48 protein-coding genes and 2 pseudogenes (2 of these 50 only partly in view) are annotated in these 57,671 nt (G+C 60.9%); 23 read left to right on the top strand and 27 right to left on the bottom strand.

The window, feature by feature from the left end:
• From QEZ49_RS05755 to QEZ49_RS05730, 6 genes are all read right to left on the bottom strand, one after another.
• A protein-coding gene (locus tag QEZ49_RS05755) for a paraquat-inducible protein A (RefSeq protein WP_280384973.1) crosses the window boundary here: on the bottom strand, positions 1-926 show its 5' portion. It extends 364 nt beyond the left edge of the window; the window shows 926 of its 1,290 coding nt (coding positions 1-926); its start codon is at positions 924-926; its stop codon lies beyond the left edge, outside the window.
• 234 nt (positions 927-1,160) lie between these two features.
• Positions 1,161-1,526, bottom strand: a complete 366-nt coding sequence (locus QEZ49_RS05750; protein WP_280384971.1) for a hypothetical protein — start codon at positions 1,524-1,526, stop codon at positions 1,161-1,163.
• Between the two features lie 339 nt (positions 1,527-1,865).
• On the bottom strand, positions 1,866-2,222 hold the full coding sequence (gene grxD, locus QEZ49_RS05745; protein WP_280384970.1) for a Grx4 family monothiol glutaredoxin: 357 nt from the start codon (positions 2,220-2,222) through the stop codon (positions 1,866-1,868).
• Between the two features lie 157 nt (positions 2,223-2,379).
• The gene (locus QEZ49_RS05740; protein ID WP_280384969.1) at positions 2,380-2,610 is read right to left on the bottom strand and encodes a BolA family transcriptional regulator; all 231 of its coding nucleotides are present in this window, start codon (positions 2,608-2,610) and stop codon (positions 2,380-2,382) included.
• A gap of 348 nt (positions 2,611-2,958) precedes the next feature.
• Complete coding sequence (locus QEZ49_RS05735) at positions 2,959-4,158, bottom strand: hypothetical protein (protein WP_280384968.1); 1,200 nt, start codon at positions 4,156-4,158, stop codon at positions 2,959-2,961.
• 248 nt (positions 4,159-4,406) lie between these two features.
• A complete protein-coding gene (locus QEZ49_RS05730) occupies positions 4,407-5,480 on the bottom strand; it encodes a glycosyltransferase family 4 protein (RefSeq protein ID WP_280384967.1) in 1,074 nt (357 codons plus the stop codon).
• 370 nt (positions 5,481-5,850) lie between these two features.
• Here QEZ49_RS05730 and QEZ49_RS05725 point away from each other — a divergent pair, with 370 nt between their 5' ends.
• Positions 5,851-7,257, top strand: a complete 1,407-nt coding sequence (locus QEZ49_RS05725; RefSeq protein WP_280385106.1) for an oligosaccharide flippase family protein — start codon at positions 5,851-5,853, stop codon at positions 7,255-7,257.
• Positions 7,258-7,291: 34 nt separating this feature from the next.
• Positions 7,292-8,524, top strand: coding sequence for a glycosyltransferase family 4 protein (locus QEZ49_RS05720; RefSeq protein ID WP_280384966.1), 1,233 nt, complete (start codon positions 7,292-7,294; stop codon positions 8,522-8,524).
• A 75-nt stretch (positions 8,525-8,599) separates the two neighbouring features.
• On the opposite strand, the gene QEZ49_RS05715 is transcribed toward QEZ49_RS05720, so the two are convergent.
• From QEZ49_RS05715 to QEZ49_RS05695, 5 genes are all read right to left on the bottom strand, one after another.
• Positions 8,600-9,214, bottom strand: a complete 615-nt coding sequence (locus QEZ49_RS05715) for a nucleoside 2-deoxyribosyltransferase (protein ID WP_280384965.1) — start codon at positions 9,212-9,214, stop codon at positions 8,600-8,602.
• A 329-nt stretch (positions 9,215-9,543) separates the two neighbouring features.
• Positions 9,544-10,428, bottom strand: coding sequence for a class A beta-lactamase (gene bla / locus QEZ49_RS05710; protein ID WP_280384964.1), 885 nt, complete (start codon positions 10,426-10,428; stop codon positions 9,544-9,546).
• A gap of 88 nt (positions 10,429-10,516) precedes the next feature.
• Positions 10,517-12,529, bottom strand: a complete 2,013-nt coding sequence (gene rpoD / locus QEZ49_RS05705; protein ID WP_280385104.1) for an RNA polymerase sigma factor RpoD — start codon at positions 12,527-12,529, stop codon at positions 10,517-10,519.
• 223 nt (positions 12,530-12,752) lie between these two features.
• Positions 12,753-14,708, bottom strand: a complete 1,956-nt coding sequence (gene dnaG / locus QEZ49_RS05700; protein ID WP_280384963.1) for a DNA primase — start codon at positions 14,706-14,708, stop codon at positions 12,753-12,755.
• 317 nt (positions 14,709-15,025) lie between these two features.
• Positions 15,026-15,475, bottom strand: coding sequence for a GatB/YqeY domain-containing protein (locus QEZ49_RS05695; protein ID WP_280384962.1), 450 nt, complete (start codon positions 15,473-15,475; stop codon positions 15,026-15,028).
• Between the two features lie 351 nt (positions 15,476-15,826).
• Between QEZ49_RS05695 and carA the strand changes: the two genes are divergently transcribed.
• The 4 genes from carA (at position 15,827) to greA (ending at position 22,043) form a co-directional block, all read left to right on the top strand.
• Entirely contained in the window at positions 15,827-17,026 is a 1,200-nt protein-coding gene (gene carA, locus QEZ49_RS05690; RefSeq protein ID WP_280384961.1) for a glutamine-hydrolyzing carbamoyl-phosphate synthase small subunit, read from the top strand.
• A gap of 238 nt (positions 17,027-17,264) precedes the next feature.
• Positions 17,265-17,966, top strand: coding sequence for a hypothetical protein (locus QEZ49_RS05685; RefSeq protein ID WP_280384960.1), 702 nt, complete (start codon positions 17,265-17,267; stop codon positions 17,964-17,966).
• A gap of 130 nt (positions 17,967-18,096) precedes the next feature.
• A complete protein-coding gene (gene carB / locus QEZ49_RS05680; RefSeq protein ID WP_280384959.1) occupies positions 18,097-21,432 on the top strand; it encodes a carbamoyl-phosphate synthase large subunit in 3,336 nt (1,111 codons plus the stop codon).
• A gap of 137 nt (positions 21,433-21,569) precedes the next feature.
• Positions 21,570-22,043, top strand: a complete 474-nt coding sequence (gene greA / locus QEZ49_RS05675; RefSeq protein ID WP_280385102.1) for a transcription elongation factor GreA — start codon at positions 21,570-21,572, stop codon at positions 22,041-22,043.
• Positions 22,044-22,298: 255 nt separating this feature from the next.
• Here the strand turns inward: greA and QEZ49_RS05670 are convergent, their stop codons facing one another.
• Positions 22,299-22,784 carry an Lrp/AsnC family transcriptional regulator gene (locus QEZ49_RS05670; protein ID WP_173953849.1) on the bottom strand — a complete coding sequence of 162 codons (486 nt, stop codon included), beginning with the start codon at positions 22,782-22,784 and terminating at the stop codon, positions 22,299-22,301.
• A 357-nt stretch (positions 22,785-23,141) separates the two neighbouring features.
• Between QEZ49_RS05670 and QEZ49_RS05665 the strand changes: the two genes are divergently transcribed.
• The 6 genes from QEZ49_RS05665 (at position 23,142) to QEZ49_RS05640 (ending at position 28,981) form a co-directional block, all read left to right on the top strand.
• The gene (locus QEZ49_RS05665) at positions 23,142-24,068 is read left to right on the top strand and encodes a mitochondrial fission ELM1 family protein (RefSeq protein ID WP_280384958.1); all 927 of its coding nucleotides are present in this window, start codon (positions 23,142-23,144) and stop codon (positions 24,066-24,068) included.
• Positions 24,068-24,802 carry a CPBP family intramembrane metalloprotease gene (locus tag QEZ49_RS05660; protein ID WP_280384957.1) on the top strand — a complete coding sequence of 245 codons (735 nt, stop codon included), beginning with the start codon at positions 24,068-24,070 and terminating at the stop codon, positions 24,800-24,802. Before QEZ49_RS05665 ends, QEZ49_RS05660 begins: the two co-directional genes overlap by 1 nt.
• Positions 24,803-24,878: 76 nt before the next feature.
• The gene (locus QEZ49_RS05655; protein WP_280384956.1) at positions 24,879-25,895 is read left to right on the top strand and encodes a mitochondrial fission ELM1 family protein; all 1,017 of its coding nucleotides are present in this window, start codon (positions 24,879-24,881) and stop codon (positions 25,893-25,895) included.
• 124 nt (positions 25,896-26,019) lie between these two features.
• On the top strand, positions 26,020-26,700 hold the full coding sequence (locus tag QEZ49_RS05650) for a 2OG-Fe(II) oxygenase (RefSeq protein ID WP_280384955.1): 681 nt from the start codon (positions 26,020-26,022) through the stop codon (positions 26,698-26,700).
• Between the two features lie 201 nt (positions 26,701-26,901).
• Positions 26,902-28,560 (top strand): energy-dependent translational throttle protein EttA, encoded by a 1,659-nt coding sequence (gene ettA, locus QEZ49_RS05645; protein WP_280384954.1) that lies wholly within the window; start codon positions 26,902-26,904, stop codon positions 28,558-28,560.
• Positions 28,561-28,813: 253 nt separating this feature from the next.
• Entirely contained in the window at positions 28,814-28,981 is a 168-nt protein-coding gene (locus tag QEZ49_RS05640; protein ID WP_157066862.1) for a hypothetical protein, read from the top strand.
• A gap of 167 nt (positions 28,982-29,148) precedes the next feature.
• Here QEZ49_RS05640 and QEZ49_RS05635 read toward each other — a convergent pair whose 3' ends face one another.
• Positions 29,149-30,237, bottom strand: coding sequence for a DUF937 domain-containing protein (locus tag QEZ49_RS05635; protein WP_280384950.1), 1,089 nt, complete (start codon positions 30,235-30,237; stop codon positions 29,149-29,151).
• 407 nt (positions 30,238-30,644) lie between these two features.
• Between QEZ49_RS05635 and QEZ49_RS05630 the strand changes: the two genes are divergently transcribed.
• Both QEZ49_RS05630 and QEZ49_RS05625 read left to right on the top strand, forming a co-directional pair.
• Positions 30,645-31,307, top strand: coding sequence for a hypothetical protein (locus tag QEZ49_RS05630; protein ID WP_280384948.1), 663 nt, complete (start codon positions 30,645-30,647; stop codon positions 31,305-31,307).
• 120 nt (positions 31,308-31,427) lie between these two features.
• Entirely contained in the window at positions 31,428-32,987 is a 1,560-nt protein-coding gene (locus QEZ49_RS05625) for an MFS transporter (RefSeq protein WP_280384946.1), read from the top strand.
• A 16-nt stretch (positions 32,988-33,003) separates the two neighbouring features.
• Here QEZ49_RS05625 and QEZ49_RS05620 read toward each other — a convergent pair whose 3' ends face one another.
• From QEZ49_RS05620 to QEZ49_RS05590, 7 genes and pseudogenes are all read right to left on the bottom strand, one after another.
• Positions 33,004-33,861 carry a YihY/virulence factor BrkB family protein gene (locus tag QEZ49_RS05620; protein ID WP_280384944.1) on the bottom strand — a complete coding sequence of 286 codons (858 nt, stop codon included), beginning with the start codon at positions 33,859-33,861 and terminating at the stop codon, positions 33,004-33,006.
• A 98-nt stretch (positions 33,862-33,959) separates the two neighbouring features.
• Positions 33,960-34,343 (bottom strand): hypothetical protein, encoded by a 384-nt coding sequence (locus tag QEZ49_RS05615; RefSeq protein WP_280384942.1) that lies wholly within the window; start codon positions 34,341-34,343, stop codon positions 33,960-33,962.
• Positions 34,303-35,010, bottom strand: a complete 708-nt coding sequence (locus QEZ49_RS05610) for a hypothetical protein (RefSeq protein ID WP_280384941.1) — start codon at positions 35,008-35,010, stop codon at positions 34,303-34,305. Before QEZ49_RS05610 ends, QEZ49_RS05615 begins: the two co-directional genes overlap by 41 nt.
• Positions 34,959-35,573 carry a hypothetical protein gene (locus tag QEZ49_RS05605; RefSeq protein ID WP_280384939.1) on the bottom strand — a complete coding sequence of 205 codons (615 nt, stop codon included), beginning with the start codon at positions 35,571-35,573 and terminating at the stop codon, positions 34,959-34,961. The genes QEZ49_RS05610 and QEZ49_RS05605 overlap by 52 nt, the downstream gene beginning before the upstream one ends.
• Before the next feature lie 2 nt (positions 35,574-35,575).
• Positions 35,576-36,542 (bottom strand): annotated as a pseudogene (locus tag QEZ49_RS05600) (ligase-associated DNA damage response exonuclease).
• Positions 36,543-36,700: 158 nt separating this feature from the next.
• Entirely contained in the window at positions 36,701-37,615 is a 915-nt protein-coding gene (locus tag QEZ49_RS05595; protein ID WP_280384938.1) for a DUF3592 domain-containing protein, read from the bottom strand.
• A 176-nt stretch (positions 37,616-37,791) separates the two neighbouring features.
• Positions 37,792-38,650 (bottom strand): annotated as a pseudogene (locus tag QEZ49_RS05590) (aldo/keto reductase).
• A 330-nt stretch (positions 38,651-38,980) separates the two neighbouring features.
• Between QEZ49_RS05590 and QEZ49_RS05585 the strand changes: the two are divergent.
• Positions 38,981-39,478: a hypothetical protein gene (locus QEZ49_RS05585; protein ID WP_280384936.1), complete on the top strand. Its 498-nt coding sequence runs from the start codon at positions 38,981-38,983 to the stop codon at positions 39,476-39,478.
• 124 nt (positions 39,479-39,602) lie between these two features.
• Here the strand turns inward: QEZ49_RS05585 and QEZ49_RS05580 are convergent, their stop codons facing one another.
• Positions 39,603-40,910, bottom strand: coding sequence for a hypothetical protein (locus QEZ49_RS05580; RefSeq protein ID WP_280384934.1), 1,308 nt, complete (start codon positions 40,908-40,910; stop codon positions 39,603-39,605).
• Positions 40,911-41,509: 599 nt separating this feature from the next.
• On the opposite strand from QEZ49_RS05580, the gene QEZ49_RS05575 reads away from it, so the two are divergent.
• Positions 41,510-43,063, top strand: a complete 1,554-nt coding sequence (locus QEZ49_RS05575) for an MmgE/PrpD family protein (protein WP_280384933.1) — start codon at positions 41,510-41,512, stop codon at positions 43,061-43,063.
• 96 nt (positions 43,064-43,159) lie between these two features.
• Here the strand turns inward: QEZ49_RS05575 and metE are convergent, their stop codons facing one another.
• The 4 genes from metE to aceA all read right to left on the bottom strand — a co-directional run bounded on the left by metE (position 43,160) and on the right by aceA (position 47,536).
• Entirely contained in the window at positions 43,160-45,496 is a 2,337-nt protein-coding gene (gene metE / locus QEZ49_RS05570) for a 5-methyltetrahydropteroyltriglutamate--homocysteine S-methyltransferase (RefSeq protein WP_280384931.1), read from the bottom strand.
• A 63-nt stretch (positions 45,497-45,559) separates the two neighbouring features.
• Complete coding sequence (locus QEZ49_RS05565) at positions 45,560-45,955, bottom strand: hotdog domain-containing protein (RefSeq protein WP_280384930.1); 396 nt, start codon at positions 45,953-45,955, stop codon at positions 45,560-45,562.
• 4 nt (positions 45,956-45,959) lie between these two features.
• The gene (locus QEZ49_RS05560) at positions 45,960-46,187 is read right to left on the bottom strand and encodes a hypothetical protein (RefSeq protein WP_068464481.1); all 228 of its coding nucleotides are present in this window, start codon (positions 46,185-46,187) and stop codon (positions 45,960-45,962) included.
• A gap of 59 nt (positions 46,188-46,246) precedes the next feature.
• On the bottom strand, positions 46,247-47,536 hold the full coding sequence (gene aceA, locus QEZ49_RS05555) for an isocitrate lyase (RefSeq protein WP_280384928.1): 1,290 nt from the start codon (positions 47,534-47,536) through the stop codon (positions 46,247-46,249).
• A gap of 135 nt (positions 47,537-47,671) precedes the next feature.
• On the opposite strand from aceA, the gene QEZ49_RS05550 reads away from it, so the two are divergent.
• The 3 genes from QEZ49_RS05550 to QEZ49_RS05540 all read left to right on the top strand — a co-directional run bounded on the left by QEZ49_RS05550 (position 47,672) and on the right by QEZ49_RS05540 (position 50,818).
• The gene (locus QEZ49_RS05550) at positions 47,672-49,093 is read left to right on the top strand and encodes a short-chain fatty acyl-CoA regulator family protein (RefSeq protein ID WP_280384926.1); all 1,422 of its coding nucleotides are present in this window, start codon (positions 47,672-47,674) and stop codon (positions 49,091-49,093) included.
• Positions 49,094-49,107: 14 nt separating this feature from the next.
• Positions 49,108-49,599 (top strand): ribonuclease E activity regulator RraA, encoded by a 492-nt coding sequence (gene rraA / locus QEZ49_RS05545; RefSeq protein WP_280384924.1) that lies wholly within the window; start codon positions 49,108-49,110, stop codon positions 49,597-49,599.
• Between the two features lie 178 nt (positions 49,600-49,777).
• Positions 49,778-50,818, top strand: a complete 1,041-nt coding sequence (locus QEZ49_RS05540; protein ID WP_280384922.1) for a zinc-dependent alcohol dehydrogenase family protein — start codon at positions 49,778-49,780, stop codon at positions 50,816-50,818.
• A 108-nt stretch (positions 50,819-50,926) separates the two neighbouring features.
• Here QEZ49_RS05540 and QEZ49_RS05535 read toward each other — a convergent pair whose 3' ends face one another.
• Positions 50,927-51,661 (bottom strand): hypothetical protein, encoded by a 735-nt coding sequence (locus QEZ49_RS05535; RefSeq protein WP_280384920.1) that lies wholly within the window; start codon positions 51,659-51,661, stop codon positions 50,927-50,929.
• Between the two features lie 474 nt (positions 51,662-52,135).
• Here QEZ49_RS05535 and glmU point away from each other — a divergent pair, with 474 nt between their 5' ends.
• The 4 genes from glmU (at position 52,136) to QEZ49_RS05515 (ending at position 57,586) form a co-directional block, all read left to right on the top strand.
• Positions 52,136-53,497 (top strand): bifunctional UDP-N-acetylglucosamine diphosphorylase/glucosamine-1-phosphate N-acetyltransferase GlmU, encoded by a 1,362-nt coding sequence (gene glmU, locus QEZ49_RS05530; RefSeq protein WP_280384918.1) that lies wholly within the window; start codon positions 52,136-52,138, stop codon positions 53,495-53,497.
• A gap of 125 nt (positions 53,498-53,622) precedes the next feature.
• A complete protein-coding gene (gene glmS / locus QEZ49_RS05525; protein WP_280384916.1) occupies positions 53,623-55,443 on the top strand; it encodes a glutamine--fructose-6-phosphate transaminase (isomerizing) in 1,821 nt (606 codons plus the stop codon).
• Positions 55,444-55,595: 152 nt separating this feature from the next.
• Entirely contained in the window at positions 55,596-56,651 is a 1,056-nt protein-coding gene (locus tag QEZ49_RS05520) for an SPOR domain-containing protein (protein WP_280384914.1), read from the top strand.
• A 155-nt stretch (positions 56,652-56,806) separates the two neighbouring features.
• Positions 56,807-57,586 carry a DUF502 domain-containing protein gene (locus QEZ49_RS05515; protein WP_280384912.1) on the top strand — a complete coding sequence of 260 codons (780 nt, stop codon included), beginning with the start codon at positions 56,807-56,809 and terminating at the stop codon, positions 57,584-57,586.
• A gap of 30 nt (positions 57,587-57,616) precedes the next feature.
• On the opposite strand, the gene QEZ49_RS05510 is transcribed toward QEZ49_RS05515, so the two are convergent.
• On the bottom strand, positions 57,617-57,671 hold the end of the coding sequence (locus QEZ49_RS05510) for an AEC family transporter (protein ID WP_280384910.1). The gene runs 899 nt beyond the window's last position; only the last 55 of its 954 coding nucleotides appear in the window; the start codon falls outside the window, past its right edge; its stop codon occupies positions 57,617-57,619.

Genomic DNA, 57,671 nt, shown 5'->3' with positions numbered 1-57,671 from the left:
GCCAGCACCATCACGTCGGTCATCGAATAGCGGCCCAGCCATTCCATGGTCGAGAACGAGCGCCGGCGGAACTCCGGCGATAGGTCCGGCGATGTCACCAGCGTCAGCAGGTAGAACAGCTTCAGGAACGGGAAGAAGATCGACACCGCGAACACGACGGCGCACAGGAAGTATTCGCTGTTTTCATAGAGCGCCCAGATGATGGTCGCGATCGAGTGCTCGTTGGTCCACACATAGACGGTGGTGAAGCGGATCACCGGCAGGATGATGCCGAGGGCGAAGAATACCGTCGCCAGGATGATGAGGAAGCTGAGCAGGAAGTTGCGCATGGCCGAAAGCTGGCGCGGCATTTCCAGCGGCGGCGGTTGTCCGGCGGCATAGCTGACATCGGTCTTCAGCCACGCATATGACAGGATCATCAGCGCCACGCCGGCGGTGAAGAAATAGACCGCGGGCAGGCTGGCGGCGTCGTAGATGCCCTGACTTTTCAGGAAGAAGATCGTAAGCGCCAGCACCAGTACATCGTGCATCGACCATTTGCCGACCCACTCAATGGCTTTCAGACGGCGTGAGTGGCGTCGCAACTCTGCGGCGGGCAGGGTGGAGATCAGCAGCAGGTAGAGCAGCTTCACCACCGGGAACAGGATCGAGAACACGAACACGACCGTGGCGAGGAATGTCTGCCCCTGCTGCACGAGTACGCCGACGGTGGAGAGCAGCGAATATTCGCTGGTCCAGAAGATGAACTTGGTGAGCCGCAGAATTGGCAGCGTCATGCCGAGGGCGAGGCACACGGCGGCGCTGATGATGGCCAAGCTCAACAGGAAGCGCCGGCCACCGATGCGCATTGTGTCGTCCCTCGTCAGTTTTCCGTGCCGCTGCACACGCAGAACTTCGCCGCGCCAGTTGCAGACCGGCGTGCTCACCTAAAGCGTTAGCCTACTCAAAGGCTCACAGGCGGCAAAAGTGGGGCCGCGCCAGGTTCAACAGCGCGAAACGGATTGGTGGGTGCAGACGGGGTGGTTCGGATCGGCCACAACCCAAGACGCGCTTAGGTGCTGAGAAACGCACCACGCGCATTTCTTTGCGGGCCGCTGGTGGTGGGGCCGATTTGGCGTCGGCCCCATTTCGTTCACAGCGAATACCAATACCGGAGAGTACTATTTCCAAAGCAGGGTATTGTTCTGAATGATGAGCGTCTTGGCCTTGCAGTAATCGACGGGCGCATCAAAGAACGTGCCATCGGTGAGGTGAATTTGGGTGCGGACCTCGCACTGACCTTCATCCGTCTCGAAGTCGAGCTTGATCTTGTCGCCGGGCTCAAGGCGGTTCGACAGCCAGTTCTCGCTCCACTCACCGTCTTCCTGGGTGCGGAACTCGTTCACAGTGCCGTTAGAGTCGTTTTCGACGTCAAAGTACCAGTGCTTGTCGTCATCCGCCGCGAACGCGGGGATTGCGCTGGTCATTCCTGCTGCGATTAGTGTGCCGGCAATTGCTGCCATAAGCATGGCGGTCGTACGCGTCATATGCGTCTCCTGGCGCCGATTTCTACGCAAAACGGCCCATGGATATGATTGGCCAATGCGTTGTCAACGACAGTTTCGCTGTAGTCTGACGGATGATGTGTGCAGTGAGACTGCGCAGTCACGCGGCGGGATTTGTTCCCGTTTGTGTGCGGAGTTGTTTGGATTTATGCGCGGGAATTGCGGATTCGCGAGGTGATTGTTCAGTGATGGAACGATACGCGGGCGCATTCAGACGGCTGAAATAACAAAGGGCGCCACGCGGGCGCCCTTTGTCCGATCTGGTGTCTTCCGCGCTTGGAGGCCGGCTGCGCGGAGCGCAGTCGCCAAGCGCAACGAGAATTAAGCCGTCAGCTTGCTCGCGTCGTAGCTGACGCCCCTGTCGTCGAACAACGCAGTCAGCTCACCTGCCTGCAGCATCTCGCGGACGATGTCGCAACCGCCGATAAACTCGCCCTTCACGTAGAGCTGGGGAATCGTCGGCCAGTTCGAGAACGTCTTGATGCCCTCACGGATCGACATGTCCTGCATCACGTTCACGTCCTTGAAGTCGACGTTCAGCGCGCGCAGGATGTGGTCTACCTGAGCCGAAAAACCGCACTGGGGCATGTTCTTGTTGCCCTTCATGAACAGCACGACGTCGTTCGCGGCGATCGTCTTGCGGATCCAGTCTTCAACGTCCTGCTGGGGGGTGCTCATCGTGACAATTCCATATGATCGAGTTCGCTGCGGCCATTGACCAAGGTCAGCACGCCGCTTCTAGACCGCAATGTGTGGATTGGCGCGGGGAAGTCAATGTTGTTTCAGCCCGGCGACTTCCCTCCGGGAAGCCGGCTGCCGGGCTGAAAACGAAAGCTCACTCTGAGCCCGTAGTGAGGGCCAGGGCGTGAAGCTCGCCGCCCATGCGGCCACCCAGTGCCTCATAGACCAATTGGTGCTGCTGCACGCGGGACTTGCCCTTGAATTCGGCTGTTACAACATGGGCAGCGTAATGGTCGCCGTCGCCCGCGAGGTCGCGGATCTCGACCTGTGCGTCGGGGAAGCGGGCCTTGATGAGGCGCTCAATCTCTCCGGCGTCCATGGCCATGGTGATGGTTCTCCTAAAAAGTTCGGTGCGATGTTGCCCAGCTGAGAATTAGCCTATTTGGCCGCCGCACCCAAGCGGTGGTGAGAATTGGGAGGGTTAGGGGCCTTTCGCGGGCAGGTTTGATGGAGCCCGCAGCCTTCCTGACCCAGTTAATGCTGCACTGCCGTCCGATCCAGCTGCGATAGCAGCTGGGAGAAAGGGCTCCAGAGTGTCGCAGCGAACGAGGCCGTAAGGTGATCCTGATAAATGATCTGGCCGCCCGTTTCCGCCGAACACTCGGTGGCAGAACATGGCTGATCGGAAAAATCCAGCACCCGCACGCGCCACCGAGTGGTTTTAGGCCCGTGGCTAAACTGCGGCAATGGCGGCCTCGCGCGAGGCTGTGGGTGCATAGGCGTACGCGCCCAGCAGTATGGCGAGCCCCCAGCCGCCCGAGAGCAACATCGTGAACAGGTCACCTGAACTCAGCAGGAAGATGTAGGTGGCATTGATCGGCAGCAGGAGCTCCGGCGTGCGCGCGAACATCATCATCAACACCCACGCGATTAACGCGTGTAATACGGCGCTGCCGATCAGACCCGGCCAACCGAAATTGGCATAGGCGGTCATCATTGAGGCTGCATTTACAGTCCCCTGAAGACCTTTAGATACCTCGGCCCGATAAAAATCGTCGTAGATGATCCGTGCGTAATTCTGGAATTCGCAATCGACCAACGGAGCGAGAAAGCGATAACCGCAGCCGTAGCCGAAACTGCGCTTCTCCGGGAATACGCTGAACCATTCGGATGCGACCTCACCGGGAACGATCGCGACGCGAAAAAGCAAGCTGTTGCTAAGCCTGCTCGCGTTGTTAAGCGACCCGGTTACGATCGAGCCGGTATCCGCATAATCGACAGATTGGGCTGTTCGTATTTCCGGGTTACCCAGAAACCCTAAAGCGAGAACCGTTGCCAAAGCAGCTGTCACTCCGGCGCCCGCAACGAGATAATTCCGCTTGAAGATCAGCAACAGAATGGTTGGCAGCAGCAGCAGAATGGGACCACTCTTTTGTAAAAGGCATACCGAGTACAGCAGGCCGAATGCGAGCACGCAAATGGCCAAAGCATACTTGCCGCGCCACAAAGCCAGCACCGCCGCGATAGGAAACAGGCATCGCGAAGTGATCTGGTTTGCATACATCATCCATGTTGGGAGTGATGCAGTCGTGTTCTGGCGGACCAGAGCAAAGGTGACGATGTCGTCAGCCTTTCCCGCGCTGAGCAAGGTGAAGCCGTCGAACCAGACATAGTGGATCAGAGAAACGGCAATCGCCGTAAATCCGACCAGCCAGACAAGCGCATCGGCCAGATTGCTGGTTAACAACGGGCGCGCGCGTGAGAGCTTTACCGGGAAGGCATTCAGAATTGCATACGTACCGGCGAGCACTATTCCAAATATCAGCATGCCGAGCACAGCAACAGAATGTTCGGTCGTTGCTGCGCCAAGTGTCAGCCAAGCCGTCACTACAAGCATCAAAACAAGTGGAGAGTGCGTAAGAAGCGTTTTCATTGAAACGTGCACTTGCCGCCCCTTTAATTATCCGTTGGCGGAATAAATTCAATTCGGTGAGCTTGCAAACGCGGCTATTTATAGTCGAATGGGCACTGCTGACGACGGAATGTGCGCGCACACACAGTCATTTCCTGGGGATAGTCCCTCAGGATCTAAAAGGTGTGGATTGGACCAGACTGCACGCAAAGTTATCCAATATTTCCCACAGGCACTCTCAAGTACGGGACGTACATGTCCGGTCGATGTCAGTGCGGCACGGACGATGTACGCTGCTGGGAAATATCCTGATAAAACTTGATAAGCTGATTCGATTCAGCTTCCCAACTGAACTCGGCGATGACCGCCTTGCGGCCATTCTCGCCCATTCGGCGGGCCAGGTCCCGATCTGACATCAAGCGATCGATTGCGCGCGCAATGGACGAGGGATCGGTTGGATCGACACAGATCCCGCAATCGTTGCCTTCGATAATCTGGCGCCATAGCGGGAAGTTCGAGGCAATGACGGGCAGCGATGCTGACATGTACTCGAACATTTTGATCGGGAGCAGATCAACAAAAGCTGTTGTCGGATGCAGGGTGACCAGTCCCGCCACCGATCGTTCAAGAACATCCTTAACGCCGTCGCGCGAGAGAAATCCTAGATCGTCCACGTGCGACCAGCCCGGCGAAGCTTCCAGTTCAGCGCGCAAACCGCGCTCATTTATGGATCCGGCAAGAGCGAGGCGGACGCCGGTTGAGGAGAGCGGCAGCGCCGCTACGATTTCCTGAATTCCTCGATTGGACGCAATGCCGCCAACGTAGCAAACCGTGTTGGAGGCTGCGCGCCGTTGCACATCCGGATTGAGCTCATCCAGGATCGGGTAGTTGCGAACGGCGATTGCCTTGATGCCGGCGCGGAGAAACTTTTCCTCAATCGTCAGGGTGGCGGCTACGACACCCTCAATCTTGCTGCAAACGCGATTTTGCATACGGGATGCAACGGCTGCCAGTGGGCGGCGCAGAGACGCGTGAATGTAGGTTTTGCCAAGGATGTCCTCGGGCAAATCCTCGTGCGCGTCGTAGATGACGGCCTTGCCCAGTCGGCGCAGACGGATGGCGCCGATCAGAAGCTCCGGATCATGCAGATGGCATACGTCGGCGCCGATCTGGATTGCTGTGCTGACAACACGATGTGCGCTGACGGTGCAGCGGTGAATACGACCGCCAGGCGCACCGACATCGATGATGCGAACGCCATCAAGGCTTTCATTGCCTTTACCGTCGGCAACAATCAGCGAAACTTCATGACCGGCTGCGGCGAGTGTCCGACACTGCTTCAAAAAAATTCGCGTGTCGTATCGGCCGTGTACGGAGGTCAGGTGAGCGATTTTCAAAGGCCAGTCTGCCCTCGGGAGATAGTTGGTTTTGGTTTCGCCGCAGCCGTCATGACGACCGCCAGCGTGCAGAGGTCAGGTGATAACAGAAATCGCGCGTTGACACCGCGTGGTGTCCCACGGAACTATAGCGGCAGCCAGTGCAACATGTATCTTAATCACAGCTTTAGTGGGTGATACGGGAGCATGTCTCCCGTTCGAGGCATGCGTTGATGGATCGCTGCCGATCGGCCGCACTTGCTCCGCACAATGCTGGGATGACGGCAAGGACTCAGGCGTGGTTCCCAATATAATTGAGATATTGCGATCGGCAGCCATGCTGGTCGGTGGTGCCGCCTTTGCGCAATTGCTGAATTTAGCCGGAACACTGGCGGTTGCGCGGATTTATGGCCTGCATGAATATGGCATCTACGCGATATTTATTGCCTTTCAAACCTTGGCTGTTTCGGTGGCGACGCTGCGGTTTGAACTCGCTCTGGTTGTGGAGCAATCGGAAGCAGCGGTCTACGACCTGTTTGGTTTGTCGACCTATATTCTGACTGCGGCCAGCCTCATTTTGGCGGCTTGGGTCTATCTTCCCGTTCCGTCTGTCATCTCACCCAGCAGCTTTACCGGCGACGGGCTTTTACTTCTGCCATTTTCAGTGTTTTTCGCAGGGCAGTATGTTCTGCTGGGGCAGTGGTGCGTTCGCGCAGGGATGTTCAACCAGTTCGCCATCGCAGCTACATCGCTTGCCGCTGTCACGGTTGCGGTGCAGGTTCTGGGGGGCATCTTCGCACCCACCGCGCCCACGTTGATGTTCGGTTATGCTGCGGGGCAGATTGCAGGCATTGCGGTACTTTGGCTTGGTCTGCGCAAAGACGTTAGCCTTCAGTCGGTGCTTGCGTCATTGACGCGGTTTGGCAGCTTCTGGCCGCTTGTGCGGCGCCATTACAGATTTGCGGTGTACCAGATGCCCAATTCGCTCGCGGGTGCTGCCTATGTTGGCGCCCCGGCGATTATTCTGGGCTCGGCGATTTCGCCTCAGGCGGCAGGGGCATTTTCGTTCGCGTTCCGAATGATTTTTCAGCCATTAGCTCTGCTGCCAACCGCTTTCGGTCAGGTGGTCTTTTCCAAGATGGCGCGAAGCCTGGACCGGCTGCGTGAGTGGGAGTTGCCGCTGGCCAAAGTCTATCTCGGATTTGGTCTGCTGTTCGCGCTGCCCTGCAGCATCGTCATGTGCTTTGGCGAAGATCTGGCGATCTTTTTTCTGGGCGCGCAGTGGCAGTTGGCGGGAAAAATGGCGGAAGTCATGGTTCTGCCGTGTGTCATGATGGCTTTGGTCGCGGGCTACGATCGCATCTACGACAACATCGGCGCGCAGCGGCCGGCATTTATTCTCAGTTTCTGCTCCGCGGCGATGATGATTGCCGGCGTCTTGTTCACGGTTAGCTACCTACGGGATGTCGAGCTTTTTTACTGGTTTTTCTCGCTGTTCCATTTGGCGTATTCGTATGTGTGGATGTCCGTTGCCGTGGTGCTGTGCGGCTTCTCGGTGTTGCGCGCATCCGGGCGTTGGCTGGCCGTGGTGCTTTTGATTTTGCTCGTCGCATCGGCCATTACAGCTGTTATGGCGCTTGGAGGCGGCGCACCGCTTGCCATCGCGTCAGGTGTTTTGGTGTATGCGGCCAGCGTTCTGATGGTGCAGGGTCTTTTAATGACCCGACTGCAGGGACTCGGCTAAAAGCTACGGACTTGCAAACCTTGGAACAGCTCCTTTGAAATCCGTCTGGTTCCTCAATCACTACGCGCAGGAGCCGGGCGGTCCCGGCGGCACGCGCCACTTTTCGCTAGCGCGCGGAATGCGCAACTACGGGTGGAAGGCGAGCATCATCGCGGCCAGCACGGAGCATGGCACCAATCGCGACCGGTTGGCGCCGGATGAGACGGTGCGGCTCGATCACTTCGACGACGTTCCATTCCTGTGGCTGAAGACCAGTTCGTATGCGGGCAATGGTGCGGACCGGATCCGCAACATGGTCGGCTATACACGCGCAGCGCTCGCCCGGGATAACACCAAGGATCTCACCCCGCCGGACGTTATCGTCGGCTCCAGCGTGCATCCGCTGGCGGCCTGGGCCGGCTTGCGGCTGGCGCAGCGTTACCGCGTGCCGTTTGTGTTTGAGGTGCGGGATCTGTGGCCACAGACACTGGTGGACATGGGGCGGCTGCCGCAGCGCCATCCGGTCACCTACGCGCTCCGACGACTGGAGCGATACCTCTACCAGCGTGCCGAGAAAATTGTGGTTCTGCTGCCGCACGCGCACAAATACATCGAGCCGTTGGGGATTGATGGGCGCAAGGTCGAGTGGGTGCCGAACGGCATTGAGCTTGAGATCTTTCCGCGGCCCGAACCCAAGCCGGTGGCCGATACGTTCACCCTGATGTACTTCGGTGCGCACGGCACGGCGAACGGCCTCGACAATGTGTTGCGGGCGATGGGTGAAGTTCGAACGCTGGCCACGTCGCGGCCGGTCAAACTTCGCATTATTGGCGATGGCCCGCTGAAGCCGTCACTGATGGCGATGGCCAAAGACATGGGCCTCGACAACGTGGCGTTTGAAGATCCGGTGCCGAAGCGGCAGATCGCGCAGCTTGCGGCGGATGCGGACGCGTTTGTGTTCAACCTGATCGATGCGCCGGTCTTCAAGTATGGCATCAGTTCCAACAAGCTGTTCGACTTCATGGCCTGCGGGCGACCGGTTATCTTCGCCTGTGAATCAAGCAACAACCCCGTAGACGCCGCCGGGGGCGGGGTGACCGTACCAGCGGGGCAGCCGTGCCTGTTGGCAGAAGCGATTGCGCGGCTGGAGGCGATGCCGCCGGACGCTGTCCAGGCGATGGGCGTAGCCAATCGCAATCACATCGAAGCCAATTATGAATTCGATTTGCTCGGTCGCAAGTTTGCGGGTGTGCTGGACGCCGCTTGCGAACATCGGCAACAGCGCTGACGCCTCTGCCCATTGCGCCTGAATAACTGGGCTCGGCTGGGTCCATGCGAACGGGGATCGTAAGGCCCGGAATTCTCAGCGGGCGTTATTCTGTTGTGGCGAAAGCAAATGCTGGCCCCGCTGGCGCAGGTATTCCAGGCAGTCGCGAAAACCGTCGAGGTTGGAAAGCGCGCAGTTGTCCGGAACGTCTCGCATTACGAGGGGTATGCCGCTTTCGCTGATCGCGACTGCGATCATCAGGTTTTCCGCCAGTCCAAAATCTTCGATGTCGGCGGCGGCGCTTTCGCTGTCCCATCCGTGCTGGCCGCCGGAATGAACGGCGCGCACGCGCGCGGCGAAATCGGCGGGGTTGTTGGAATAGCCGAGCACCGGGCGCCCGAGTGCGCGCATGAACCCGATTTCGAACGCGGTGCCGCTGTCCATCGATACGCTGCGGAATGGGGTGCAATTGGCGATTGTTAGGTCGCAGGTGCGCATCAACGCCTCGTTGCCGAGGCTGATGCGCCGCGCCAGCTCAGCCGGGCTTAGAGCGGCAGCGCCATCGATGCAGTTGTCGAGTGGATAGACACCTTCGAAGCCAAACTCCGCGCACATGCGTTTTTTTATCTCGCCCTGCTCCAAAGCGTTCGGAAAGAAGACTTCAGGGCCGGCGAGGTAAATGCGCAGCGGAGTTTTTGCTTCAGTGGGCATGGGAATCTCAAGGCTATGAGGGGACTGGCTTTAAAACGGATTGCGGGACTACGCGGCAGTGGTGCGTCCAGTGCCAAATCATGCGGCGTACTGCCGGCGGCGCCGAACACGCCGCGCAAAGATAGCATCGCTGCGCAGCGATTGGGCGGTGGGAATGGGATCAACACCACGCGGTGCTATCTCAAACGTGCAGCTGCCGGTTGAATGTTTCCTATTTGAATTGCGCGCACGAAAAAGCCGCCGAAGCCTTGCTGGCTCCGACGGCTCCTGTTCGTCATGTGGGGCATACGGCGGATTGCATTTGACGCCGCACGATCAGCTTGATCGGATTAGTACATATCCGAGATGGTGCGACCAACTTCAGCCAGCGTCTTGTTGCGCTCCTCAAGCGAAGCGTCGGAATCGGTGAGGAAAACTGCGGCGATGATTGGATCGCGGTTCGGCGGATAGATGATCGCCAGCTCGTTGGTTGAGCCGTGCGCGCAGGTGCCGGTCTTGCCAGCTGCGGTCCAGCCCTCACGCAGGCCAGCCTGAATGCGCTCCTTGCCGGTGGTGCTTGCCTTGAGCCATTCCGTCAACTGATCGCGCGATGCGTTCGACAGCACGTTGCCGAGCAGAATGCGGTGGACGGTCGATGAGATGACGCGGGGCAGCGTGCCATCGCGCGGATCGCCCTTCGGCACGTCGTTCAGCTCGGGCTCCTTGCGGTCGAGGCGCGTTGCGGCATCGCCCAACGAACGCAGATATGCCGTCAGCCCCTGCGGACCGCCGACGTTGTCAAGCACGAGGTTAGCGGCCGTGTTGTCGCTATGGGTCACCGCAGCCTGTGCAAGCTCGCGCAACGTCATGCCGTCACCGCCGACGCGATCCTTGGTGATGGGCGAATGGTCTACGATGTCGGCAGCGGTGAACTTGATTTTGCGGTCGATGTTGTCTTCGTCATGGTCGCCGCGGTCGAGCACATAGGCGCCGGCCAGCAGCTTGAAGGTGCTGCACAGGGGGAAGCGCTCGTTCCAGCGGTGGCCGTAGCGCTCGCCGTTCTGCGTATCGATGATGGTGACGCCGAGACGGCCCTTGGCATTCTTTTCGATTTCAGCGAGGCGGGCTTCGACGTCGATCTTGGGTGGTTCTGCCGCGTTCGCCACTGCGCCAGTTAGCGCCAGGACAGCAACGGCGCACGAAAGAACAGCGCGTTTGGTGATCGGTGCAGACATTTTTTGTTTCGCTCCCAGAAGTAGTTATGGCCGGAGTGTAACCTCCGGCCATATCTTTGGCGCAGTAAATCCGGCGTGATCTGGCTTTTTAGTTATCCAGGAACGAACGCAGCTTGCGCGACCGGGAGGGGTGCTTCAGCTTGCGCAGCGCCTTGGCCTCGATCTGACGGATGCGCTCGCGGGTTACCGAGAACTGCTGGCCGACTTCTTCCAGCGTGTGGTCGGTGTTCATGCCGATGCCAAATCGCATACGCAACACGCGCTCCTCGCGCGGGGTGAGCGAGGCCAGAACCCGCGTTGTCGTCTCGCGCAGGTTCGACTGGATCGCGGCGTCGATGGGCAGAACCGCGTTGCGATCTTCGATGAAGTCGCCCAGATGGCTGTCCTCTTCATCGCCGATCGGCGTTTCGAGCGAGATCGGCTCCTTGGCGATCTTCAGCACCTTGCGCACCTTCTCAAGCGGCATGGCGAGCTTTTCGGCCAGCTCTTCCGGCGTCGGTTCGCGGCCGATTTCGTGCAGCATCTGGCGCGAGGTGCGGACGATCTTGTTGATCGTCTCGATCATGTGCACCGGAATACGAATGGTGCGAGCCTGATCGGCGATCGAGCGGGTGATGGCCTGACGGATCCACCAGGTGGCGTAGGTCGAGAACTTGTAGCCGCGGCGGTATTCGAACTTATCGACGGCCTTCATCAGGCCGATGTTGCCTTCCTGGATGAGATCGAGGAACTGCAGGCCACGGTTGGTGTACTTCTTAGCGATCGAGATGACGAGACGCAGGTTGGCCTCGACCATTTCCTTCTTGGCCTGGCGGGCTTCGCGCTCGCCCTTCTGCACGGCCTTGACGATGCGGCGGAACTCGGGGATTTCGAGACCGGTTTCAGATGCCAGGGTATGGATCTCGCCGCGCAGCCGCTCGATGCGATCTTTCTCGTTGCGGATGAACGTCTGCCACTTGCGGCCCAATGAGCTGACCCGGTCGAGCCAGGTCTGATCGAGCTCGTTGCCGAAGTATTCGTCGATGAAAGCCTGGCGCGGCACGCCACAGCTTTCAGCCAGACGCATGAGCTGGCCTTCCTGGCCAATCAGCTTCTTGTTGATCGCGTAGAGCTGCTCAACGAGGCTTTCAATTCGATTGTTGTTGAGCGACAGGCTCTTCACGTCCGCAATGATTTCATCGCGGTGCTTGTCGTAGGCCTTTTGATCCTTCTTGGAGCCGGCTTCACCCGCAAGCTGCTGTTCCAGCTTTTTATCGTGCTGCTTGCGCAGCTTCTTGTAGGCAGAGGCAACGCGGTCAAAGGTTTCCAGAACCTTCGGCTTCAGCTCGGCTTCCATGGCTGCGAGCGACAGCGAGTTCTCGTAGTCGTCCTCGTCATCCATCTCGCCTTCAGGTGCGCCCTCGGCTTCACCTTCGCCGTCCTCGCCTTCGCCTTCAGCAGCGGGCGGGACCTTGGCTTCCGGTCCTTCGTAGGTGGCTTCGAGATCGATGATGTCGCGGAGCAGAATTTTGCCTTCGTTCAGCTCGTCGCGCCAGATGATGATGGCCTGGAAGGTGAGGGGGCTTTCGCACAGGCCCGCGATCATGGCTTCGCGGCCAGCCTCAATGCGCTTGGCGATCGCGATTTCGCCTTCACGCGACAGCAATTCGACCGATCCCATCTCGCGCAGGTACATGCGGACGGGATCGTCGGTGCGCTCGGTCGGCTCGGCGCGGCCGGTCGTGGTGGTAACGGCCGACTGGGTCGTGATTGCGCGGCTGCCGCCGCCGTCTTCGTTGTCGCCGTCGTCGTCAGCGCCTTCCTGAGCCTCGTCAGCTTCGTCGGAATCGACAACGTTGATGCCCATGTCGGAAAGCATGGCCATCGTGTCTTCGATCTGCTCGGAAGAGACCTCTTCTGAAGGCAGGACCGAGTTCAGCTCATCGTAGGTGACGTAGCCACGTGCCTTGGCAGTCTTCAGCAGCTTCTTGACAGCCTGATCGGATAGATCGAGCAACGGGCTGTCGCGCTCGGTTGATTCCGCCGCCTGCTTGTCCTGCTCTGAGCTCTTCTTGTTCGCGGTTGCCGTCTTGGTCCGCGATCCGCCGGCCGGTGCTTTCATCTTCAGGGCTTGTTTCAAGGGCTCTTATCCCGATCTATCGGCGCGCATTCATGCCATTGCGCGGCAATGCGCCGCATCCCCGCCCGACGGTGCTCAAAAGGGCTCGCGCAAAGCCCGCTGGCGCACCAAAGGCTCCCCAGTTAATTCCGGCCCGTCGCTCCAAATCGGAGCATGAGGCCGTTGTCTGCTCTCTCGCTCGCAAGGGTCGCGCCACCATTACGCTTTAATCTGCCGATAAGGCCTCTTCACTTGCCCGCGCAAGTAGGCCCTGGATCTCGCAGATGCGCGCAAGCGCGTCCTCGGAGCCGTCCCGGTGGTAAGCCTGGACAGCTGCTTCGAGCGACTTCTGCAAGCCGACCTGCCGCTCATGCAGTGCGAGGGCGTGGCGCCAGCCATCTTCCACCTCAGCCTGCGGGGCATTGGGCTCCGCGAAACGATCGCTTCTATGTGTAACTGATCGCTCGACAAGGTTAACAACCCTATCAAGACCAGTTACGCTCAATTGGGAGCGTAGACCCGCGCTGTCAAGCTCATTCTGTACAGCTTGAACAGCAAGGATGCCATTGCGCAACTTTCCCATCGCGTCCGAGGCAAAGGTGATTTGCGCGATTTCCTCCGCGTGCTCATCAATTAGCCATGGGTGATTGAGCAGCGTTTTCAGGATTAACGCTTCCCGGGGCGGGGCGAGTTCCGCCCGCATGGCCAGTTCCGGGCTGGCGGTAACCGGCCGTGGCGCGTTGCCGCCGCGCGGCGGCATCTGCCCCAGCCGCGCCCGCTCGCGCAGGCGCCAGTCGGGGGCGGTGTTGTTCCGTCGCATGCCACCAGCGGGGCTGCGGCGCGGGCCTTCGCCACGGGCGATCTGGCGCACGACCGTGCGGTTCATGGCCCAGAGCGTCTCGCGCATCTCCCGTTCGTAATGGGCGCGAACGGTTGTGTCCTCGATTTTGCCGACAAGCGCATTGAGCCGAGCTTCAAGTGCCGCCCGTTGCTCCGGCGTCGAGATATCCTGGCCTTTGGTCTCGCGCTCCCAAAGCACATCGAACAGGGCGCGGGTGCGCGAAATTTCTTCCAGAAACGCTTCCGGGCCCTTCTGTCGGATCAGGTCATCGGGATCGAGCCCGCCGGGCAGGAATGCAAAGCGGATGCTTTGGCCGGGCTTTAGCAGCGGCAGCGCTGTCTCAACGGCGCGGAAAGCGGCCTTCTGGCCAGCGGCGTCACCGTCGAAGCACAGCACCGGTTCTTCAGCCATGCGCCACAGCAGCTTGAGCTGATCGTCGGTGAGGGCAGTTCCGAGCGGGGCGACGGTCTCATCGAAGCCAGCTTCGGCCAGCGCGATCACGTCCATATAGCCCTCGACCGCGATGATGCGGCTTTTATCGTGGGCGGGACCGCGGGCGCGGTGGGCGTTGAAAAGATTGTGGCCCTTATGGAAAAGCGGCGTTTCCGGCGAGTTGAGATACTTGGCCGGCGCGTCGGGATCGAGGGCACGGCCACCGAAGGCAATCGTGCGACCGCGCAGATCCTGGATCGGGAACATCAGGCGGTTGCGGAAGCGGTCGTAGGCGACCGGTATGTCATCGCCGCCGATCAACATGCCGGAGGAGATCATCTCCTCGACCGTGAAGCCCGCCTGCGCCAGATGCTCGCGCAGAGCTGATTTGCTGTTGGGTGCATAGCCGAGCCGGAAGGTGGCCACGGTTGGCCGGCTCAACCCGCGCTTTTCGATATAGCGGCGGGCTTCAGAACCGGCTCCGCTGGTCAGCGCGTTCTGGAAAAAGGCGGCGGACATTTCAACCAGCTTCAGCAGCCGCTCGCGCGCATCCTCACGCGCTTCATCGCGCGCCGATACCTTCGGCATCGGAACGCCGGCCTGCTCGGCCAACCGCTCGACCGCTTCGGGAAACGACAGCCCTTCGGCCTTCATCAGAAACGTGAAAACATCGCCGTGCTCGCCGGTGGCGAAGCAGTGGTAGAAACCCTTCTGGTCGTTGACTGTGAAAGACGGGGTCTTCTCGACCTTGAAAGGCGAAAGCCCTTTGAATTCGCGTCCCGCGCGCTTCAACGCCACCTTGCGCCCGACAACAGAGCTGACGCTGATGCGGGCGCGGATTTCATCCAGAAAATTTGGCGGATAACGCATTTCGACGCCAGCCAGGTTACGCGAAGAGGGTGTGCGCATTTTTGGGCACTTCAATGTCGTAGGATGATTCGGCAGTGTGATTGTTACCCGCGATGCGGATGCAACCGATTGTTGCCGTAATCCACAGGGGTGGAGGGGACGACGATGCGGCGCTCACCCTTCGCGTGCGAGTACCCAGGGCAGAGCGCGCAGGGCTCAGGGAGCAAGGCTCCCCGGCGGCCAGTGCGCCGCCCATGCGGAGCGCCATAGGCGCGAGAGCTAAGAGCTGAAAACGCCCCGCCGCCGCAATGGGCTTCGGGGCGTTTGGATGCATCGCAAATGATAGGGACGGCGGTGCTGGCGCTCCGCCGGAGGCCTTAGCCGAGCAGAGACTTGGCCAGTCCGCTGGCTTTGCCGAAGTCCATCTGGCCGGCGTATTTGCCCTTCAGAACGCCCATTACCTTGCCCATGTCCTTAGCGCCTGCCGCGCCGGTCTCGGCGATTGCGGCGCTGATGGCGGCCTTGATCTCGTCCTCGGTCATCTGCTGGGGCAGGTAGTCCTCGATGATGACGACCTCGGCCAGCTCCTTCTCAGCAAGGTCGGGGCGACCGCCGGAGGTGAACTGCTCAATCGAATCGCGGCGCTGCTTCACCATTTTTGCCAGCACCGTCAGGATATCGGCGTCGTCGATCTTGTCCTTGCCGGACGGACGGGCATCGATATCGGCCGCCTTGATGGCCGCGTTGATGAGGCGCAGGGTGGCGACGCGCTCCTTGTTGCCGCCCTTCATGGCCGCCTTCAGGTCGTCGTTGATCTTGTCGCGCATGTTCGCCTCCTTCGCTTGTCAGAGGGCTGTTTAGGCGTTCAGGCCGGTCCGCCGCAAGGGCGGGCTGCGATCATCGCCCGCAATTTTTGTCGGTTTTGACCGATCCGGGCACCGAGCACCCGTCACACAATCAGGTTATTTCGGCATGTTAGGGCATGGCTCACCGCACCGTATTAAGCCCATGCAGAGCATTGTGCGAAAATGCGGCTGGGGTGCGCGTCGGTGAGCTGTTGACCGGAACCCGTGGTTCCCATAGGTTCCGCCGAAATTCCGCCCCTTAAGCATCGCGTCCGCGCGGCGTACCGGCCATGCCCGCTGCGCCGCCCATACGCGCGAACGCCGGAGCCGCCAGTGACGACGCAGCCATCCTCAACGCCGCCGCCACCGTGGGCAGATACCCTGCCAACAGCACGCATTGTTCTCGCCGACGGTACCGTCATATCGGGCACCGGCATCGGAGCCACGGGAACCGCAGTCGGTGAAGTGTGCTTCAACACCGCCATGACGGGCTATCAGGAAATCCTGACCGACCCATCCTACGCGGGCCAGATCATCACCTTCACGTTCCCGCACATCGGCAATGTCGGCGTGAATACCGAGGACACCGAGAGCGCCAGCCTCGCCGCCCGTTCCGGCGTGCGTGGCGCTGTGCTGCGTGCGCCCATCACGGGCCCGTCGAACTACCGTTCGGCGCAGCACCTGGATGAGTGGCTGAAGGCGCGCGGCATCGTCGGCATCGCCAACGTCGACACGCGCGCACTGACGGCGCGCATCCGCGAGCTGGGCAATCCCAACGGCGTCATTGCGCACGATCCCTCCGGCAATTTCGACATCGACAAGCTGAAGGCGGAAGCCAAGGCGTGGCCGTGCCTTGAGGGCATGGATCTGGTGCCGGAAGTCACCAGCGGTCAGAGCTACAACTGGGATCAGACCGCGTGGGTCTGGAATCAGGGCTATGGACGCAACGAGAATCCCGAGTTTCACGTCGTCGCCATCGACTATGGCCTGAAGCTCAACATCCTGCGTTGCCTGGCTTCGGCCGGATGCCGCGTCACGGTACTGCCAGCCAACGCCACCGCCGACGACATTCTGGAGCGCAAGCCCGATGGCGTGTTCCTGTCGAACGGCCCGGGCGATCCGGCTGCGACGGGTGAATATGCCGTGCCCGCGATCCAGAAGGTTGTGGCCTCGGGGCTGCCGGTATTCGGCATCTGCCTCGGCCACCAGATGCTGGCGCTGGCGCTGGGCGCTAAAACCAAAAAGATGCCGCAGGGCCACCACGGCGCCAATCATCCGGTGAAGGATCACGCCACCCAGAAGGTGGAGATCACGTCGATGAACCACGGCTTCACGGTGGATCGCGACACGCTGCCGGCGGGCGTTGAGGAAACCCACGTTTCCCTGTTCGATGGCACCAATTGCGGGTTGGAGCTCAAGGGCAAGCCGGTGTTCTCGGTACAGTATCACCCCGAGGCTTCGCCCGGTCCTCAGGACAGCCACTACCTGTTCAAGCGCTTCGTGGACCTGATGCGCAGCCAGAAGGCCGGTTGATTTCCGCCCGGATGAACGAAAATCGAGTGCCCCAGCGGCGATGCCTGGGGCGCCGCTAAATAGCACGGGACCCTACAGAACATTAATCACGGCTGGCATTCCGGCCCCGTGATGGCTGCTGTAGGGTCACTTCCACGCGACTGAAAGGCCCGTATCAACTCTATCGGCCCGGAAGGCGGGCATGCGCACAAAAAACCGATATAAGCGCGTGCAAAAGCATAAGCGAGGAAGCGCGAGAATGGAAAAGCAGATCATGGTCCGGGTTGTGACGGTCCTAGCCCTTATGATGTTGGCCGCACCGCTGGCCCATGCCGCCTGCAAGGACGAGGTGGCGACAGCGTTGGACCGCCAGCGCAACAGCAGTGGCTTCCGCATGGAAACCAAGATGTTCACGGAGGACGGTCTCGTCGACATGACCGTCGACTACGTGCTGCCGAACCGCCTGCGCCAGCACGTGACCTCCAGCAGCGAGCCGCGCCCTGTCGAGACGATCGTGATCGGCAACGAGGGCTGGACGCGCATCGACAGCGGCAACTGGGAAGTGCTCGACAAGGAAATCGCCGTCGCGATGGCCGAGCAAATGCAGGAAACGCTGAAGGATCTGGAAAAGGACAAGATGGGCGACTACGAGTGCCTTGGCCGTAAAACTGTTTCGGGCAAGAACTATCTCGCCTATCAGGCTGAGAACCCGGACCAGCTCCCTATGGCGGGCGAGGCCAAGGCCGCCGATCGGCCCGTGCGCGTGATTTATGTGGATTCGATTACGGGCCTGCCGATGCGCAGCGTTTTCACGCGCGCCAACGCTCTGGAAAATCCGTTCTTTCAGGCTAACTACTCGTATCCAGTGGACTTGAAGGCGCAGCAGCCTGAGGTGAAAGCCGCAGCGGATGCGCCTGCGGCCGCTGCAGCGCCGGTTGAAAAGCCCGCTGAGCAGAAGTAGGTGGATGGCGCAAGCGCGCTTTCCCCAAACTTTTTTGATCGCGCCACCGCCCTATCGATCAGGCGGTGGCATACGTGTGCGGAAATGGGGCTATAGCCAAACTCCCCGATCATGAATAAAAGGCCGGCTCATGCCCAAACGCACTGATATCAAGTCCATTCTCATCATCGGGGCCGGACCGATCGTCATCGGACAGGCCTGCGAATTCGATTACTCCGGCACCCAGGCCTGCAAGGCGCTGAAGGCCGAGGGGTATCGCATCATTCTCGTCAATTCGAATCCGGCCACCATCATGACGGATCCCGATTTGGCGGACGCGACCTATATCGAGCCGATTACGCCCGATGTCGTCGCCAAGATCATCGAGAAGGAGCGCCCCGACGCGCTGCTTCCGACCATGGGTGGCCAGACGGCGCTCAACACCGCGCTGGCGCTTGAGCGCATGGGTGTGCTGGAGAAGTTCGGCGTCGAGATGATCGGCGCGCGCGCTGAGGCCATCGACAAGGCTGAAGATCGCAAACTGTTCCGCGAGGCGATGGATCGCATCGGTCTCGAGAGCCCGCGCGCGGCAATTGCTTCTTCGCCGCCGATCCGCGACGAGAACGGCCATATCGTACGCTACGACACGGCCACCGGCTTTGCCGAGGCGATGCGGTTGCTGGACCAGATCGGTCTGCCGGCAATCATCCGTCCGGCGTTCACGCTGGGTGGTACGGGCGGCGGCGTCGCTTACAACCGCGAAGAGTTCGAACTGATCGCGCGCTCGGGCATCGACGCCTCGCCGGTCGGTCAGATCCTGATCGACGAAAGCCTGCTGGGCTGGAAAGAATACGAGATGGAGGTCGTCCGCGATAAGGCGGACAACTGCATCATCATCTGCTCGATCGAGAACGTCGATCCGATGGGCGTGCACACCGGTGACTCGATCACCGTCGCGCCTGCGCTGACGCTCACCGACAAAGAATATCAGATCATGCGCAACGCCTCGCTGGCGGTGCTGCGTGAGATCGGCGTGGAGACCGGCGGCTCGAACGTGCAGTTCGCCGTCAACCCGGACGACGGCCGTCTGGTCGTCATCGAGATGAACCCGCGCGTGTCGCGTTCGTCGGCGCTGGCATCGAAAGCCACGGGCTTCCCGATTGCGAAGGTGGCGGCCAAGCTGGCCGTTGGTTATACGCTGGACGAACTGGCCAACGACATCACCGATGGTGCAACGCCGGCGTCGTTCGAGCCGACGATCGACTATGTCGTCACCAAGATTCCGCGCTTCGCGTTCGAGAAGTTCGCAGGCTCAGATGCCACTCTCACCACGGCGATGAAGTCGGTGGGTGAGGTGATGGCCATCGGACGCACATTCGCGGAAAGCGTGCAGAAGGCGCTGCGTTCGATGGAGACCGGGCTTTCCGGCTTCGACGATATTCAGCTTGAGGGGCTTGGTTCGGGCGACGACAAGAACGTCATCCGCGCTGCCGTTTCAAAGCCGACACCTGACCGGTTGCTGAAGGTTGCGCAGGCGCTGCGTCTTGGCTTCGACGTCGAGCAGGTGTTTGAATCGTGCCGCATCGATCCCTGGTTCCTTGAGCAGATCAAGGAAATCGTCGATCAGGAAGAGCGCGTGAAGGCGCACGGTTTGCCGAACAGCGCCGAGCAGCTTCGCAATTTGAAGGCGATGGGCTTTGCGGATGCGCGGTTGGCGACGCTGGCCGGGATCACCGAGAAGGAAGTGCGCGCGCACCGTGCTTCGCTGGACGTGCGTCCGGCGTTCAAGCGCATCGACACCTGCGCAGCCGAGTTCGCAGCACCAACTGCATACATGTATTCCACGTATGAGCGCGGTCTCGACGGCGCGCCGACGTGCGAGGCCAAGCCTTCGAACAAGCAGAAGATCATCATCCTCGGCGGCGGTCCGAACCGCATCGGCCAGGGCATCGAGTTCGACTACTGCTGCTGCCATGCGTGTTTTGCGCTGACGGCCGCCGGTTTCGAAACGATCATGATCAACTGCAATCCGGAGACGGTTTCGACCGATTACGATACCTCCGACCGCCTTTATTTCGAGCCGCTGACGGCTGAAGACGTGTTGGAAATCGTCAACAAAGAGCAGTCCAACGGTACGCTAAAGGGCGTGATCGTGCAGTTCGGCGGCCAGACGCCGCTGAAGCTAGCTGCCGCGCTGGAAGAAGCGGGCGTGCCCATTCTCGGCACCTCGCCCGATGCCATCGATCTGGCCGAGGATCGCGACCGCTTCAAGGAGCTGATCGAGAACCTGGGTCTGCGTCAGCCGAGCAGTGGCATCGTCCGTTCGCCATCCGAGGCCCGCGCGATCGCCGATCAGGTTGGCTATCCGGTGGTGATCCGTCCATCGTACGTGCTGGGCGGACGCGCGATGGAAATCGTGCACGATGGCGCCGAAGTGGATCGCTACGTTGCACGTCTTTCGGCAACGCTCGACCGCCCATCTGAACTCGTCGTTTCCGATAAGCGTCCGCTGCTGATCGACCGTTATCTGACGGATGCGGTTGAGGTGGATGTCGACTGCCTGTCCGACGGCAAGGACACGTTCGTTGCCGGCATCATGGAGCACATCGAAGAGGCCGGCATCCATTCCGGTGACAGTGCCTGTTCGCTGCCGCCCTATACGCTGGGTCCGGACATGCTGGCCGAACTCGATCGGCAGACGCGCGAGCTGGCTCTGGCGCTGAAGGTCGTTGGTCTGATGAATGTGCAGTTCGCGATCAAGGACGGCGTGGTGTTCGTGCTTGAGGTGAACCCGCGCGCATCGCGCACGGTGCCGTTCGTGGCCAAGGTTATCGGCAAGCCGATTGCCGCCATCGCCGCGCAGGTGATGGCCGGTACGCCACTGGCGGACTTCAAGCTGACTGCGCCCACGCTGAAGCATGTCGCGGTCAAGGAAGCGGTGTTCCCGTTTGCACGCTTCCCCGGCGTCGATCCGATCCTCGGACCGGAGATGCGCTCGACCGGTGAGGTCATGGGCATCGATTCCGATTTCGCGATGGCTTTCTACAAGAGCCAGCTCGGTTCCGGCCTCAAGCTTCCGATGCAGGGGACGGTGTTCATTTCCGTCAAGGACACCGACAAGGACCGCATGGTTGCGCCGATCCGCGAGTTGGAGAGCATGGGCTTCAAGATCGTCGCCACGCGCGGGACCAAGCGCCATCTGGAGGCTAACGGCATCCAGTGTGAAGCTATCAACAAGGTATTGGAGGGGCGGCCGCACATCGTTGACGCGATGAAAAACGGAGACATTGCGCTCGTGTTCAATACCACGGCAGGCGCTAAGGCATTGGCAGATAGTAAAGATATCCGCCGGTCAGCCTTGCTGAGCCATATTCCTTACTATACAACTGTTGCCGGAGCGGTGGCGGTTACCAGAGCAATTAAGGCTCTGAAGGCAGGTACGTTGCAAGTTGCCCCTTTGCAAAGCTTCGTGGCGGACCCATCCTAAGCCGTTGTGGGCCGTTCCAGCCGTTTGGGTGGAGCGGTCCATTTCACGCGTAACTGCACACACATGTTGATCGGCAACGACCGTCGGTGGTCCTGGCAGACGCCTGCCAGGCCGAAGGGAGATATTAGGTAATGAGCATGGAACGTGTCCCGATGACCGTTGAGGGCTTCAACACGCTTGAAGTTGAGCTGCAGCGCCTCAAGTCGGAAGAGCGTCCCCGGATCATCCAGGCTATCGCTGAGGCGCGCGCGCACGGCGACCTGTCGGAGAATGCCGAGTATCACGCAGCCAAGGAGGCTCAGGGCCTGAACGAAGCCCGCGTTGCCGATCTGGAAGACCGGCTTGGCCGCGCTGAAGTGATCGACACTTCCAAGCTGTCGGGCGACACGGTGAAATTCGGCGCAACGGTGACGTTGATCGACGAGGACACCGATGAAAAGGTCAAATACAAGATCGTCGGCGACATGGAAGCCAGCGTGAAGGACGGCAAGATCTCGATTTCCTCGCCTATCGCGCGGGCGCTGATCGGCAAGGCCAAGGGCGAGACGGCTGAGGTGACGACACCGCGCGGCGCGCGTTCCTATGAGGTCGTGAAGGTCGAGTGGAAGTGAGAACGCAGTAGGCCACGCACGGGTTTCGTTGCAGGCTTCCCCGTTCGCACTACAGACGGTTCTAGCGAGCGTTTCGCTGTATTCTCACGGCGCCATGGGAAGCCTTGGCGCCGTCAGCGTATAGAGCTGGATCGCTGGCTTTCGCCCTGTGCTGCTAGAGTGCTTGCGGAAAAGTGGAAACCGGTTTTTCGACAAGAAGCACTGAAAAACAAACGGCTAGAGGCTTTCCGCGATTCAATGAAACACTGAAAGGCTCTAGCTTTTCGCCTGCGCGCTGCCGATGGGAACGCCGGGTTCGCGCTTGGCGCGGCGGATGGTCAGGAAGGTTTTGACGCTGGCGACGTTGGGCGCGGCGGTGAGATCTTCCAGCACAAAATCCTGAAACGCGGGCAGATCCTTGGCGACGCATTTCAGCATGAAGTCGCTTTCGCCCGAGAGCATGTAGGCTTCGCGCACGATGGGCCAGCCAAGCACACGGTTTTCGAACGCGTGCAGTTCTGCTTCGGCCTGATTGTGCAACCCGACCATCGCGAATGCGGTAAGCCCGAACCCCAGTGCGGCTTCGTCCAGCAGCACGGTATAGCCGGCGATCAGACCGGCCTGTTCAAGCGCGCGCACGCGGCGTAGGCAGGGCGGGGGTGAAAGGCCGACGCGGGAGGCAAGCGCGACGTTGGTGATGCTGCCGTCAGCCTGCAGCTCCTTCAGAATGCGCCAGTCTACCGGGTCGAGGCGCAACGCCATCGGATGAAATCTCCGCGAAGATCCGGTAACGGGGGCCGCGCCGGAGCCGGGAAGTTGCACGATGCAATCCCGTTTGGCTAGAGCCTGGGCACCTTCTCCGAAGCGTGATCAGGACCCACCCTTCCGGGAGAAGCCGGGAGTCCACGCGTCGGGGTGAGGGTGAGCACAGGGCATTCATTGAGCAGCATCGGTGGTGCAGAGCATTAGCATTGAGAATTGGCGCGCTGCGTTCAGCGCGCTAAACCGCGTGTCGGAACAACAGGGGCGTGCAAGGTATCGGATATGAATGCAGCCACTGACACAGTTCGGCCGCTGGCAGGCAAAACCGCGTGGATTTTCACCACCGGGGCCGCTGGCATGGACGCACAGACGCGCGGTGTCGCCGATGCGTTGGGGCTGGACTATGCGATGAAGCCCATTTCGCCGCGCGGATTTTTCAAGCTGCTGGCGCCGTGGGGGCCGGTGGCGCCGTCCGAGCGCTTTGGCCAGACGGGCAGCGTATTCGCGCCATCGTGGCCGGATGTGGCAATCGCGCTGGGCCGTTCCGCGGTGCCGTATCTCAAGGCACTGCGGCGGCGTTCGCCGCGAACATTCACGCTGATGATGCTGGACACGCGGGCAGGGCTTGGCGTTGCGGATTTGATCTGGGTGCCGCAGCATGATCGTCTGCGCGGATCAAATGTCATCACGACGCTGACAGCACCGCACAGCTATTCGCCAACACGCATTGCAAATCTGCGCGCAGTCATGCCGGACGATATTGCCGCGCTGCCCGCTCCACGGGTTGCCGTCATCCTTGGCGGCAAAAATGCGGTCTATGACTTTCGGCCTGAGGACGATGAGCGGTTTGCGGGCGCGCTGCGTTCGCTTGGCGCTTCGGGTGCAAGCTTCATGATTACGCCATCGCGCCGGACCCACGCGCGCCTGCTTGAGGTGACAGACGCAGCGACGCGGCCGTATCCGCGCATCCTGTGGGATGGAAGCGGCGCTAATCCCTATCCTGACTTTCTGGCGCACGCCGATGCGTTCGTCGTCACGGCCGATAGCGTGAACATGACCGGCGAGGCGGCTGCAACCGGACGGCCGGTGCTGGTGCATACGCCTGGCGGCGGTTCAGACAAGTTCGGTCGTTTCCATGAAGCGCTGCGTCAGCACGGCGCCACGCGTCCGCTGCCCGATCGGCTGGATGCGCTGCCGAAATGGAGTTACGAGCCGCTCTATTCGGCCGACACCATTGCGCGCGAGGTTGAACGCCGCTGGTTGGCGACGCGGGAAAGACGCTGATGTCGGAAGCGGCAAGTGCGCCATCGGATGCAGGCGTGCTGCGTGCAGGCGGCACCCTATCGCTTCCCGAGCTGACGCCCGCTGCGCGTACGTGGCGCTGGATTGAAATGGCGCTCCTGTTTCTCGTGGCGCCGCTTGCCGTCGATTATGCCGTGCACACCGAGCGGGTGCCGGTGTTCATTGCGTTGCTGCCGGTGCTGTTGCTGGTCGCCATATTTCTTTTGCTGGACCGCACATTTTCTTTCCGGCGTGAACTTTCGCGAGGGTTCAGCATCGGCCAGTTGGTGTCAATTCTGGCGGTGTTTGCGCTCGGCTGTAGCCTGGTTGCAGCCTATGTGCACGAATATCTGCCGGGCCAGTTTCTGGAGTTGCCGCGCAACCGTCCTGAGGTGTGGGAGCGCATCATGCTGCTGTATCCGCTGATGTCGGTGCTGGCGCAGGAGCTGCTTTATCGCACGTTTTATTTCCACCGTTACGGCGTGCTTTTCCGGCACGTGTGGTGGGCAGCGATCCTCATCAATGGCGTTCTGTTCGGTATCGGACACATTGTTATCGGCACGCCTCTGGCGATTTATGGCACCATGGCTGCGGGCGTGCTGTTTGCATGGCGCTATGCGATGACGCGTTCGTTCTGGGCTGTGTTCATCGAACACACGCTGTGGGGCTGGCTGGTATTTACGATCGGGCTCGGGCGCTATTTCTTCACCGGCGTCGGTATTCTTACCTGGCGCTGAATGGCGCGGCCAAAGCGCATTTTCGGTCTTACGCATGGGGAACCGCAAACCTATTTAACGCCAAGAGGAGCAATCGATGGCTGATCCAGACGATCTCCTGGCCGGACAGAATTGCTGGCTCATCAGCGATGGCAAGGCGGGTAACGATGTCCAGTCGCAGGGCATTGCAAATGCGCTTGGTCTTTCGATCACAGTGAAGCGTGTCGCTCCGGGAGGTGTTCACAAGCTGCTGTCACCCTGGATCGGCGTGCCGCAGAATGATCGCTTCGGCGAGCAGGGGAGCAATTTTGCGCCGCCGTGGCCTGACATTGCGATGGCGATCGGTCGATTGACGACACCATATATCCGCGAACTGAAACGTCGTGCAGGAAGTGCAACATTCACAGTCATTTTGCAGAATCCGAAAGTGTCCTCGAAGACAGCTGATCTGTTCTGGGTTCCTGAGCACGACAAGCTGCGCGGTGATAACGTTATTACATCGCTGACAGCGCCGCACGGCTTCACGCCAATTCGGTTGGCGCAAATACGTGAGACAATACCTGAGAAATTCAGCGCGTTGCCGTGTCCGCGTGTGGCGGTTCTGCTCGGTGGATCGAACGGCGATTACAAATATTCCTCCGCTGCGCTGGAGCGACTGGAGCGCGCAATAGTGGCTTTGGGCGAAGCCGGCGCCAGCCTTCTCATTACGCCGTCACGGCGTACCGAAGCTGCAATAGTGGAACGGGTACGGCACGCGAGTGCGCGCTTTCCAGGCGTGTTCTGGGATATGCTGGGCGAAAATCCCTATCCATATTTTATCGCGGTTGCCGACGCTTTCGTTGCGCCGGCTGATAGCATCAATATGACCGGTGAGCCCTGTGCCACGGGCAAGCCCGTCTATGTCTTTCATCCTGACGGTGGTTCCGCGAAGTTCACGCGTTTTCACCGGGCGTTGGAAAAGCATGGCGTGACGCGACCTCTGCCCGAGCCGTTTTCCAATCTCGACGAATGGACATATGCGCCGCTGAATTCAGGTGGCGATATCGCAAGGCAGATCGCGGCGCGTTACGCGAAGTTCAAAGCCAAAACGACAAATTGTGCTGCGGCACAATAGAGACGCATACAGAACATCTGTTTGCGGTGTATAATCACAAATACCGATTGGTAAGGCAGCGGCGCGCGGGTGTAACTGGCAGCAGCATGTGAGGGAACTGCAGCGAACCAGGAGCGCAAACATCATGTCCGCATCCGCTAAAGACGTCGCCGCCTCGTTACTCAGAAGCTTCCGCAACTCAAACGAAGAATGGCATCCCTACCGGCATTGGTTTCTCCAGAACTGCCTGCCTCAATCGACGGTTGATGACATTCTCGACCTTCCAATCTCGGCGGCGGACCTCGGTGGAGTTTCGGGGAAACGCGAGCTGCACAATGCGTCGCGTCACTATTTTGATGTTGGCAATCGCGCCGAGTATGCCTGCGCAGAATCTGTCGCAGCCGCGCTACAGGACCCGCGTGTCACGGCGGAGATCGAGCGCACGTTTGGCGTCAGGCTGAGCGGCACGTATCTACGCATCGAGTTCGCGCAGGATGTCGATGGGTTTTGGCTGGAGCCGCATACAGACATAGGTGTGAAGGCGTTCACGTTCCTGCTTTACCTGTCGAAGGATCCGACCCATTCCGATCTCGGCACGGACATTTACGATGCTGAGAAGCGGTGGGTCGGGCGCTCTCCGTTTGGGTCGAACTCGGCGATGATCTTTGTGCCGTCGAACATCAGCTATCACGGGTTCGAGGCGCGCCCGATAAACGGCGTGCGCAAGTCGCTTGTAATCAACTACGTGACGGATGCCTGGCGGGCGCGCGAACAGCTGTCCTATCCTGAGCAGCCTGTATCCGTCGCGGCTGCAACGTTCGCCTGAGGCAAGCGCTCCGCGCAAGGCTGGGCAGGAAAGTTGTCTTTAAAAAACAATACACTATATGCGAGGGTGAGGGGTGGATGTGCACCCCTTGCCCTATTGCGGCTGCGTCCTGAGCATCGGTCGCGTTGAGAGGCGCGGCCTGATCGGCTAGAAGGCCGCAAAGACCAATCCCGACACTCGCGATTCGAGGAGGCCGCCCCCGTGGCGAACCCGCAATACGTCTACCACATGCACAAGCTCTCCAAGACCTATCCGGGGGGCAAGCAGGTCCTGAAAGATATCTCGCTGTCGTTCCTGCCCGGCGCCAAGATCGGCGTCGTGGGCCTCAACGGCGCGGGTAAGTCGACGCTGCTGAAGATCATGGCTGGCACGGTCGACGACTTCCTCGGTGAAGCGCGTCCCGCCGATGGCATCCGGGTCGGCTACCTGCCGCAGGAGCCTGAGCTCGATCCGACCAAGGATGTGCTGGGCAACGCGATGGAAGGCGTTGGCGAGAAGAAGGCCATCCTCGACCGTTACAACGAGATCGCGGCCAACTATTCCGAAGAAACCGCCGACGAGATGACTGCGCTGCAGGATCAGATCGACGCGCTCAATCTGTGGGATCTCGATACGCAGGTGGAGCAGGCGCTGGATGCGTTGCGCTGTCCGCCGGGCGACGGCGACGTCACCAAGCTTTCGGGCGGTGAGAAGCGCCGCGTGGCGCTGACGCGTCTGCTGCTGTCGAAGCCAGACATCCTGCTGCTCGACGAGCCGACCAACCACCTCGACGCTGAAAGCGTTGCGTGGCTGGAGCGCTATCTGAAGGAGTACGAGGGCTGCGTGATCCTGGTCACCCATGATCGCTACTTCCTCGACAACATCACCGAATGGACGCTGGAACTGGATCGCGGTCAGGGCGTTCCGTGGAAGGGCAACTATTCGAGCTGGCTTGAGCAGAAGGCAAAGCGCGCCGAAAGCGAGAAGTCGGCTGAAGATAACCGCCAGAAGCACATCAGCCGAGAGCTGGAATGGATCCGCTCATCGCCCAAGGCACGGCAGGCCAAGTCGAAGGCGCGTATTACCGCGTTCGATAAGTTGGTCGAACAGTCCGGCCGCGAGGACGTCGGCAAGGCGTCGTTCTCGATCGCCGCTGGCCCGCGTCTGGGCGACATGGTGATTGAGGCTGATGGGCTGACGAAAGCGTTCGGCGACCGTCTGTTGATTGACGGATTGTCCTTCAAGCTGCCGCCCGGTGGCATTGTCGGCGTGATCGGTCCGAACGGCGCCGGTAAGACGACGTTGTTCAAGATGCTGACGGGCAAGGAGCAGCCGGACGCCGGTTCGATCAAGATCGGTCCGACGGTAAAGCTGTCGTACGTCGATCAGAATCGCGATCACCTCGATGACAAGAAAACCGTCTGGGAGGAGATCTCCGGCGGTCTCGACATCATGAAGTTCGGTGACAAGCGTGAGATGTCATCGCGCGCGTATTGCGGCTGGTTCAACTTCAAGGGTGCAGATCAGCAGAAGAAGGTGGGCTTGCTGTCGGGTGGTGAGCGCAACCGCGTGCATCTGGCCAAGATGTTGAAGGAGGGCGGCAACCTGTTGCTGCTCGACGAGCCGACGAACGACCTCGACACTGAAACGCTCGGTGCGCTGGAATCGGCGCTGGAAGACTTCCCCGGCTGCGCCGTGGTGATCTCGCACGATCGCTTCTTCCTTGATCGTCTCGCTACGCACATTCTTGCCTTCGAGGGCGACAGCCACGTCGAATGGTTTGAAGGCAACTTCGAAGCCTACGAGGAAGACAAGAAGCGCCGACTGGGCGATGCGGCGGTTGAACCGCATCGGATCAAGTTCAAGCGTTTTGAGCGATAAAACAAATGCGCTGGCGGCCGGCTCGCCGCGGGGGGAGTCGCCAGTGCAACCAACAAACGCTGGCGGCTGGCTCCCCGCGGGGAGTCGCCAGTGCAACTAACGAAGAACAACTTTGAAGCGTGTTTGTTTGGTTTTGTAATGCTGCTCCGTTGTGAGACGGAGTTTTTTCGCCCCTTTGCCAGTCGAAGCATCGACCATGGCGTTAAGCAGCGTGCTGAATAATCATATGCCTGTGTAGACAGGAGTATGAAGCATGAAAGCAATTCTTTCATTGATGGTACTTGGATCCGCAGTCGTATTTGCGGCGCCAGCCTTTGCCGATCCTGCGCCGCCGACGACGAAGGAAGCCTGTGACAAGGCAGAGGGTTACGATTGGGATGCCGCTGCGGGCAAGTGCATAGCCGAAACGCCAGGCGGCTGACGTTTGGCAGATCAATTCGGCATCAGGCGATGGTCCTGTGGACCATCGCCTTTTTTGTGCCTGCAGCAATGCGCAGGTCAGAATGGAGAGCTGTATAAACGAAAAACACGGCGCCCCATGTAGAGCGCCGTGTCTTGTCTGCCGTGTTTTGGCAGCTGAAGCCGTTGTTACTTCTTGACGTCGGCCTTGGCGCCGTCAGCTGGCGGCATGGCTTTGATTTCCGCTTCCGTCATTGAAAGAATGATGCCGTCCGGCTTCACTTCGCTGATCTTGTCGGCGGAGATGTCATAGCGCTGACCACCGAGGCCCAGCGTCGTTTCAGCGTCCATGTAAACGTTGGTGACGCGATCTTCCGGATTGCGGATCAACTCTGCGATCTCGCCGACCTTCTTGTTGTCGCTGCTGTAGACCGACTTGTGCAGCCATTTTTCCATGTCGTTCCAGGCCACCACGAACGGCGTACCGCCAAAGCGGGTCGTGTCGGTGACATGCGTGCTTTCCGGAGCAACGCCCGGTGTCCGAATTTCAGTCGGTGCGGTTGCTACCGTTGTATCGGAGGGCCGTGAGAACAGATACCAGCCGAGACCGAGCAGACAGAGTGCTGCCAGTGCGGGGAGCAACCAGCTGCCCTGCGATGTGCCCTTGTCGGTCGTATAGTTTGCAGACTGATACGACGAACGCGTGCTGGTTTGTCCGGTTGCGGCGGTCTGCGCCTTGTCGAGAATACCGGAACTGCCGAGGTAGTTTGCAAACTCCGATGGCATGGCGCGCATCACGTTGTCTTTCTGCGATGCAAGCAATTGAGCGACGCCGCCGGCGCCAGCATTTTGCTGCTGCCCGAGCACACCCATAACCACCGGGGCGAGCAGGCCGAGCATGCCCTTGGCGCCGGTTTCACCGGCACCGGAGTAACGGCCAACGGCGTTAGCGAGAGCAGAGGTCGTGCCGCCACCAAGAACAGATGACAGCGAGTTGAGCCCTTCTTCGGCGACACGCGCCTGTTGCGGTGTGCCCATCATTCTCGCGGCATCGGCAAGTACGCCCGGCTGCTGCTGATCGATGGCGTTCTCGATCTTTGCAATCCCGCCCGGCTTCATGACCGAAGAGGTCAATGCCGACAGAATACCCGGGATGCCAGCACTGACGCCTTTCTGCATGGAAGATAGATCCACGCCCATGGCGGATGCAGAACGGTTGAGCATTTCCGGCGTGATGAACTGACTGATAAGGGTAACGAGGTTTGGCGTGCTGGACATGGAATTCTCCCTGTTGAGACGCAGGCCCCCGTCACTGCGCTGACCAAAGTTCGGCGGCTTCATCGTTGTTCGCAAGGCGCGCACATCGGATTTTGTCTGATCTAACGCCGTTCGCTGCGGGTTCCGTGGCCGCTAGTTAATGGCGAGTGGGCAGCATTGTGAAACTTTGCGCGCAACTGCTTGCAAACGTTCTGACGCCAATAAACACGTCGAAAAAACGCATCGGTATTGCTGCAATTGGAATGCTTCTGGAAGCGTGCGAGTTCCTGCCATAGCGGTGTCAAAATGTGCTGCTTCGTGCCGTCCCATGTAAGCTGTATCGGCTTGCGAGGATGTGCATGACATAGATCTGTCATGGGCCGGATCTGGCACGGGGCATCTTGGGGCACGCTTTGGGGGAAAGTTGAATGGCGTTATTCGGCAAGCGGAATGGAGATGTCGACCCGGCGGCAACAGCCGCGCATGGCGTTTCTGCTATGGAGGGCGGCAGCATCGCGGCGGTGCTATCTGCGGTCGCGCTTATCTTTTCAGCCTATAGCCTGTGGGAGACATCGCTGAAGGAAGCGGATGTGCGTGTGTTTGTGCCACCGGTCATTCACTTTGCAGCGCCCTATCAGAACTCCAACTTTGAAGTTATCGCGGTGCCGGTGACGATCACAAATGAAGGTGCGCGTACGGCCACGGTGCTTTCAATAGAACTGACCGCCACTGACCCGCGCAGTGGCGCCGAGAAAAAGTTCTATGCTGCCGACTTCGGTCGCTGGACGATGGAGAAAACGCGCACCGGCGCCTATGAGCCGTTCGCGCCGATCTCGCTTGCGGGGCGTACCAGCCGCACCGAGCAGGTGCTGTTCTACACGCGCGGCGCCGATCAGAAGCCCGATGAGCTTATTCGGGCCATCGGCCCCTATCAGTTCGAGGTGAAGCTCGATCTGGCCGAAAACAACACCCGTCCGGCGGTAAGCTTCGAGCGTTCGCTGCTGAATTATGACGCGCGGGCGTTTAATGAAGGCACTTTGCCGCTCTATAGCGCCGATTGGCGGGCTTCCAGCAACGCACCGGAAAATTGACGCGGGGCGGCCCCGTGACAAGGCCGATCCGCCACCTTAGATGACAGCAGCACAACTCGAAGCGTGAGCAACGCGCCGATGGCGGCCCGCCCGCTGGCCGTCTGCAAGGAACTGTCATCTATGACGCAGAATTCAGGCCGCGCATCCGACGCGGTTCCGGCTGCCAGCAAGGCCACCCGCCGGGATTGGATCGGCCTTGCCGTGTTGGCAATTCCGTGCCTGCTCTATTCGATGGATCTCACGGTGCTTTATCTGGCCGTGCCGGAGATCGTCGCGGACCTGAAGCCAAGCGCCGCCGAGCTGCTATGGATCGTCGATATTTACGGCTTCATGGTCGCGGGCGCGCTGGTAACGATGGGCACGCTGGGCGACCGCATCGGCCGCCGCAAGGTGCTGATGTATGGCGCTACCGCGTTCGGGCTGACGTCGCTGCTGGCGGCCTATTCGACCAGTTCGGAAATGCTGATTGTCGCGCGCGCCTTGCAGGGATTGGCGGCGGCATCGTTGGCGCCCTCGACGCTATCGCTTATCAGAAACATGTTTCTCGATGGCCGCGAGCGTGCGTTCGCCATCGGCGTGTGGGTTGCGGCGTTCTCGGCCGGCGCAGCGGTGGGGCCGGTGTTCGGAGGCATCATCCTGGCCCATTATTCGTGGGGTGCCGTGTTCCTCATCAACGTGCCATTGATGGTCATGTTGCTGGTTGTGGCACCGATCGTGCTGCAAGAGTTCAAGGATGAAAATGCCGGCCAGCTGGATATCGCCAGCGCCGCGCTTTCGGTTGCCGCTGTTCTTTGCGTCATCTACGGCATCAAGCACATGGCCGAGGTGGGTTGGGATCCGGTTGCTGCGGCGGTGATGCTGATCGGCGTTGCGTTGGGCTATGTCTTCTTTCGCCGTGAGGAGCAACATCCCGATCCACTGATCGATGTGCGGCTGTTCAAAACGCCGGCGTTCAGCGCCGCACTGGCCACCAACATGCTGGGCCTGTTTATGATGCTGGGCTCGTTCTTTTTCATCACCCAGTATCTGCAGCTAGTGCTGCGCATGAACCCGCTTGAAGCGGGCCTATGGATGGCGCCGTCTGGTATCGTGTTCGCGCTGGGGTCTCTGGCTGCGCCATATCTGGTGCGTCGGTTCCGGCCCGCGTACGTCATCGGGTGCGGGTTGCTGCTGGCTTCGGTCGGCTTTGCGCTGCTGACGCAGATTGCTGGCCTCGACAAGCCATGGCTGCTGTTTGCCGGCATGATGATCTTCTGCACCGGTATGTCGCCCACGGGTGCGATCACCACCGACATCGTAATGAGCGCCGCACCGCCGGAGCGGGCGGGGGCGGCATCCGCCATATCCGAAACCAGCTTTGAACTGGGCGGCGCCACGGGCATCGCCGTGTTGGGAAGCCTGTTCACGTTCGTCTATGGTCGGACGATGGATGCTGCCCATTTGCCGAGCGTTGTGACGGCGGAAAGTGTGCCGATCGCACGCGGTACGCTGAGCGGGGCGATAGAGGTAGCGAAGACGCTGCCCAACGCAGAAGCTTCAGCGCTGCTGGATACGGCGCGCGGCGCGTTCGTCTATGCGTTTGAAGTTGCTTCAGCGGTGTCGGCCAGTTTCGCCGTGCTGGCGGCAATCTTCGCGCTCTATTTTCTGCGCAACGCCAAGGCCGTTCCGGTTGAGCACTGATGGCTGATGCGGCGGCCTATCCCTTTTCAGGGGGAGGCGCCGGAGCAGGGGCATCCGCGTCCCGGCTCAGCGCATAGGCGCGGGAAATTTCCGCGCCCAGCAGCACGATGAGCGCCGTGAAATAGACCCACAGCAGCAGAATGACGAGCGATGCGGCCGCGCCGTAGGTCGACTGCAGTCCCTGACGGCCGATGTACCAGGCGATGGCCAGCTTGCCGCCGGCAAACATCAGGGCAGCCGCAACGGCGCCGGGCCAGGCGTCCGACCAACGCACCTTGGCGTCAGGGAACCACTTGTAGAGCATCGCGAACAATCCGGAGAGGATGAGCACGGTGACGCCCGTGTTCAACAGTTCCCAAAAGCGTGTGTCGATCGGGATATCGCTGGCCCAGGACGAGAGCGCTGTCAGCGTGGTGCTGATGACCAGCGATGCGATCACCAGAAAGCCAAGTGCCATGACGCCCAGCAGCGACATGAAGTACGTGCGGAGATACCAGATCACGGTTCCGCCGGTGGGCTGGCTGACATCCCACACGGTGTTCATCGCCTCTTTGAGCTGCACCACGACCGTCAGAGCGGTCACCAGCAACAGCCCGATGCCAATTGCCGCCGTGAAGCTGCTCGCTTCGCGCGAGGCGGCACCGTCCAGCATCGTTTCAATGATGGCTGCGCCTTCCGCGCCCAGCAGATCGCGGGACTCGGTGCTGAGCGTGCCGCGCACAGCGTCCTCTCCGAACGCGAACCCGGCGATGGCGATCACGATCAGCAGCAGTGGGCCGAGGGAGAATACGAGGTAATAGGCAAGGGCTGCACCCACGGTGGTGCTGCGGTGCTGGGACCAGTTCATCAGCGCGGTTTTCAGGATCGGCCACATCGGTGCAGGTCTCCGGCGGTGAGCAGCATCTGTCACCACCATCGATAAGCAACCCGCAGCCACTCCGCCAGCGGGAATGAGCGGCGTTCGCAGTTCGGTCAGGGGGCGACAATCAGCTTCTGCGCGGTTTCGAGCGTGTCGGCTTCCGTTGCGGGCTTATCCCAGCGGATGCGGTGCACGCGCGGAAAGCGCATCGCCAACCCGGACTTATGCCGTGTTGAGGGAAAGACAGCATCGAAGGCTATTTCCAGCACGAGGCTTCGCTCCACCGCTCGCACCGGCCCGTATTGATCGACCGTGTTGGTGCGGATGAAGCGGTCGAGCCGCACCAGTTCCTCGTCGGTGAAGCCGGAATAGGCTTTGCCGACCGGTACCAGTTCACGGCTTTCAGCAGTTTCAGGCGTCGAAGCATCGCTCTTGCGCCAGACGCCGAAGGTGTAATCAGGTGATCGGACGACCGCTTGCCCGAACGCGCTGGGCATACATCAGCACGCAATCCAGCGTCAGCGCGGCGCGCTTCCATTTCCACCAGTGGCCCTTCGGGCGACCGGAAAGATAAGGGCTTTCGCGGTGCTTCAGCATTAGTCCTTCGATGCCGGCTTCGCGCGTATTGGCCCAGATGCCGTTCAGCGTATCGAAGGTGTCGAACTCGACCAGCGGGCTAACATCGGTGCGACGAGGGGCGTGCATCCGGTGCCATTGCTCTAGCCGCATCCGGCGTTGATCGAAGGGCATGGCGCGCAGGTCGTCGGCTTCATCCAGCAAAATGTCGTAAAGACGCACGAATACGGGATAGTCGCGCAGCATGCGTGGCGTCACCGCCTTGCGGTTGAGCCGTTGCTGCAGATCGTTAAACGGCGCAACGGTGTCATCGCGCACGACCAGCAACTCGCCATCCAGCACGACATTGTAAGGCGAGAACGCCGCGACGATTTCAGGGAAGCTGCGCGAGATGTCGTCGCCCGTGCGCGAGAACAGCCGCACATCGCCATTCATCGCAACGGTCTGGATGCGTATGCCATCCCACTTCCATTCAGCGGCGATTGTTTCCGGCGCAAGGTTCGCCCAGTCGCCTTCCTCAATCGGGTGGGCCAGCATCATCGGACGGAAAACCGGCTTGCCCTCGCGGTCGGGCGCGGCGACGGCCATCGAGCGAGCGAAAAGATCACTGTAGGCGGCACCAGTGCGTGCCAGATTTCTTCGATCTCGCTGAGGTCGTGGCCGCTCATCTGCGCCAGTGCTGTCTTGGCGAGGCGGGCTGACACGCCGACGCGCGGTGCTCCGCCGATCAGTTTCAGCAATGCCCAGCGGCCACGCACGTCGAGCCGGTCGAGCAGGCTGCCGAGCAGTGGCGTTACCGTGTTGCGATCGGCCAGCTCCAGCGCGGCCACGACATCCGCCAGTCGGGGCGGGGGCGGTTGCGCGCCATCACCGTTGCCGCGCGAAGGCCACAGCAAAGCAACTGTCTCCGCAGTGTCACCGACATAGTCGCGCGAGAGCTGATACAGCACCGGGTCGATCTTATCGGACATCAGCTCAGCAAGGGCGCGGCGGAGCGGCAGGCGCGGAAACAGCCCATCGGTCAGCGCGGCGAGGGCGAAACCGCGATCGGGATCGGGCGCAAGGCGGAAATACTCCGCCAGCAGCGCCAGCTTGCCGTTACGCGATGGCGTCGTTGTGAGGCTGTCGAGCAGATTGGCGAACAACTGCACCGCTAGTCATCCTCGTCTTCGCAGCCGACCAGTGACAGCGCGCGTGCTTTGCGGCCCATCAGACCAAGCTGATAGACAAGCGCATCGTCGCGTCCGTGTGTGACCCAGACATCTTCGGCGCCGGTTTCGGTAATGGTTCAGCAGCTCGGCCAGTCGCATGGTCGGAAATGACGAGCGGCAGCTCGACGCCGGTCTGGCGGATGCGTCCGCCTGATGCGCATCCAGCCCGATGCAAACGCTGTCACCGGATCGGGGAAGCGGCGTGACCATCGGTCGTCAACGGCTGATGGAGGACACAGCACCAGCGCGCCCGCAAAATCGTGGTTGTTGTCCAACGTCGCAGGGCGTAGATCGCCGAGGTCGACACCGTGCCGCCGATAGAGTTCGCACAGGCCGATCAAAGCGCCATGCAGATAAATCGGCGCATCGTACCCGGCGTCGCGCGCAAGCAGTCACGCGTTGCGTTTTACCCAATCCATAGGCGCCGACCAGATGCGCGCGCTCGGGCTGTCGCGCCAGTGAAGATAGTAGACGCCCAACTTCGGTGTGGGCCGGTTCGTGGTGAAACACCGGCAGCGCGAACGTCGCCTCGGTGACGAAAACATCGCATGGAATGAGTTCAAAGGCGGCGCATGTCGGATCGGCGGCGCGCTTGTAGTCGCCGGAAACCACTGCGCGCTGACCCTGCCATTCCAGCACCACCTGTGCCGAGCCAAGTATGTGCCCGGCGGGAACGAGGTGCACCGATACGCCGTTGACGGATTTATGTTCGCCATAGCGCAAGCTTTGAAACGAAGCAGCGCACGTCTCGCCCATGCGCAGCTTCATGATATCCACCGTTGCTTCGGTGGCTAAAACCGCGCCGTGGCCAGACCGCGCGTGATCGCTATGGCCGTGCGTAATCACCGCGCGGTCGACGGCGCGGGAGATCCGATAAAGAACTGGCGTGCTCGCAGTAGAGCCCGCGATCGGTCGGGTAGAGCCACTGCTCCACCGCTCCGGCGGCCATGCGCGTCTCCCATTAAGGCCGACTGAAATACCGGCCCTAATGTGGGGGCTGAAGCAGCTTTGCGCCACCCGTTGCGACGACCTGACGGAGCAGATGCCGCCGTCCTGGTCGCTGCAGCTCAGTTGATGAACGCCACGATCAGGCCAACGACGACAAGGATGGCGCCGGTGATTGCAACGACGAGACCGGCGACGCTGTGGCCCGAGGTGCCGGGCTCCAATGTCGCTGCTTCCGGTTTGAGTGGGTTGTAGAAAACATCGACGGGCGTGCCGCTGGCGAAGCGCGCAACGTCTGCATCGGCTTTTTCCTTGGCGCCGGCATAATTGCCAAATCGGATGCGGTTGCCCGCGAAGGCTTTGCCATCGACATCGTAACTGTAGGCAATACTGGCGATGTACTGCCTGCCGCCCTTGGTGCGATAGGAATCGACGACGGCAGAGGTGACGCGGCCCTGTGCGCTGGGCCATGTGAGCGAGGCTTTCCCCAATGCGCGGGTGCGTTGAACGAGCCAGCCGCCGATGACGGCGCCAGCGAGACCGAACCCAAACAGGCCAATGAGAAATACCCAACGGTCGGGATCTGCGGCCGGCGCGCCTTGCGTCGGGCACGACATGTAAGCGGGCGATCCGGCTTCCGCACCCCACAGGATCACAGCTTCGCGGTCGGCATTGTGCGCAATCCAAAGGGTCTTGTCGGCCGGGATATCGCCCGTCCCTGCCGTTATGGTGTAGCCGGCGGCTTCATAGTTGCGCTTCGTTTGCGCTTGTATCGCTTCGCTGGTCTCAGTGTTCGCGGGCCAGTGCAGAAACGCATAGTGCGTGCATATGCGGCCGCCCTGCGCTTCCGCCACTTGAGCCATCAACGCCTGCTTGGCAGTTGGGTTTTTGTCCGTCCACGTTTCAGCACCCGGAGCACTGGGCACGCCGGTGCGCCAGTCGCGATCAAACGGGCGATCGGCAGCGGTGGCGGAAGCAAGGAAGGCAATCGAAAATATCAGTTGCGCGATAATGCGCGCTGCAAAATTGGCGGCCATGTCCCCTCCAGGGCACTATTGCCGCCACGCCGGTTGAAAAGGTGACGCTGCTGGCGGCCCGAGCACTCCTGACGGAAAAATGCGCGGGCCGCCATGACAACTTTCGCCACCGAAATGCGGGAAATTTTGCGCCGGATGCCCGGTGCGGTTTCCTGTGCGAGCAAGGCTGCCGAGGGTTATGCCAGTGCGGTCAGGTGCTCGAATTCGGTGTCGCTCAGGCTGATGTCGACGGCCGCCACGTTCTGCTCAAGATGTTTCACCTTGCCGGTGCCGGGGATGGGCAACATCACCGGGCTGCGGCGCAGCAACCACGCCAGCGCGATCTGGCTGGGACTGGCGTTGTGGGCCTTGGCGATGGCATCGAGCGGCGAGCCGGGCCGTGCCAGTTCGCCGGGCGGCAAGGGGGAACCACGGAATGAAGCCGATGTTGTGGGCTTCGCAGTGGTTCAGAACATCGTCGCTCTGGCGGTTGGTAAGGTTGAACAGGTTCTGCACCGTGGCGACGGAAAAATATTTCTGCGCCGCTTCGATGTCGTCGATCTGGACTTCGCTCAAGCCCACATGGCGGATCAGGCCTTCGCGTTGCAATTCGCGAATGGCATCGAACTGTTCATCGCGCGGAACATCTGGGTCGACGCGGTGGAGTTGCCACAGATCGATCCGTTCAACGCCCAGTCGGCGCATGCTGACAAACACCTGCTGACGCAGATAATCGGGCCGTCCGCACGGGTTCCACACATTGGGTGCCGGGCGGATCAGGCCGCCCTTGGTTGCGATCACCAGCCCATTATAGGGATACAACGCCTCATGGATCATGCGCTCGCTGATCTCGGGGCCGTAGCTGTCGGCGGTATCGATCAGGTTGATGCCGAGTTCGGGCACGCGCTTCAAGGTGCGCAACGCTTCGGCGGGGTCATCGCTTTCGCCCCACACGCCGCTGCCGGTAATGCGCATGGCGCCGAAGCCGAGGCGATGCACTTCAAGGTCGCTGCCTATCTTGAAGGTTCCGGACTTGGCGGCGTTGGCTGTCGACATTGGCGAAGCTCCTGAGGCGTGCGCTGTTGGGCAGGGTGAGATGCACGCAAGTTAGGTATTGAAAGGACCGACGCAAGGGCAATGCGGGCTACATCGTTTGTCGATGCTTTCGGTGCGGCTATCGCGTCCCGCTTGAACATCGCGTTGCGGCACCCGACAATTTCCACAAAGGCACCTACGAGTTAGTACGAATTGCCGGGCAGGCGTTTTATCGCTGGCATAGATATTGGCCGTAAATCGCCTCCGACGGAGCATCCGGGAAGAGGGCCACGCCTTGCGTCTCAGCGGATGTCGTTCCGTGGTTTGCGTTTGGTGCCGGAGGAAAGTTTCATGGCCGATAAGTCGAGTTTTACCCCTGAGGAATGGAAAGCCATTCTCGCCAGTCCGATGCTTGCAGGCCTTGCAGTAACGCTCGCTGAGCCAAGTGGTCTTTGGGGCATGTTGAAAGAGAGCATGGCAAGCGCGAACGCCCTGATGACAGCGGGCAAGAATCCTTCCGCTTCGCCGCTGATGAAGGCCATTCTGGCCGACATGGAAACATCTGAGGGACGCACGATTGCGCGTGAAGAAATCAAGATCGATTTGAGCGGGAAGTCGCCGGCTGAGATCAAGCAGGAAGTGATCACCAAGCTCGGCAAGGTTGGTCAGATCCTGGATGCGAAGGCACCGCAGGATGCGCCCGCGTTCAAGAGCTGGCTGAAGTACGTGGCCGATCAGGTGGCTGAAGCTGCGTCGGAAGGTGGCGTAATGGGATTTGGCGGCACGCAGGTGACCGACAATGAAAAGGCAACCGTCGATGAGGTTGGCAAGGTTTTGAAGGTTGCGTGATCACGCTGTGGCCGTGTGACTGAACCGACCTTTGCGCGTCGACATGAACATTTCCGCGTCCCCAGATTTCATTCTGGAGGCGCGGAGCGCGATAGCCAGAGAAGGCCGCTGGCTCTACTTGGCTTCAGGGCATCCGATAGTGCATGGGCTCAGGCAGCGGAGGCTCCTGTTCAGTCTGGCTTGGCTCGCCGGTGGCAGGTGCCGTCGTCGCGGCGCTACCGGCGCTGCTCTCTGCATCCGCAGCGTCCCACTTGCGCGGCACCCACAGCAGTGCAGCGATCGCCGCGAGGCAGACAAGCACCAGACCGGCGATGCTGGCAACGTCAGCGCCCGAACCCACCAGACGCGTAAAAACAGAAGCAACGATACCGTATTTCAACACCGCGAGAGCGGCCGCGATGGCGCTGCCCATCTTGCCGATGGCTTCCAGATCTTTGTCCCGGCGCCGATAGAAGAAAAACACCATCAGCAGGGTCCAGATGCCGAACGCCAGACTGAGTATCGGCGTGATGAGACTGAAGGTGCCACGCCCCGTCAGGCCATACAGCGCGCCGACGGACTCAACGAACGCTTGCGACATGAACGGAAAGAATAGCACCGCCGCCGTGCCGATGATCACCGAGAACTCGATGCGTCTGGCGCTGGCGCGATAATTGGTTTCGATGCCGCGATAGCGCGCCACCAGCAGGATGGAGAGCGTCAGCAGCACGAGCAGAAAGAACACTTTCATCGGCAGCGTTGCGGCGTGGACCTGCGCTGTCAGCGAGCGGCGATCGTCCTGCGTATAGGTTTCGCTGACCGCAGCGCTGAGGCGCTGTTGCGCGATACAACACTCCGTGTCGCTCTGCAGATGCGGCGATGAAGTTAGGGCGGTGGAAGCAAAGCAGAAGCGCTTGCGCTCCGGCGCCGCTTCCGGCTCTAGAAATACGTCCCGATCGCATTTGCGGATGAAGTCGTTGAGGCCCCAGCGGGACTGGCTGACGGTGCGCAGGCCGTGCAGTGCGTTGAGCACGGGCAGACGTTCGCACACGCCATCCTCGGTGCAGGCTTCACCCTGATCGGCCTTGAGGACCGCGGGCGTGATTTCCCACATCGAACGCTTGGGGCTGGCGAGAAGGCTGGCGGCAATCGCGTACGACAGACCAGCGAGAACGAGGAAGCCAATGGCATATCTCAGGCGGCCGAAACGGACATACCGCCAGTAGAAGTCAGTGAGAGCAGCTGCTGGCACGAAGAAGGCAAACAACGCCACGATGCCGAGCGTCGGGAAGAACAGGAACAGATGGCTGTCCATCGACACCAGATCGAACCATCCGGTGTCCCAGAACTCATAGCCAAGGACGGCGGTGGTGGCCGTGAAGGACACGCTCAGGGCGAGAAATACAACGAATACGAATATACGCGGCCAAATACCAATATCGCGAGACTTCACCGCTGCCCCCAAGGCAAAAACTCTATTTATTGGCACCAGCGACTCCCTTGCTGGGAGCCGGCCGCTGGCGCTTAGCAAACATTTTTGACGCGCGTTGCCTTCGAGACAAGGCACGGTCGCAGGTGGATCCCCTCGCGCTACCCTAGCCCCCCGGCAAAAGTTGGGCGTTGGCCGCCGGGTTGGCTCCAGCCGACAAAGCCCATCGGCAACTCGAAAAACGCTGTCTGCCGCCAATTATGCGCCTGATCTTTCGGCGTGTCGGGACGGAGCAGGCGTAAAGTTAAGGTGGTGGCCATCCGGTCACTACGAGCGAAAAAATGCGGGTGGGGCTGGCTCACTGCAAAGAGGTGCGCAGCTAAGTGGCCCCCAGAACCCGTCATCGGTGACGGGCGCACAGCGGCTTGCCCTGCTTGCCACTCAAGATAGTGCGTCTCGGCAGGGCAGCATCGATAGGCGGGTCGGCGATATTCGCAATGGCCGCAAATCGCATCCGGACCGTTCGCAAACGCTCACAATTTCAGCGGTTTATGTAGTCATGGGCTTTGCCGATATTGCAAATGGGGGAGTTCGCTCCGTTTCCAGCCGCAATGGAAGCCGCCGTGAAGCAGCACCGGGTGCGCACCTACAGATCCGCCGACCGGCTTCCACGGGAGCAGCAACTCGCATGGAAAATTGCCGAGGTCGCGGCCGATCCCGTCGCCGTTGAGCCGCTGGTGGCCGAGATGATCGGCAACCGTCTGATAGACAGCGCTGGGGTGGCTGTTGCTGCACTGGGGCAAAGGGCCGTGGCTGCCGCGCGGGCGCAGGCACTGTGCCATGCCTCCACGCGGGGCGCGACGGTGTTCGGGCTTTCCGCTCAGCGGCCGGTGTCGCCGGAATGGGCCGCCTGGGCGAACGGCATCGCGATAGCGGAGCTGGATTTTCACGACACCTTTTTCGCCGCCGACTATGCGCATCCCGCTGACAATATTCCGCCTGTGCTTGCGGTGGCGCAGCACTGCGGGCTCGATGGCGCTGCACTGCTGCGGGGCGTTGCCGCCGCCTATCAGATCCATGTCGCGCTCACCAAGGGCATCTGCCTGCACCGGCACCGGATCGATCACGTAGCGCATCTGGCCCCCGCCGCCGCAGCGGGCATCGGCGCGGCGCTCAATTTGCCGGTCGAGGTGATCTATCAAGCGGTGCAGCAGGCGCTGCATGTTTCCACTGCGACGCGGCAGGCCCGCAAGGGTGAAATTTCGAGCTGGCGGGCCTATGCGCCCGCCCTGGCAGGCAAACAGGCGGTCGAAGCCGTTGATCGCGCCATGCGGGGGGAGCGCGCGCCATCGCCCGCTTGGGAAGGCGAGGATGGACTGATCGCGTGGATGCTGGAAGGTCCGGACGCAGCCTATCACGTGCCGCTGCCGGAGCCGGGCGAGCCAAAGCGCGCCATCCTTGAAACTTATGCCAAGGAACATTCTGCCGGTTATCAGGGTCAGGCCATGATCGACCTTGCGTTCCGGCTGCGGCGCCGGATACCGGATCTGGCGCAGATCGAACGGATCACAATTGAAACCAGTCAGCACACGCATGTGATTGCCGGTTCCGGCGCCAACGATCCGCAGAAATACGATCCCGACGCCAGCCGCGAAACTCTGGCCCATTCTGTGATGTACATCTTCGCCGTCGCGCTGGAGGATGGCACATGGCACTATGAACGGTCCTATGCGCCGGAGCGAGCTTGCCGCCCCACGACGGTTGAGCTGTGGCGCAAAATTGAAACCATCGAAGATGCGCACTGGACGCGCCGCTATCTCAGCAGCGATCCGACGGACAAAGCGTTCGGCGGACTGGTGGTGGTGAAACTCCGGGACGGTTCGTTCCTGAGCGATGAGCTTGCGATGCCCAATGCGCATCCACTGGGGGCATCACCATTTCATCGCAAACGCTACATCGAAAAGTTTCGCATGCTTTGCGATGGTCATGTGCGAGCGGCCGAGCAGCAGCGCTTTCTGGATCTTGCGCAGCAACTACCGACTTTGACCGGGCAGGGGATCAGCGGCTTGACGCTAGCGGCGGAGCCCGGCACGCTGGGAACGCACAGCCCGCGCGGCATTTTCGATTATGCTGATTGCGCCGAAGAAGCCGTCGTCGTGCACGCGTTTGCGCGTTGAGTTGACGTCGTTTTTGTAGGGCATCAACACGAAAGAGGGCGGGATTGCTCCCGCCCTTTTGCTTGCCGCGTCATGTTGCAGCTGAAGCGGTGCCCGTCAGTGCAACTTCGCGCGCGCCTGCTCCGCTGCCGCAACCATGTTGACGAGCGCAGGGCGCACCTCATCCCACTTGCGTGTCTTGAGGCCGCAATCGGGATTGACCCAGATTTGATCCGGCGACAGATGCTTGCGTGCCTTCTGCAGCAGATCGACCATCTCGGTCACGTCTGGAACGCGCGGTGAATGGATGTCGTAAACACCCGGGCCGATCTCGTTCGGGTAGCGATAGCCGACGAATGCATCTAGCAGTTCCATCTTCGAGCGCGATGTCTCGATCGAGATCACGTCCGCGTCCATGGCAGCGATCGCGGCGATGATATCGTTGAACTCCGAGTAGCACATGTGGGTGTGGATCTGCGTCGCATCATCCACGCCGGAGGCGGTAATCCGGAACGCATCCACGGCCCAGTCGAGGTAGTGCTGCCATTCGCTCCGGCGTAGCGGCAGGCCTTCACGCAGAGCAGCTTCGTCGATCTGGATCATCGCGGCGCCAGCCTTTTCAAGGTCGGTGACCTCATCACGAATGGCCAAAGCGATCTGGCGGCAGGTCTCGCTGCGCGGAATGTCATCACGCACGAACGACCAGTTGAGAATGGTCACCGGGCCGGTGAGCATGCCCTTCATCGGCTTCTTGGTCAGCGACTGGGCGTACTGCCACCATTCGACCGTCATCGGCTTGGGGCGGGTCACGTCTCCGAAAATGATCGGCGGACGGACATAGCGCGAACCATAGCTCTGCACCCAGCCGTTCTTGGTGAAGGTGAAGCCGTCAAGCTGCTCACCGAAATACTGCACCATGTCGTTGCGTTCGAACTCGCCATGCACCAGCACGTCGATGCCGATTTCTTCCTGCCAGCGCACGGCAGCTTCCGTTTCCTTGCGCAGGAACGCGGTATACTCCGCGTGTCCCAATGCACCCTTCGCGTTGGCGGCACGGGCCTTGCGAACTTCAGGCGTCTGCGGAAACGAGCCGATCGTGGTCGTGGGATATGCGACGAGTTGCAGCCGTTCACGCTGTGCCTTCTGACGCGCAGCAAATGGCGATTTGCGGCTTGCCATTTCCTTTGTGACGGCGGCCATGCGGGTGGCAACAGCCGGGTTGTGAATCTTCTGCGAAGATTTGCGCGATGCGGCGGCGCGCATGGATTCCGTCAGCTCTGCCTTGACGCTGTCGCGGCCTTCGTTCAGTGCGCGGCCAAGCGTTTTCAGTTCGCCCAGTTTCTGGGCGGCAAATGCCATCCAGTTCTTCAGCTCCGCGTCGAGCGTGGTTTCCAATTCAAGGTCGATCGGCACGTGCAGCATGGAACAGGACGGCGCAACGAAAATCTTGTCGGCGCCACGTTGAGCAACAACAGGTTCAAGTTTGTCCAGCAGCGCAGGCAGATCAGCGCGCCACACATTGCGGCCGTCGATGACGCCGAGCGACAGCGTCAGCGACTTCGGCGCCTTGGCGAGCACGGTTTCAAGCTGTTCGGGCGTGCGCGCCAGATCGAGGTGAATGCCGCCGACCGGCAGCGAGAGGGCGGCATCGAGATTGTCGCCATAGGCGCCGAAATAGCTGGTGAGCAGCAGCTTCAACTGCGGCACGGCTTCGGCGAACCGGCCATAGGCGGTCTGCAGCGCCAGCGCAACGCCATCGCCGAGATCGGTCGCGAGGCAGGGCTCGTCGATCTGCACCCATTCCGCGCCGGCCTCAGCGAGTTGACGCAGAACTTCAACGTAGACCGGAATGAGTGCGGACAGCAGCTTCAGCGTGTCGAAGCCTTCGGTCTTCGATTTTGCCAGCGTCAGGAACGTCACCGGACCAAGCAGAACCGGGCGCGTCTTGATGCCAAGCGCGTGCGCCTCCTTGAACTCATCGACCGGCTTGGTGGATGTGAGCGCGAAGGATTGATCGCTGGAAAGCTCCGGCACCATGTAATGATAGTTGGTGTCGAACCACTTGGTCATTTCCATCGCCGGAACGCCAAGGCCGTGCTGGTGTCCGCAGCTCAGATAAGGATGTTCAACGGTGCCGTATTCCTGGCTGCCGCGCGCCATCGCGAAATATGTATCAACCGATGTCTTGCTCTGCACCGGTCCATAGACGCTAGGGATCGCACCAACCATCGCGCACACATCGAGCACATGATCGTAAAGCGAGAAGTCGTTGCTTGGAATGTGATCTATGCCGGCGGCGCGCTGCCTGGTCCAGTTGGTGGCACGCAGCGCGGATGCACTTTCAAGCAATGTCTTTTCGTCCGACTTACCGGCCCAATAGCTTTCCAGCGCCTGCTTCAGCTCACGCCTGGGGCCGATGCGGGGAAAGCCAAGGTTCGTTACGGTTACAGACATAACATCTCCTTTCGCCGCTTTTCACAGCGGCGTGCGGTTGTCAAAATGAATGTTGAGTTCAGGTCAGGCCGGTTCCGGCGCCATGCGATTGACCGGGATGGGGCGTCCCTCGTCATCGACGGATACCATCTCGAACTTGCCGCGCATGGCGAGCTCGCGTTCGCCGCCCTTGATATGCTCGGCGATGACATCCACGCTTACGGTCATCGACGAGCGGCCGATGCGCTCGACGCGCGCACACAGCTCAACCAGTTGTCCAACGGCAACCGGCTTATAAAAGTCGACGTGGTCAGCCGCAGCCATAACCACGTTGGCACCTGCGCGGCGGGCGGCGGCAATAACGGCCGCTTTGCCCATCAGATTGAGAGCCGTCCCGCCGAACAGGGTGCCATAGTGGTTGGCCTGCGCCGGGAAGATGATCTCAGTAAACCGCGTCTCGTTGGGATCGGCGGCGTTCATATGATCAATCCTTCCGGTCGTCTTGCTCAGCCATCCGGATGATGGGGATCATCTGATCACCCCACTGTCCCGAGCCGTTGTGGATGCGCGAGCGTCGCATCAGTTCGACCGTGGCGCCGGCTTTCACCGCCGCCTCGATCTGCTCGTTCAGGCGATGCAACGTGTCGGCCACGCGGCGGATGAGGGTTTCGACTTCCTGGCGCTTGCCGGGACCGCCAAAAGGTTCGCTCATCGGTATGACTTCCGCTGTAGCCATCGGTTGCACTCCTGGTGCTGTGTCGTTCGGTTTGCTCATTCGGCAGCCGGTTTGAACTGGGCAGTCTCGGTCGACTCGGACATTGCCGTGGTCGATGAAGCGCCGCCCGTGATCGCAATCGATACGGCGTCGAAGTAGCCGGTACCGACTTCGCGCTGGTGGCGCGTTGCGGTGTAGCCCTTCGCTTCGCTTGCGAACTCAGCCTGCTGCAGCTCAGAATAGGCAGCCATGCCGCGATCGCGGTAGCCGCTGGCCAGTTCGAACATGCCGTAGTTGAGCTGGTGGAAGCCAGCCAGCGTGACGAACTGGAACTTGTAGCCCATGGCGCCGATTTCACGCTGGAAGCGGGCGATGGATGCTTCGTCGAGCTTGGACTTCCAGTTGAACGACGGCGAGCAGTTGTAGGCCAGCATCTTGCCCGGATACTTGGCATGCACGGCTTCAGCGAAGCGGCGTGCATCTTCCAGGTTCGGCGTCGACGTTTCCCACCACAGCAGGTCGGCGTACGGCGCATAGGCAAGGCCACGGGCGATGCAGGCGTCAACGCCATTGCGCAGCGTGTAGAAGCCTTCCGGCGTGCGCTCACCCGAAACGATGAACTCGCGATCGCGCTCGTCGATGTCCGACGTGATCAGCTTGGCGGATTCTGCATCGGTGCGGGCGACGATGAGTGTTGCAACACCCATGACGTCGGCAGCAAGACGAGCTGCAACAAGGTTGCGGATGTGTGCCTGCGTCGGGATGAGCACCTTGCCGCCGAGGTGGCCGCACTTCTTCTCCGAGGCAAGCTGGTCCTCGAAGTGAACGCCAGCGGCGCCAGCTTCGATGTAGGCCTTCATGATCTCGAACGAGTTGAGCGGTCCGCCGAAGCCAGCTTCAGCGTCGGCAACGATCGGTGCGAACCAGGTGTCGACGCTCTTCTTGCCTTCCGAGTGCTCGATCTGGTCGGCGCGCTGCAGCGTGCGGTTGATGCGGCGGGCGAGCTCGGGTCCGGCGTTGGCCGGATAGAGGCTCTGGTCGGGATACATAGCGGATGCGGTGTTTGCGTCAGCAGCGACCTGCCAGCCGGAAAGGTAAATGGCCTTCAGACCGGCGCGCACCATCTGCATCGCCTGGTTGCCAGTAACGGCGCCGAGCGCATGGACATATGGCTCCGAGTGGAGCAGCTGCCACAGACGCTCGGCGCCGTGCTCGGCGATCGAGTGGCGGACGGGTAGGGAGCCACGCAACCGCTGCACATCAGCGACGGAATATGGACGCTCAATGCCGTCAAATCGCCCCTTCGGAGCGTGGGGTACTAGGTCATTGAAGTCGGCACTTGCCATCGTCGCGATCCCTCTTGTCAAAATCTGATATTCGCATTATGCGCAACTAACAAATGTACGAAACGCCTGAAATTGTGGATGTTTGTAAAGCTTCGACTGGGTGTTTGCGAAGTTTGCAAATCGGGAGCCAAGCCATTGAAGAAGGCATTCATCGGGGTCCATTTGCGTCGCCTGCGGGAAGAACGCGGCCTCACGCAGCTTGCGCTTTCGAAGGCGCTGGAACTGTCGCCGAGCTACGTCAATCAGCTGGAGAAAAACCAGCGTCCGCTGACCGTTCCGATCTTGCTGAAAATCAACGCGGTGTTCGGCGTCGATGTACAGATGTTCTCCGAGGACGAGGAAGCCCGTCTCATCGCTGACCTGCGTGACGTGCTGACCGAGCCGCCGATCGATGAGAAAATCGCCATCACCGAGATCCGCGAGATTGCCGCCAACATGCCGGCAGTCGGACGTGCCATTGTCAGCCTGCATCGGCGCTACCGAGCTTCGATCGAGCGTTCAGATGCACTGGCGCAGCGCTTTGGTTTGACGGCTGAGGAAGGCGGCGCGCCGGTGCAACTCATGCCGTATGAGCAGGTGCGCGACTTTTTCTATTCACGCCACAACTACATTCATGAGCTGGATTCAGCGGCTGAAAAACTGTTCATGCGCGCGGGGCTGCAGGTGGGCGATGTTGCAACCGGCCTGAAAGAATATCTGCGCAAGAAGCACAGCGTGCGGGTGTTCGTTGAGACGAGCGCGGATATTCCAACGACGCAGCGCCGTTATGATCGCAATGCGGGCACGTTGCAGTTGTCGTCGGCACTCAATCCGGGGCAACAGGCGTTCGAGATGGCAACGCTGCTGGCCTATCTGGAACACAGTGACGAGCTTGACGATCTGGCAAATGAAGCTGCAGCCGGCAGCGATGAAACCTATCGTCTGGCGCGCATCGGCTTGGCGCATCATTTCGCCGGTGCATTGCTGATGCCGTACAAGCCGTTTCTGGATGCGGCCGAGCGCATGCGCTACGACATCGAGCGTCTGGAGCAGCGCTTCGGTGTTGGCTTCGAAACCGTCTGCCATCGCTTGAGCACGTTGCAGCGCCCCGATGCCCGCGGCGTGCCGTTTTTCTTCGTGCGAGTCGATCGCGCCGGCAACATCTCCAAGCGCCAGTCGGCGACCGACTTCCACTTCTCGCGCGTCGGCGGCACATGCCCGCTGTGGAACGTATACGAGGCGTTTTCGGTGCCTGGACGCATCGTGACGCAGCTTGCCCGCATGCCGGATGGACGGACCTATCTCTGGATCGCACGCACGGTGTCGCGCGCAATCGGCGGCTTCGGAACCCCGGCGAAAACGTTTGCAATCGGGCTCGGCTGCGACCTCAGCCACGCGCATCGGCTTGTGTACGCCAAGGGCCTCGATCTCAAGACGCCAGACGCCGCGGTGCCGATTGGTGTTGGCTGCAAGGTGTGCGAGCGGCCCAATTGCGCGCAGCGTGCGTTTCCGCCCATCGGTCGACGCACGGTGGTCGATGAAGCCGAGCGGCGCTTCAATCCTTATCCAGTCGAATAAAGCGGTGAATGGTTATGCTTGGCACATGTGATCTTTCGGATCGGTTCCCCGACGCGCGCGTGGCAGCGCCGGTGTTGCGCGATTTCGGCGGCCGCCGCACTTTTTCCGGTCGGGTCGTTACGGTGAAATGCTTCGAAGATAATTCGCGCATCAAGGAACTGCTGGCGACGGCGGGTGAGGGGCGCGTGCTGGCGGTTGATGGTGGTGGCAGTCTGCGCTGCGCGCTCATGGGCGACATGATCGCAGCGGATGCGGTTGCCAACGGTTGGGCCGGTGTTGTGATCGATGGCTGTGTGCGTGACACGGGCGTGCTGGCAACCCTCGACATCGGCATCAAGGCGCTGGCGGCAAATCCGCGCCGCTCCACACGCAGGGGAGAGGGCAGCGCGCATATCGACATCAGGTTTGCGGAAACGCCGGTGCGCGAAGGCGACTTTGTCGTCGCGGATGACGATGGGGTTGTGTTCCTGTCGGCAGAGCAGGCCGCCGAAGCGGAACTCGCCTGAGCCTTCAATTGTAAGGTTCTGACCCGTTATTCTGACAGCGATTGCGGCGCCGGGCCTGCCTGCGCGTAAGCCGGAATAAAACGCTACAAATGAAGCGCAAATAGCAGGGTTGGCGCTGGCGGAAGCGGCAAGACATTCGATCCATGCTGGACGCTGGGGTTCCGGAAGGATGCCAGCCATGAAAGCTCTCGTTTATCAAGGTCCGGGTGCGAAGGCGGTTGAAGACCGCCCGAAGCCGAAGATCCAGGAGCCCGGCGACGCCATCGTCAAAATGACCAAGACGACGATCTGCGGCACGGATCTGCACATCCTGAAAGGCGATGTGCCGACCTGCAAGCCGGGCCGCATTCTCGGCCATGAAGGGGTGGGTGTTGTCGACAGCGTCGGCGAGGCGGTGACGCAGTTCAAGCCGGGCGACAAGGTCTTGATCTCGTGCATCTCATCGTGCGGCAAGTGCGACTACTGCCGGCGCGGGATGTATTCTCACTGCCGGACGGGTGGATGGATTCTCGGTAACGAGATCGACGGCACGCAGGCGGAATACGTCCGCACGCCCCACGCCGACACCAGTCTTTATCCGCTGCCCGATGGCGTCGACGAAGAAGCGCTGGTGATGCTGAGCGACATCCTGCCAACGGGTTTTGAGTGTGGGGTGCTGAACGGCAAGGTTGCGCCGGGCTCAACAGTGGCGATTGTCGGCGCCGGACCGATAGGGCTGGCAGCGTTGCTGACGGCGCAGTTCTACTCGCCCTCGCAAATCATCATGATCGACCTGGACGACAATCGGCTGGGGCTTGCACGTCAGTTTGGCGCCACGCACACAATCAACAGCTCCGATGGCAAGGCCGCAGAAGCTGTGATGGCATTGACGGGCAATCGTGGTGGTGTCGATACGGCCATCGAGGCTGTCGGTATCCCGGCAACGTTCGAGCTGTGCGAAAACATCGTCGCGCCGGGCGGTGTCATCGCCAACGTCGGCGTGCATGGTCACAAGGTCGATCTGCACCTTGAGCGGTTATGGTCGCAGAACATCGCCATCACGACGCGGCTGGTGGATACGGTATCGACGCCGATGCTGCTGAAGACGGTGATTTCGCGCAAGATCGATCCGAAGAAGCTCATCACCCATCGCTTCAAGCTGGATGACATTCTTGCGGCCTACGACACGTTTGGGCAGGCAGCGAAAACGCAGGCGCTCAAGGTGATTATCTCGCCGTGAGCTGCGGGTGGATGGGCTCAAGTACGTAGAGTTTGAAACGACAAACGGCGCGGCTTGATTGAAGCCGCGCCGTTTTCTGTTAAATCGCGAGCGCTGTCGCGCCCGCCGTCAGAATGTATTGCCGCGGAACTGGCTGACTTCGCAGGCCATGCCCTGTGCGGTGATATCCTTACAGATGGCCTTTGCATCAGCCACCGTGTTGAGCGGACCGGCGACAAGACCATACGTGCGCTTGGCGCCGCTGCCGCTTACGACATAACGTGCGTTGAGCGAGCGTACCGCTTCCGGTTGGCGGTCGTTGAGGATTGTCCAGCTGAGACGCAGGGAGTCGAGTGACGGGCCGGTGGCCAGCAGCACGCCAACGGGCGGCGGCGCAGCCTTAGGTGCTTCGGCCTTCTTGTCGATGCTGCCCGTCTCGATCGATTTCTGCTTCGCCGGCTCAGCGGCAGCGACCTTCGGAGCGGTGACTGCTGTTGCGCGCTCATGGGCCTCGACGGCGGTGCGCTCGATCGCTTCCATCTTTTCCATGATCGCGCGATCACGCTGGGCGCCTTCGTCGACGCTGGCTTTAATCGTTGCGACTTCCATCTGCATCTGGCCCAGGCTTTCCTTGACGGGCTCGATGTCGGCCAGCGCGCGTTCAACGTGCCGCTGGGTTTCGGCGATGGCGGCATTATCGCCACCGGCGGGCGCGCCTGCTTTCCATGCGGCCACGAGGTCAGGCTTCATGCCGATGAAAACGAGATAGCCGCCGGCCAAAACGGCCGCCAACACGTATAGCAGCACGTACGGTGTGAACGTGCGGCGCGGCGCTTCTGGGCCGAAGGACGATTGGACGGACATTCTTCTGATCCACGGGTTCGGACGCGGCACATGGTCTGAACTGACGGCGGGCGGGGCGTCTTTGAAGCGCGCTCCGATAGGCCAGCCTTTGAAAGATGAGCGGAGATTCGGGTGAGTCGGCCTTGCGCGGCAACGCAGTGGGCGTCGAATCGCGCCGGTGGCTGTGGACGGAGAACTATGGCCGCGTAAGCTATTGAAATATTAGGTGCTGAATCTAAGCGTGTGCTTGCCGGGCCACAGCGGAAACATTGGGGATCGCCACAGGCAAGACCGGTGCGCAGCGAGTTCGGGCGATTATCGGGCCGTATGCCGGTGAGGCGGTCGGACGGTGACGCAGCCCATTGTTTACAGGGCTGCCGTTTCACGGAATGCTATGGTCTTTGCCGGCACTTCCTGTTTTTGCGCTCGCCGCTGTTGTTCTGTTTTCCATTATTGATAGACCTGTGTTGCCCAATAATTCTGACGGATTCGCAAATGAGCCGCCCCCCATTGCTCGTCGTCGTTCTCGCGGCCGGTCAAGGCACGCGTATGAAGTCGGCACTGCCGAAGGTGCTGCACAAGGTTGCCGGGCGTTCGATGCTCGGTCACGTTCTGGCGCTGGCGGAAAGCGTTGAGCCGCAATCGATCGCGATGGTTATCGGCCCCGATGCCGATATGGACGCGGTGCGGTCCGAGGCGCTGAAGCTGGTGCCGTCGGCTCAGATTTTCGTGCAGCAGGAGCGTCGCGGCACGGCGGATGCCGTGCTGGCAGCGCGCCAGGCCATCGCGGCCCATCAGGGCGACGTGGTCGTGCTTTATGCCGATACGCCTCTGATCCCCCCGCAGACGCTGGCGCGGCTGCTGGCGCGTCTGGACAGCACTGCCGTTGCCGTTCTTGGTTTCGAGGCCGCCGATCCCACCGGCTATGGCCGCCTGATCCTGGAGCCGGGCGAGATCGTTGCCGCGATCCGGGAGGAGCGTGAGGCATCGGAAGCCGAGCGCGCCATCCGCATGTGCAATTCGGGTGTTATGGGCTTCCGCGTCGATGACCTCGCCGGACTGCTGGGCCGCATCGGCAACTCCAATGCGAAGGGCGAATTCTATCTCACCGATGCCATCGAGCTGGGCCGCCAGCAGGGGCTGTCGTCCGGTGTTGTCGTATGCGAGGAGGACGAGGTTCTGGGCGTCAACTCGCGCGAGCAGCTTGCCGCCGCCGAGGCGATTTTCCAGCGCCGGGCCCGCACGCAGGCGATGCGCGACGGCGCTACGCTGATTGCGCCCGAAACGGTCTGGCTGTCCTATGACACTCAGATCGGCCGCGATGTCATCATCGAGCCGAACGTCTTTTTCGGCCCCGGTGTCACGGTTGAGGACGGCGTCGAGATCAAGGCCAACTGCCATTTCGAGCAGGCCCACATCGGCAAAGCTGTGAAGATAGGGCCGTTTTCCCGCCTGCGGCCCGGCGCGGTGTTGGGCGAGGATGCGCACATCGGCAATTTCGTCGAGGTCAAGAACGTGACGCTTGGCGCCGGCGCCAAGGCCAATCATTTGTCGTATTTAGGTGATGGGACAGTGGGCGCAGGGGCCAATATCGGCGCCGGCACCATTTTCTGTAATTATGACGGCTTTTTCAAACACAAGACTGAAATCGGCGCGAAGGCATTTGTTGGTTCAAACACATCGCTGGTTGCACCGGTGAAGATTGGCGACGGGGCGTATATTGGCTCCGGCAGCGTTATCACGAAGGACGTAGCATCAGGTTCTCTGGCGCTGGAGCGCTCCGGCCAGGAGGAACGTCCCGGCTGGGCCGAAAAGTTTCGGACCATGATGTTGAGACGAAAATCGAAGGCTGGATAGCATTGGCAGGGCGGCTGCCTGCGGCTTCGGGGCGCAATTAATTACAGAAACACACTGTGATTTGAGAGAGATATTAAGCGCCGCCTAGCAATATGTTTGGGCGCTATCGGGAGGGATTCTTCAGCATGTGCGGCATCGTCGGCATCATCGGCCAGAAACCGGTTGCAACCGATCTCGTGGACGCGCTGAGACGGCTGGAATATCGCGGGTACGATTCCGCCGGTATCGCCACCGTCGAGAACGGCCACCTTGAGCGTCGGCGCGCTGAAGGCAAACTGCGCAATCTGGAGGGACGGCTGCTGCAGGAGCCGCTGAGCGGCCACACAGGCATCGGCCATACGCGCTGGGCTACCCATGGCCGCCCTACTGAGCGCAACGCCCATCCCCACATGAACGGCAAGGTGTCGGTGGTCCATAACGGCATCATCGAAAACTTCCGCGATCTGAAAAATGAGCTGGCCGCCAAGGGACACGTGTTCGAAAGCGACACTGACACCGAGGTGATTGTCCACGTTCTGGCCGACGAAATGGCTGCAGGTGCGGGGCCGGAAGAAGCTGTCGGCCGAGCGCTGAAGCGGCTCGAAGGCGCCTTCGCGCTGGCCATCATTTTTGCTGGCCATGACGATCTGATGATTGCGGCCCGGCAGGGCAGCCCGCTGGCCATCGGCCACGGCACCGGCGAAATGTATCTTGGCTCCGATGCCATTGCGCTGGCGCCATTCACCGATGCGATCACCTATCTGGAAGAGGGCGACTGGGCGGTGCTGCGTCGCACCGGGGTCGAGATCTTCAACCGCGATGACAAGGCGGTCGAACGTCCGTTGATCAAGTCGGTGGCGTCGTCGCTGCTGGTCGACAAGGGCAATCACCGCCACTTCATGGCGAAGGAAATTCACGAGCAGCCGGAAGTCATCAGCCACACGCTGGCGAATTACATCGACATGGGCGAGGCAACCGTTGCGGTGCCAGACTTCGGCGTCGATGCAGGCACGCTTTCGCGGGCAACCATTTCCGCCTGCGGCACGGCCTATTATGCCGGTTTGGTCGGCAAATATTGGATCGAGCGCTATGCGCGCCTGCCGGTGGAAATCGATGTCGCCTCGGAGATGCGCTATCGCGAGCCGCCGATGACCGCTGGCGGCCTGGCGCTGTTCGTTTCGCAGTCGGGCGAAACCGCAGACACGCTTGCGGTGTTGCGCCATGCACGCGCGGAAGGCCAGCGCGTCGCCTCGGTGGTGAACGTGCGCACCTCGACGATCGCGCGCAGATCCGATGTCGCGATGCCGACCCTTGCCGGTCCGGAGATCGGTGTTGCTTCGACGAAGGCATTCACCTGCCAGCTTTCAGTGCTCGCATGTCTCGCCATCGGCCTTGGCCGTGCACGCGGTGTTATCGATCGCGAGCAGGAACGCGCGCTGGTGCAGTCGCTTGTTGAGGTACCGCGCCACATCTCCAACATCCTGCGCAACGAAAGCCAGTATGAGGCGATCGCCAGCATGCTGTCGAAGGCGGGTGACGTGCTCTATCTGGGCCGCGGCACCAGCTATCCGCTGGCGCTCGAAGGCGCGCTGAAGCTGAAGGAAATCTCCTACATCCACGCCGAAGGTTATGCGGCGGGCGAGCTGAAGCACGGCCCCATCGCGCTGATCGATGAGAACGTGCCCGTCATCGTCGTGGCGCCGAAGGATGCGCTGTTCGAGAAAACCGTGTCCAACATGCAGGAGGTTGCGTCGCGGGGCGGCCAGATCATCCTGATCTCGGATGCCGATCCCGAGGAGGTCGGCTGCAAGGTGGCGGCGCATATCGCGATGCCCAAGGCGACCGAATTCACCAGTCCGCTGCTCTATGCCGTGCCGGTGCAACTCTTGGCCTATTTCACCGCCGTGGCTATGGGCACGGACGTCGATCAGCCCCGCAACCTGGCAAAATCCGTTACTGTCGAATAGTTTGCCGTTGCCTGGATGCTACCGACTCTGAATTGATGCTGGACTTGGTGGTCGGAAAAATGGTTCCGATTCCAGCCCCGGATTTGCCTCGATAATATGCTTGGCTTAGGGTCAAGTCGGGTCGGATGCCGGGACAGGGAGTTATGCTGACAATGCAGGACATTATGCGCATCCGCGCGCGTATGTTCACCGGAACGGCATGCATGCTGGCTGCGGCGGCATTTGCAGCGTCTTTCGCTGTGGTTACGCCTGCGGTTGCCCAGGAAGACGGCCCCGGACCATCGGCTTCCGAGCAGGCGCAGCAGGTGTTTGCAGCCGGCAAGAAGGCATATGCGACCGGCAAGTTTGACGATGCGATGCGCGCCTTCGAGGCTGCGATTCGCGGCGGCCTGCCCAGCAGCCAGATGCCAAGCCTGCTCTATTATCGGGGGCTCACCTTCCGCAAACAGGGCAAGCCCGGCTTCGCCATCTCGGATCTGACTAGCGCGCTCTGGATCAAGAACGGCCTTTCCGACGCGGAGCGCGCCGACGCAATCAAAACGCGGGAGCTGGCCTATAACGAGGCGGGCGTCGCCAATGTGCCGCCTGTTCCGCAATCGCCATACGCCGCTCCGCCGACGCTTGGCTCTTCACCGGCTGCACAGGTCGCCTCGGCTGCCTCCGGTGCGGCTTCGGGTGCAGGGGCCGCTGGCATGTCCAGCGCGCCAGCCGCGCCGACACCGTCATCGTCCAGTTCCAGCGGCGGGATCACGGGCTTCTTCTCAAATCTTTTTGGCGGTGGATCGTCGGGCAGCGCGCCGGCGCCCGCGCCTGCACCGGCGACATCGGGCTGGAGCACAGGAACTGAGGTGGTCGCGCAGCAGCCGTCTAGTCCGGCTGAAGTTGCCACGCCGTTCGTTACTCAGGTCGCAACCGTCAATAGCGCAGCGCCCACCGGTCAACCGGCCGCGCGCGGTGCTGAGAAATATCGTCTTCAGGTCGCATCGGTGCGCACCCGTTCAGAGGCTGATGCGCTTGCCGGGCTGCTATCCGGCCGGCACGGTGCAAGCCTGGGTGGCCGCAAGCCGGTGGTGGATGAAGCCGTCATCGGCAGCATGGGCACGTTCTATCGCGTTCAGGTCGGCCCTTATTCCGATACGGGAGAACCGGAGCGTCTTTGCTCAGCGCTGCAGGCCGATGGCTTCGATTGTATGCTGCTGATCCAGTAGCGTCCGCGTTGACGTTGGTTGTGCCTAGGTCGTCATCCTATGGTTCAGCCGAGATGGTATGCCGGGCTGGCATAGTAAATCCGGGAGTTCCGCTGTGTGGAACTCTGCCTGCTGATCGGCGCGATGAACGGGGTGAGGTTTCCAAGCGGAAGACCATGAGCGAACCAGCCGGTCCCCCAAACGGTTCTCCTGATGCGACGGCAGGTCTGCGCGCCGGTCTTCGTAAGCTGGTGCGCGAGAAGCCCAAAAGCGGCGGCTGGCAAATCGGCACGCGGCTGCGCAACTACTTCCTGACCGGCCTTGTCATCGTCGGCCCGGTGACCATCACGCTTTATATCGCGTGGTGGTTCATCAACGTCACCGACGCCTGGATCAAGCCGTTCGTGCCCGCGCCTTATCTGCCGGACACCTATCTGCCGTTTCCCATTCCCGGCTTCGGCCTGATCGTTGGCTTCTTGATGTTGACGCTGATCGGCGCACTGGCCGCCAACCTGTTGGGTCGGACGCTCATTTCGTTCGGCGAGCAGATGGTCAGCCGCATGCCAATCGTGCGCAACGTCTATAGCGCGCTGAAGCAGATCTTTGAATCGGTGGTCAGTGCCACCGGACCCAATCAGGCGTTTCAGAAAGTCGGCCTGATCGAGTTCCCGTCCAAGGGACTGTGGTCGATCGTGTTCGTGACCGGTGAAACGACGGGCGAGGTGGGCGCTGTGATGCCCGGCGGTGAGGAAGACCTGCTCACCGTTTTCATGCCTACCGGTATCGTTCCGCCGACCGGATTTGTCTGCTTCCTGCCCCGGCGCAATGTGCTGTTCCTCGATATGAACATTGAGGACGCGGCCAAGGTCATTATCTCCGCCGGTATGGTGACGCCGGAATCGCAGGCGAAACTGCGCGAGATGGCTGAGCAGGCACGGCGCAAGCAGAAGGGCTGAGCGCTTCGCCATCGATGCTGGCGTATGACCTCAGCGTCCGGGCAGCGCTTCCACACCCAGCACGGCCATCGCGATCGGCAGCGTG

It is taken from the genome of Hyphomicrobium sp. D-2 (assembly GCF_029872155.1).
Classification (GTDB): Bacteria; Pseudomonadota; Alphaproteobacteria; order Rhizobiales; family Hyphomicrobiaceae; genus Hyphomicrobium_A.
Note: the sequence above shows the minus strand (reverse complement) of the source record. Positions and strands in the feature narration are given on the sequence as shown.

Excerpts from the sequence above, each read along its gene's own strand:
- QEZ49_RS05750 (WP_280384971.1), bottom strand. The coding sequence starts at position 1,526 with ATGACGCGTACGACCGCCATGCTTATGGCAGCAATTGCCGGCACACTA.
- grxD (WP_280384970.1), bottom strand. The coding sequence starts at position 2,222 with ATGAGCACCCCCCAGCAGGACGTTGAAGACTGGATCCGCAAGACGATC.
- QEZ49_RS05740 (WP_280384969.1), bottom strand. The coding sequence starts at position 2,610 with ATGGCCATGGACGCCGGAGAGATTGAGCGCCTCATCAAGGCCCGCTTC.
- QEZ49_RS05735 (WP_280384968.1), bottom strand. The coding sequence starts at position 4,158 with ATGAAAACGCTTCTTACGCACTCTCCACTTGTTTTGATGCTTGTAGTG.
- QEZ49_RS05725 (WP_280385106.1), top strand. The coding sequence starts at position 5,851 with ATGCTGGTCGGTGGTGCCGCCTTTGCGCAATTGCTGAATTTAGCCGGA.
- QEZ49_RS05715 (WP_280384965.1), bottom strand. The coding sequence starts at position 9,214 with ATGCCCACTGAAGCAAAAACTCCGCTGCGCATTTACCTCGCCGGCCCT.
- bla (WP_280384964.1), bottom strand. The coding sequence starts at position 10,428 with ATGTCTGCACCGATCACCAAACGCGCTGTTCTTTCGTGCGCCGTTGCT.
- rpoD (WP_280385104.1), bottom strand. The coding sequence starts at position 12,529 with ATGAAAGCACCGGCCGGCGGATCGCGGACCAAGACGGCAACCGCGAAC.
- dnaG (WP_280384963.1), bottom strand. The coding sequence starts at position 14,708 with ATGCGCACACCCTCTTCGCGTAACCTGGCTGGCGTCGAAATGCGTTAT.
- QEZ49_RS05695 (WP_280384962.1), bottom strand. The coding sequence starts at position 15,475 with ATGCGCGACAAGATCAACGACGACCTGAAGGCGGCCATGAAGGGCGGC.
- QEZ49_RS05685 (WP_280384960.1), top strand. The coding sequence starts at position 17,265 with ATGGAAAAGCAGATCATGGTCCGGGTTGTGACGGTCCTAGCCCTTATG.
- carB (WP_280384959.1), top strand. The coding sequence starts at position 18,097 with ATGCCCAAACGCACTGATATCAAGTCCATTCTCATCATCGGGGCCGGA.
- greA (WP_280385102.1), top strand. The coding sequence starts at position 21,570 with ATGGAACGTGTCCCGATGACCGTTGAGGGCTTCAACACGCTTGAAGTT.
- QEZ49_RS05670 (WP_173953849.1), bottom strand. The coding sequence starts at position 22,784 with ATGGCGTTGCGCCTCGACCCGGTAGACTGGCGCATTCTGAAGGAGCTG.
- QEZ49_RS05665 (WP_280384958.1), top strand. The coding sequence starts at position 23,142 with ATGGACGCACAGACGCGCGGTGTCGCCGATGCGTTGGGGCTGGACTAT.
- QEZ49_RS05660 (WP_280384957.1), top strand. The coding sequence starts at position 24,068 with ATGTCGGAAGCGGCAAGTGCGCCATCGGATGCAGGCGTGCTGCGTGCA.
- QEZ49_RS05655 (WP_280384956.1), top strand. The coding sequence starts at position 24,879 with ATGGCTGATCCAGACGATCTCCTGGCCGGACAGAATTGCTGGCTCATC.
- QEZ49_RS05650 (WP_280384955.1), top strand. The coding sequence starts at position 26,020 with ATGTCCGCATCCGCTAAAGACGTCGCCGCCTCGTTACTCAGAAGCTTC.
- QEZ49_RS05640 (WP_157066862.1), top strand. The coding sequence starts at position 28,814 with ATGAAAGCAATTCTTTCATTGATGGTACTTGGATCCGCAGTCGTATTT.
- QEZ49_RS05635 (WP_280384950.1), bottom strand. The coding sequence starts at position 30,237 with ATGTCCAGCACGCCAAACCTCGTTACCCTTATCAGTCAGTTCATCACG.
- QEZ49_RS05630 (WP_280384948.1), top strand. The coding sequence starts at position 30,645 with ATGGCGTTATTCGGCAAGCGGAATGGAGATGTCGACCCGGCGGCAACA.
- QEZ49_RS05625 (WP_280384946.1), top strand. The coding sequence starts at position 31,428 with ATGACGCAGAATTCAGGCCGCGCATCCGACGCGGTTCCGGCTGCCAGC.
- QEZ49_RS05620 (WP_280384944.1), bottom strand. The coding sequence starts at position 33,861 with ATGTGGCCGATCCTGAAAACCGCGCTGATGAACTGGTCCCAGCACCGC.
- QEZ49_RS05615 (WP_280384942.1), bottom strand. The coding sequence starts at position 34,343 with ATGCCCAGCGCGTTCGGGCAAGCGGTCGTCCGATCACCTGATTACACC.
- QEZ49_RS05610 (WP_280384941.1), bottom strand. The coding sequence starts at position 35,010 with ATGGCCGTCGCCGCGCCCGACCGCGAGGGCAAGCCGGTTTTCCGTCCG.
- QEZ49_RS05595 (WP_280384938.1), bottom strand. The coding sequence starts at position 37,615 with ATGGCCGCCAATTTTGCAGCGCGCATTATCGCGCAACTGATATTTTCG.
- QEZ49_RS05585 (WP_280384936.1), top strand. The coding sequence starts at position 38,981 with ATGGCCGATAAGTCGAGTTTTACCCCTGAGGAATGGAAAGCCATTCTC.
- metE (WP_280384931.1), bottom strand. The coding sequence starts at position 45,496 with ATGTCTGTAACCGTAACGAACCTTGGCTTTCCCCGCATCGGCCCCAGG.
- QEZ49_RS05565 (WP_280384930.1), bottom strand. The coding sequence starts at position 45,955 with ATGAACGCCGCCGATCCCAACGAGACGCGGTTTACTGAGATCATCTTC.
- QEZ49_RS05560 (WP_068464481.1), bottom strand. The coding sequence starts at position 46,187 with ATGAGCGAACCTTTTGGCGGTCCCGGCAAGCGCCAGGAAGTCGAAACC.
- aceA (WP_280384928.1), bottom strand. The coding sequence starts at position 47,536 with ATGGCAAGTGCCGACTTCAATGACCTAGTACCCCACGCTCCGAAGGGG.
- rraA (WP_280384924.1), top strand. The coding sequence starts at position 49,108 with ATGCTTGGCACATGTGATCTTTCGGATCGGTTCCCCGACGCGCGCGTG.
- QEZ49_RS05540 (WP_280384922.1), top strand. The coding sequence starts at position 49,778 with ATGAAAGCTCTCGTTTATCAAGGTCCGGGTGCGAAGGCGGTTGAAGAC.
- QEZ49_RS05535 (WP_280384920.1), bottom strand. The coding sequence starts at position 51,661 with ATGTCCGTCCAATCGTCCTTCGGCCCAGAAGCGCCGCGCCGCACGTTC.
- glmU (WP_280384918.1), top strand. The coding sequence starts at position 52,136 with ATGAGCCGCCCCCCATTGCTCGTCGTCGTTCTCGCGGCCGGTCAAGGC.
- glmS (WP_280384916.1), top strand. The coding sequence starts at position 53,623 with ATGTGCGGCATCGTCGGCATCATCGGCCAGAAACCGGTTGCAACCGAT.
- QEZ49_RS05520 (WP_280384914.1), top strand. The coding sequence starts at position 55,596 with ATGCAGGACATTATGCGCATCCGCGCGCGTATGTTCACCGGAACGGCA.
- QEZ49_RS05515 (WP_280384912.1), top strand. The coding sequence starts at position 56,807 with ATGAGCGAACCAGCCGGTCCCCCAAACGGTTCTCCTGATGCGACGGCA.